The organism is Arthrobacter sp. CMU6, from assembly GCF_059090205.1.
This window is the reverse complement of the sequence record NZ_JBNHFL010000002.1, coordinates 57,672-114,307: the sequence shown is the minus strand read 5'-3', so window position 1 is coordinate 114,307 and position 56,636 is coordinate 57,672. Positions and strand designations below refer to the sequence as shown.

Below are 56,636 nucleotides of genomic sequence, written 5' to 3'. Positions count from 1 at the left end.
GAGGCCTGCGGCCATCGGCAACCAGACCTGCGGGCTTCCCCAGCCCGCGCTCCCCTGCTCGATCAGCGCGTAGACCGGTCCGCCAAGCGCAACGACGGCCAGGAGTGCCCCCGCTATGTCGATCCTGCCGGCAGAGCCCGGGGCAGCTTCCGCCTTCCGCAGCCTAACCAGGACGGGCCAGATGGCCGCGGCCGGCAGGACGTTAACGAAGAAGATGACCCGCCACGAGAGCAGATCCACCGAGATACCGCCGATCAAGGGGGCCACGATGGCCGCAGCACTGGTCCAAGCCGACCATTTGCCGATGGCCGCCCCTTGGGTGCCGCTGTCGAAGTGGCTGACGATCAACGCGAGCGAGCTGGGCACCAGCAGCGCTCCGGCCACCCCTTGGAGCGCCCGGCTGACCACCAGCATTTCGCCGGTCCAGGCTGCCCCGCAAAGGACGGAGGTGAGGGCAAACCCGCCCAGTCCCCACTGCAGAACACGCGCCCGTCCGAAGTGGTCTGAAAACGAGCCGGCCGCCAGAATGAGTGCACCCAGCGTCAGGAGGTAGGCGTCCACCACCCACTGCTGGATGCGGAGGCCGCCGCCGAGTTCCCTGCCGATTGCGGGCAGCGCCAGGCTGACGACGAAGCTGTCAAGGATCGCCATGAAGGACGCCACAATCGCGACCGCCAGTACCTGTCGCTGGAGGCGCGTGGGTGCAGTGGTCTGGCTGGCATCGCTCATGACTTACCGTATCGTGGAGTGGATGATCAGCAGACGTGATGCGGCAATTGCCCTGGATGTACCACTGGAAATGGCGCAGCGCCACGGGATTCCCAAGCTTCTGACCGAAGCCGAGCTGGGCGAACTGCTGGACAATCCCCCCGCCTGGCTCGTCCAGTCCCGCGCCAACCGCACAGGGAAAAGGCCGGTATGGGTGCATCTCGTCTGCGCGGTCTGTGGCTACGAGGAGGCCGCCCGCCCTAAGAAATGGTGGCCCGAGTTCACGTATGTCGTTTGCGACCATCACCGCCCCTCCGAAGTTCCCCGGCCGGCGCCCGGGTGCGTACGGAGCGAGTTCGACGGCGTGGGCACCAGGTTCGTGGGAATCGCCGACGTCACGGGCTGACGGGCTTCGTAGACGGCAGGGGGATCCTCGCCGGTGGCTGGGGCAGTTACATTTGGGCTGGAACAGGCGTAATTTCGTAGGGAGGGGCACCCTCCTGCCCCTCGGACGAGGGAGCACGCCATGCCGGACAAGTCGCCGCACCAGCAACAGCACAAAAAAGCAGGCAAAACGATCAAGCAGAAACGCGCGGACAAGAAGGCCAAGGCCCCGATTGAGGGCGCCCCGGACCCTGTGGCGCATCTGAAGAAACGCTGATTGCCGGAAAACATACATTAGGGGTGGCCAGGATTTCCTGGCCACCCCGTTGTTTGCGTCCTGTGCCCGGGCCTATCCCCAGTCCGCCATTTCACCCGGAACCGCCGACACGTCGGTCAGGTGTCCGTCGCGCAGGACGGCTATGTTCATCGGGACGCCGATGGCCTCGGCGAAGAGGAGTTTCTGCAGGCTCTCGGCATTGCTGACCGCTCGGGAGCCTACCCGCAGCAGCACATCGCCGGTCCGGAGCCCTGCCTCCTCCGCCGGGGAACCGGAGAGCACCTCCACCACGCGCAGCCCCTCCCGCTGGCCTGTGCGGACCACTTCGCTGGCACCCAGCCGGATCGGGGTGCTGACCACGCCGAGGTAGGCGCGCCGCACCCGGCCGTCCGACAGGAGCGCGGAGATGATCCGGCGCGAGGTGCTGTTGATGGGAACGGCCAGCCCCAGCCCGGCACCGGCCACCGCAGTGTTGATTCCCACGATCCGGCTTCGGGAGTCGGCCAGCGCCCCGCCGGAACTGCCGGCATTCAGGGCGGCGTCGGTCTGGATCACGTCCTCAATGACCCTTCGGTTGCGTCCGGCCCAGACAGGGATGGCGCGTCCCAGTCCGCTGACCACACCTGCCGTCACTGAGCCAGAGAGTCCCAGCGGGTTCCCGACGGCGATCACCAGCTGCCCCACCTGCAGGGACTCGGCGTCACCGAACTCTGCGGGCGCGACATGCGGGGCGCGGCCCCGGACCACAGCGAGATCGGACAACGGATCCGCGCCCACCACTTCAAGGGCAGTGCCGGAGCCGTCAGCGAAGACGGCGCGTCCCTTCTGGGTCCCGGACACGACGTGGGCGTTGGTCAGCAGATAACCATCCTCGGTGAAGAGGACAGCCGATCCGGCGCCGACCCGGAACCGACCGTTGCGCCGGTTCCCAGTCATCTCAATGGCAGCCACGTGGGGCGTGACGGTCCTGGCCACCCTGATGACCGTCTGCGAATAGGAGTCAAGGACCGTGCCGTCGTCGACGGGTTCCGGTTCGTTTGCAGCCGCCGTGGACATGGCATGCCTCCCTACCGCTGGTTTCGAATCACTGGATTCGTGATACCTGTCACAACCCCGGCGGCATGGCGCGTAGTCCCGTGCGGGCTACGCCGTGGGTGAACAGCTGCACGCGGACCAGTCCGAAGCTCCAGCGCCAGGAGCTTAAACAAGGAGCGCCCGGACCGAGGTCCGGGCGCTCCCCGTCAGGTAACGGGATTTTGTGGAGATGGGGGGAATTGAACCCCCGTCCGATGTCGTGTTGTCAGGGCTTCTCCGGGCGCAGTTTGCGTCGGATTTTCTCGGCCCCAGCCGTCCTGCAAACAGGCGGCTGATCCGGGCCCAGTCATCTAAGAGTCCCGTTTACTCCGATGACGGGAGCAAACAGCAGTGGCTATCTAAATGACGCCAGGATCCGGGGCGATAGCAACCCCGGGCTGACGGACTGAACTACTGTTTAAGCAGCGAGTTCGAAGTCAGTGCGCTTAGATTCGGCACTTATTGGTTTGCAGACAGCGTTTACGAGATAATTCTGCATCCTCGGCCCGCTTCACCTGTCGCGACTAACATCGTCGAAACCGATCATCCCCGTATTTTGTTACCAAACCGGCCTGGCGCAGGTCCACGACCTGTTCCCTGCCGGACTACCAATCATAACGCATGGGGGCGGCAATTCATTCCAACCTGCACCGTGCGTCGGGCGCGCAGCCCTAGCGCCGGTTCCGCTCCCGCATGACACGCAGGGCCTCGCGCTTGTCCTGCTGCTCGCGCAGGGTCTGGCGCTTGTCGTAATCCTTCTTACCGCGCGCGATGCCGATTTCCACCTTGGCCCGGCCATCCAGGAAGTACAGCTGCAGCGGGACGATGGTGAAACCTGATTCGCGGATCTTGTGCGAGATCTTGATGAGTTCCTCGCGGTGGAGCAGGAGTTTCCGCCGCCGGCGCGCCGCATGATTGGTCCAGCTGCCCTGGTTGTACTCGGGGATATGGATGCCTTCCATCCAGAGCTCGTCGTTGTAGAACGTGCAGAATCCGTCGACCATCGATGCGTGGCCTTCGCGGAGGGACTTCACCTCCGTCCCCATGAGCGCAATGCCAGCCTCGTAGGTGTCCAGGACATGGTAGTCGTGCCGGGCCTTCCGGTTGGTGGCCACGACTTTACGGCCACTTTCTTTGGGCACGGTTCAACTCCTCGGTTCTCGGTACTGGCTGTTCCGGCGGCACCGGAACAAAGTCTTACTATTCTACGGCAGGTGCGTCGCCGTCCCCGCGCCGCCAGGCGGCCGGTGCCCCCGCGTCAGAGCAGGCGCATCGGGTCAACCGCCTCGCCGTTCAGCCAGGTCTCAAAGTGAGAGTGGCAGCCCGTGGAGTTTCCGGTGGTGCCCGAGTAGGCGATGAGCTGGCCCTGGCTTACCTGCTGTCCCACCGAGACCACCACGCTGGTGTTGTGGTAGTAGATCGTGGTTAGCGAGTTGCCCTGGACCACGCCGTGCGAGATCTTGACGTTGTTTCCGCCGCCGTCGTCCCCCCAGCCTGCCGAAAACACCGTGCCCGCTGCGGCCGCGTACACCGGCGTGCCGCAGGCGGCGCCGAAGTCAATGCCCGTGTGCATGTAGCCGCCGGTGCCGTAGAAGTCGATGGTTCCGGGCGGCGTCGCACGCCATCCAAAACCGGAGGTGATGGGTACGCTGTCCGGGAACGGGTGGCGGAGGCCAAAGGCCGACGGCGGCCCTGCCACGGGCGGCACGTACGGCTGCACGATCCGTGCGCGGGCTGCGGCTTCAGCATCCCCCCGGGCCCGGGCCTCAGCCTCGGCGCGTGCCCGGGCTGCTGCGGCGGCGGCCTCTGCTATGCGGCGCTGTTCGGCCAGCCAGGCCTCACGCAGCTTGCGGTCCCGCTCAACAATTTCGGCCGCGACGGCCTGCTGTCGCGCTTTGACAGTGGACAACTTCTTCTGGATGCCGGGCTTTGCCGCCTCCAGTTCATTATTCAGGCGCGTGGTGTCAGCGATGAGCTTGTCGACCCTGGCCTTCTTCGCGGCAGCCTCGTCGCGGGCTACCTTCTCTTTGGCCAGGGCAGCGTCGGCCTGCGCTTTGAGGTCCTTGATCTCCGCTTCGACAGCCTGCAGGCGGGCCTGCGAGTTGACGTTGGTGGCGTTCTGCTGGGTCAGCTTTTCCATTGCGGAGTTCTGGCTGCGCAGCGCCTGGTCGGCCATGCCCATCGTGTCTGTGAGGCTGCCGGTGTTATTGGAACCGAAGAAGAGGGTGAGGTCTGAGGGCACGCCGCCGGATTTGTAGGCCTGGGTTGCGATCTGGCCGATCAGCTTCTTGGTGCTGGCGATCTTCTGCTTGTCTGCATCCAGCTGCTGGGTGATCTTGGCTTTGTTCTGCTGCGCGAGATCCACCCTGGCGGCGAGGGCTTCTACTTCCTTGACGGCACTCGCGACGCGACCCTGGGCCTCAAGCAGAGCCTGCTGGGCGCCCGGAAGCTGTCCCCGGAACATGACGAGATCCGCGGCCGACTTGGAGATCTTGGCATCGACGAACTCCAGGGACTGCTGGACGCGGGCGGCTTCGGCCTTCAGTGCGGCCTGCTGGTCCTCAAGGTCGTCCGCGAAGGCGGGAGCAGATGCAGCCAGGCCGGCCGCCAGCACCACTGCCAGGGCCGCACTGACGATCCTGAACTGACGCCCGGCAGGGGCGCAAGACAAGGAGCGGCCGGGCTGTGCCGTCATGGGGGATCCTTCGGTATTCATGGCCTACACCCTCAAGTATCGGCGGAGCGTGAGGAGAGATGAAGTGCCGGCCAGAACAACACCCAGCCCGACGAGGGCCGGGGCGAGGAGCAGGGTCTGTGCCGGCGAGATGAACGCCGTATCCGGGTACTGCTTGGACAGGTACTCGCCCAGGAAGAAGTGGGCCACCGCCCACAGCGTTCCGGACGCGAGGGCGGCGCCGATGACCGCGGCGATCACGCCTTCGAGGATGAAGGGCAGCTGGATCACTGTCTTGGACGCTCCCACGAGCCGCATGATCCCGGTTTCCCGCCGGCGGCTGAACGCCGAGAGCCGGATTGTGGTGGCAATAAGCAATATGGCGCACACCGTCATCACGCCCGCGATGATCACTGCCACGAGCGACGCCGCGTTCATCACGGAGAAGAGCCGCTCCAGGACCTGGCGCTGGTCGATGACAGTTTCCACGCCCGGCTGGGAGGCGAAGGTCTCGCTGATGATCTGGTACTTCTCGGGGTCCTTCATGTCGATCCGGAACGAGGCCGGAAGCTGGTCCGGCGTCACCGAATCGACAATGGGAGAGTTCGAAAACTGCTCCTTGAAGTGCTTGTACGCGTCGTCCTTGGACTCGAACTGGAAGTCGTTGATGTACTGGGCCACTGCGGGCGATTCCAGCAGGGTCCGCACGTTGTCCTGCTGCTCAGCCGTCACCGGCCCCGAGGCGCAGCCGGCCGCCGTCGACCCTTCACCGCAAAGGAAGATGGCCACCTGGACCTTGTCGTACCAGTAGCCCTTCATCTGGTTGATCTGGAGCTGGAGCATCCCGGCGGCGCCCACGAAGGTCAGGGACACGAAGGTCACCAGGATGACGGAAACGACCATCGAGAGGTTGCGCCGCAGGCCGCCGCCGATTTCGCCGAGGATGAACTGGAGCCTCACCGCCGGCCCTCCCCTGCCTGGTCGCGGGCCGCCTCGTCGTCGCGTCCGCTGGCGTCCTTGAGCCTTCGGGACTGTCCGACCACGGGCATCATCGATGTGTAGAGGGCGCGGGCTTCGTCGCGGATGACCTTGCCGTTCTTGAGCTCCACAACGCGCTTGCGCATTTCGTTCACGATGTCGTCGTCGTGCGTGGCCATGACCACTGTGGTGCCGTTCTGGTTGATCTTGTCCAGCACCCCCATGATGCCCATGGACGTGGTGGGGTCCAGGTTGCCGGTGGGCTCGTCGGCCAGCAGGATGCCGGGGCGGTTGACCACAGCGCGGGCAATGGCCACGCGCTGCTGCTCACCGCCGGAGAGCTCGTGGGGCATGCGCTTCTCTTTGCCCTCCAGGCCAACGGTTTTCAGCACCTCGGGAACGGTGTCGCGGATGACGCTGCGGCTCTTGCCGATGACCTGCATGGCGAAGGCGACGTTGGCGAAGACGTTTTTCTGCGGCAGCAGGCGGAAGTCCTGGAACACCACGCCGATGCCGCGGCGCAGGCGGGGTACGCGCCAGCTGGAGATGTTGGCAACGTTCTGGCCGGCGACGTAGACCATGCCGGAGGTAGCGCGGTCTTCCTTCAGGACCAGGCGCAGGAACGTGGACTTGCCGGATCCTGACGCGCCGACGAGGAAGGCGAATTCACCACGGTCGATTTCAAGGCTGACAGAATCCAGGGCAGGCCTGGCTTTCTGGTCATAGACCTTGGTGACATTTTCGAAACGGATCATGACCCTAAAACCCTGCAGGACACGGCTTTTAAGGGCATGGTCTGCAACCGGTGCGGGGGCTTTCGCTAGGGGGAAGGAGAGCTCCGGCCTCTCGACTATACGCACGGGCTGCCATGCTCACGCGGGAGTCAGAGGGGCGTGTCGCGGGATTGGGTCCCTTGCCCTTGATTCGCCTAGCGTTCGGCGTTGCGGTTGTCAGTGCGCCAGCGGATCCCGGCTTCGATGAAGTCGTCAATGGCGCCGTCGAACACGGCGGAGGTGTTGCCCACCTCGTGCTCGGTCCGGAGGTCCTTGACCATCTGGTACGGATTCAGGACGTAGGAGCGCATCTGGTCGCCCCAGGACGCCTTGACGTCGCCGGCGAAAGCCTTCTTCTCCGCGTCCTCCTGCTCCTTCTTGAGCAGCAGGAGCCTCGACTGGAGCACCCTCATCGCAGCGGCGCGGTTCTGCAGCTGCGACTTCTCGTTCTGCATGGACACCACAGTGCCGGTGGGGATGTGCGTCAGGCGGACGGCGGAGTCGGTGGTGTTAACCGACTGGCCTCCGGGCCCGGACGAGCGGAAGACGTCCACGCGGATTTCGTTGTCCGGGATGTCGATGGAGTCTGTCTGTTCGATGAGCGGAATGACTTCCACGGCGGCGAAGGAGGTCTGCCGGCGTCCCTGGTTGTCGAACGGGCTGATCCTGACCAGCCGGTGTGTTCCCGCCTCGACGCTGAGCGTGCCGAAAGCGTACGGCGCATTGACCTCGAAGGTGGCGGACTTGAGGCCGGCTTCCTCGGCGTAGGAGGTGTCCATGACGGTCGTGGGGTAGCCGTGGCGCTCCGCCCACCGCAGGTACATGCGCAGCAGCATCTCGGCGAAGTCCGCGGCATCGACGCCGCCGGCTCCGGAGCGGATGGTGACCACGGCCTCCCGCTCGTCGTACTCGCCGGAGAGCAGGGTGACCACTTCAAGGTCCTTCAGCGACTTGCGGATTGACTCGAGCTCCGCCTCGGCCTCGCCCATGGAGTCGGCGTCGTCCTCGTCCTGGCCGAGTTCCACCAGCACCTCAAGGTCATCGATGCGGGAAGCCAGGGTGTTCAGCCGTTCCAGCTCGGACTGGCGGTGCGACAGCCGTGAGGTGATGACCTGGGCGGCTGCGGGGTCGTCCCAGAGGTTCGGCTCGCCGGCCCGCTCGCTCAGTTCTGCGATCTCTTCCTTGAGAGCCTCGACATCGGTGACATTTTCGATGGAGGTATAGGTGCCGCGCAGTGCGCGGATTTCTGCAGCAAAATCAATTTGAGCCATGGTTGTTTAAGCGTACGCTATCCGCCCTCACCGGCCGCGCGGGCAGCAGGTGCAGCGGGCCTGCGGCCCGGCTACCGGGTCAAGCGCGATCGTGCCGTTGATGAGGCTCCAATGGTGATGCCGTCCGGGATGAGGAAATTGACCACCGGCGGGTGCACGGTGGCGCTGAGAACCACGACGGCGGTGGAACCGTCAGGTGTCCCGGTTCCGGCCGCAACGGCCAGTCCGTCGACCCGCCCGAAGGCGCCGTTACGGCTGAGATAGTCGGCTGCAACGTTCCGGACCCTGTCACCGTTCAACACCGCCGAGGGAGTGCCGCCGGCCGTTTCGACCTGGCCGAGCGTATAGGAGTCGGCGGCGGCCACCGAGGCGCCGTCCGCCAGCGACAGGAGCTTCTTGTGCTCGATGTAAAGGCTGGACGCCGCCATGACCACGGTGCTGACCAGCAGGGCCAGCATGACGAATCCGATGATGAGGACTGTCATTTGCCCGTCCTCGTCACGGTTCGTTTGCGCTGATCCGGCTGGGGCGCCGCCGGCCGCAGGAGGCGTCAACGGAACCTGCCCACAACCTGGGTGGCCGAAGCGCTCAGCTGGCCGGCGTTGAGCCGGAGTGCTTCCCCGAAGGGCACGAAAGGCAGCGGCACGGTGAGCCGCACGGTGACCGTGACGGCGGAGCCCGCCGCCATGCAGCCGCCGCCGGAGTCGCACAGAATCTCGACGCTCGCGTCCCCGGCGGGATGGCCGTAATCGGCAAGCGCCAGCATGGTGGCCTGTTCTGCTGCTGCCCGGCCCGACGATTCGTCGGGCTGGGTTACGAAGACCTTGGCCGCCTGGTCAGCCGCCCCCACCACCGCGAATGAGCCGCCTTGGATCTGGCCAACCGTGATGATGAAGTAGACCACGGGCACCAAGAGGAGGAGCCCAAGGAAGGTGAACTCGACGACCGCACTCCCCCGCTGCCCGCCGTCGTCCTCTGGGTTTTCCGGGCGGCGGGCGCCGAGTGTGCCGGTGCTCCTCCGGCCAAGGCACAGAGCCTCCCGGACTCTGCCCGCGATGCTGCTGGCGAAGTGCCGCAACCTGCGGTCAGCCCGTGATGGCGGCATGTCCGGTGACCTCCAGCCCTTCGCGCGGACCGATCAAACCGAGGACCGGCAATGGGGCCCTGACGGTCACTTCCAGCGTCCGGAGCCCTTGGAACGTAACCTCACGCGTTTCGATGTCGCGGGCAAAGTCCGCGCTGAGCGCCGTGCCGATGAGCTCGCCTGTGCGGCGCCTGGCGTCGTCGGCGTTGCGGTCGGCCAGGGTTCCGTACCTGGCGCCGGACGCCGCAGCATCGATGAGTGTATTCCGGACGTGCAGGATGAGCGCGAACTGGATGATCGACACAAAGAACATGGTCAGCAGGGCACCCACGAGCACGAAGTCAACCACAGCAGCACCGCGCTCCCGCCCTGAGGTGTGCGCGGCGGTCCCGTCCACTGGCTACTTTCCGACCGTATCCATCGCCTGGTTGAACATGGCCTCCAGGGCAGGACCAGCCAGGGCCAGCAGGGCGGCAACAAGTACCGCCGACATCAGGGTGATCATGACCCAGCCGGGCACATCCCCGCGCTCAGAATGGTCCGCGAAGGTCGAAATCTTCCGGGGGCGCGGGACGGCAGCCAAGGAGTGGCTGATCAGCGCCGCCACCGCAGCAACAAGTGCAAGTCCGTGCCTGGCCATGAATGTCATGTGCTTCCCTTTTCTCCGAGTTAGGTTGTTGTTGGGCGAAGCCGCTGCCGGCGGTTGCCGGCGCAGCAGAGTCAAAAATTCAGGCTGAGTGCCGCTATTCCGGGGAAAACGGCAAACACCACTGTCAGTGGCAGCACGCCGAAGACAAGCGGCACCATCATCGCGATTTCCTTCTTACCGGCGGACTCCATCAGCTCGCGCTTGGCGGTATCCCGGACGTCCTGGGCCTGCGCCCTCAGGACTTCGGCCAATGGCGTTCCCCGCTCCACCGCCACGATGATGCCGTCAACAAAGCGGATCAATGGCCCGAGATCCGTGCGGGCGGAAAACTCCTGGAGCGCCTCCACCAAGGGCTTCCCCGCCCGGGTTTCGGCCAGGACCCTGCTGAATTCCTTGGACAGCTCGCCCCTGGCTGTCCTGCACACGCGGTCGAGGGCACCGGTGGCGCTTTCCCCTGCACCCACCGCGAGCGCAATCATTTCCGCCAGGCTCGGGAACTCGGCCAGCATGCGTTCCTCCCGCCGCCGGATCTGCACACCCAGCCAATAATCACGGAAGAGGAATCCGCCGATCCCACTGCCCGCCGAGACCGTGACCGCCAGGACAGGACTGAACCTCCCGGCCACCGCTGCCAGCGCGATGACACTGACAGCGGCGATGAATGCGCAGAGTGCCCAGAAGAGCTGCTGGGCCCGGAAGTCCAGGGGCGACTTATCGATTTGTGCCTGGGCGAGCCTGCGGCTGAGGGCTGCGGAGCCAAGGTTGAACCGGGCCAGTTTGGCAGTGGCTTCCCTGATCAGCGGGCGGAGTATGCGTTCAAGGGGACCAAACGGCGTGAGGATACGTTCTTCTGCCTGCAGGAGCCTCGATTCGAGGTTTTGGGCCCTGAGTTGCGGTTCTATGCGTTCCACGAAACTGACGGACCGCATGAACGGCAGCCTGACCAGGAGGAGCCACAGGCCAGCTCCGAGGAGCGCGCCACAGACAATCGCGGCCGCTGGCACGGTAGTCACCGTAGCACCCGCTCTTCCTCCGGGAGGGCTCCGATCTTCAGCATGACCGAGTAGCACACCAGCGACACCACCAGGCCGCCCAGCAACACGGCCGCTCCGATGGGGGTGTTGTACGCAGCCACGGCCTCCGGACGGCTGACCAGCAGCAACATGACGATCCACGGGGCGGCGACGGCCAGCCGGGCAGCATTGACAGTCCACGACTGCCGGGCTTCCAGTTCGCTGCGGGTCCGGGCGCTTTCGCGCAGGAACTCGGCCAAGGTGCCGAGCAGTTTGCCGAGATCGGAGCCACCCACCTCCCTGGTAAGCCTGAGTGCCTCGATGATCCTGTCTGCTACCGGGTCCGCCAGCCGTTCTTTGAGCCTGTTGAGAGATGCATCGAATTGGCCGCCCGAGCGGTAATCGGAGCCGAAGTCGCGGAACACGTGCCGCAGTTCCTCGGGCCCCTTGTCGCCCAGCTGTATCAGTGCCTCCGGGAGGGACAGTCCGGCCCGGATGGCCGACCGCAGGTGATCGACGACGTCGGGCCAGACCCGCCGCAGAACGGCGCTGCGCCGCTTGGCCCGCCATTTCACCACCGCCACCGGAAGCCAGCCGCCGAACAGGCCAAAGCAAACGGAAATGGGCCACGACCTGCTCACGGCGAAGAACGTCAGCGTCGCAAAAGCGCCAAGGCCCAGGCAGCTGCCGATGAGCCCGGCACCGGTGACCTTTTCAATGCCGGCAGACAGCAACAGGTCGTGAAGTCGGCTCGTCCGCGGTCCCCGCTTGGGGCGCACGGGCTGGTCCCATGCCGACCACCAGATAAGGAACAGCCCGGCACCTGTCAGGACTCCCAGCAATGCAGCCATCAGCGCGGGTCCAAAAGCGCCGCAACCTCATAGCCGGCCCTCGCGAATTTTTCCTCAGCCGGCATGGTGTTGGCCGTGGGCTCGAGCAGGCCGCCGACCATCGAAAAGATCATGGAGGACTCGATGATTCCGTTCTCGACCCGTCTGCCCAGCGAGAGGATTTCCGTCACCTGCCTGCGCCCGTTCGCAAGGCGGCTGCAGTGAACCACCAGATCAATGCAGGAGGCCACGGTCGGAACCACAAAGGCGCTGGAAATGTTGTCTCCGGCGAGCAGCGGCAGCGTGCACATCTTGGTCACGGCGTCAGGCGTAGTGCGCCTATGACGTGTACTTTCTTAAGCCTCTCAGGGCGCCCGCTCCCAACCCTCCACTGCCCAATTTGGCGCGACGTCCTCCCTACTGCCCCTAGAATCGCAGGGTGATAGAACCTTGGGCTGATGCGCCACTGAAGGACCCAAACCACGACAAACTCGACCGGGCCCCGTTTGTTGACATGGTAGCCAAGCTTATTGATGGTCTTGCCGATAGCAATGACAGCACCGTTCTCGGATTGGTGGGGCCATGGGGTTCCGGAAAGACTACAGTCCTTCACTATGTGAGGCACCGCCTGCACAAATCCATCAAAGTGGTCCGGTTCAATCCATGGTCCTTTGAGGACGAAGCCGGACTGCAGGCAGAACTGTACTCGGCAATCCTCGAGGCTTTTCCGGTCGGGTCCCACGAGAACATCCGCACGAAAGCTCTGCGGTTGGTGGGACGAGGTGCTCCAGCTTTGAAAGCCATCCCCGTGGCTGGTTCGGCCGCTTCTGAAACCCTCACGGCATTCCTACCAAGTAAGTCTTGGGACTCGGCCTTTGAAGACCTTGCAAAAGCCATCAAGGAGGCCAGTGTGAAAATCCTGGTTGAGGTCGATGACGTCGACAGGCTGCAACCAAAAGAGCTTCTGGCCTTGATGAAGACGGTTCGATTGCTCGGACGCCTACCTAGGGTCAACTACCTCATGGCCTATGACAGAACATCGACAATCAATACTCTCTGCAACGCCCTCGGAACCGGCCGCCGAGGCGCTGAGGACTACCTCGAGAAGATTGTTCAGTACCCGCTTCATCTGCCAGCCCCCCAACAGCACTATCTCCGAAAGATTGTCTTCAAGGAACTCGGGTCGCTTTTGGAAGATGGATCTGTAAGCGTCTTCGGCCCCACGCCCAAGAATCGCTTTGCATCGTTCTATCGGGATCACATGTGGACTGCACTCAGCACGCCGAGGGCCTGCCAGCGGTTCGCCATGCAAGCCAAGACGTTCCTGCCTCTCACCGGAGGCAACGTCGATCCGGCCGACTTTTTCGCGCTCACGTTCTTCCGCCTGTTCTTCGCAGAGCTGTACAACATGCTGCCGACGTGGAAAAACGATCTGACTGTGCGTCATGATGCGCCGGAACAGAGGGAAATTATTTCCCGAGAGGAGTGGGTGCTGCGCGTCAACCGCTGCGGTTTTCCTGACGAGGTGGCCGAGGAACTCGTAGATGCCTTGTCGGAGCTCTTCCCCCGCGCGGTTCCTCAGACCTTCAGCTCTCAAACGGCAGGTGGCCAATACCGGGCCGCCGATCGAGATTACTTTGATCGCTACTTTACGTTCTCTTTGCCGGCTGGGGACGTGTCAGATGTTCTCGTAAAACAAGAACTGGATCGCATCCTCCAAAACAAAGTCCCCTTTGGGGCCTCCTGTCCAGCAACCTTCGACCATCCCTTGGAAGATTTGCGCATGCTGGCCCTGCGGAAAGGTGCAAAGCACACTGTCTATGAGGTGGACACGAAGCCTCTCGTTCAGTACCTGAGTTTTGCCCTCTCCCGCAACCCGCTGGACTACGAATCGCCTTTGGACAGTCTGCGTCTCCGCTGCACCTGGATGGCGAAGCTCATTGACAGGCAAGGACATTGGCAAAAGCACGAGCTGGAAGAGTTCGTCGGCCGATTCTTCCGCCCTGCCGCACTGGGCACTGTCCTAGTACAGTCCCTGTCGTACTCCCGCGAAGGGACTCCAGGACCAGATCTGGAAACCATTAGTGAGGAGAAATTGTTCGAGCCGGGGTCATGTGCTGACGGGCTCGCGGCGCTGTGGTGTGAGCAGGCATCTGCGTGGCTAGTTGAGGAGTGGCTGAAGTCTGACACTGACGTACCAGACGTGGAGATCCTTGACGTTTGGAACTCGGTAATCCACTTAGGTGGGATCGAAACCCTCCAAGTGTATACAGGCGGAGCATTAACCTCAGGGGCTCTGACGCTGGCGCACTTGGCTTCTAGGTTCGTCGTGCCCCGCAAACTCCTGGGAGACTACCAGGCCTCTCTGTCAGCCCTCACATTGGATATGAGCAAGCTCGAAAACACCGTCCCTCGACACCTCCTGCTAACCATGTCTCTGGCCGCTGTCATTCCAGGCGCATCGGCGGATGGCACCCGGCCCCTCATCGGACGGCGTACCGAGCTTGGTGTTGAAGGCGTCAGGATCTGGAGAACTAAGCAATCGCCAGAGCCTCCGCTTCAAGGCGACGAGCAACCGTCCCTGAATAAAGCCGGCAGGGAGGCACTGCGCTGACCGAAAACTTGGCATCCGCCGTACCCGATGTGGTCAGCGAAGGTCCGGTCCGCCGGCCTCCACCACTTCATAGAGCACGCTGATTTCGTCGTCGACAACGTCTTCCTCGATGACGGCCTCTTCCGGGACGAGGTCGCGAACCGATTCGGATGCTTCCGCATCAAGTTGCGGGTACTTCTCAAGAAGGAACCGTCGTCGGTACTCAGTATCGGCGACGTCAACGACCCCCTCCAGGGTTGTCCAGTTGAAGGCCCCGCCAAGGGCTATGCCGGCTGCTGGTACAACCTTGCCGAGCCCCTGCTTGGTCAGACGACCGATGAATCGCTCCGTGAACTTCTTAGAGACCTGCGCAACAACCGACGTGTCAAGGAGGACAGCCCAGCTTTTGCCGCGGTACAGGGCTTGGGTGAGTTTTGACACGTCGGCCATGGCGGCATATTTCGCGCTGGTGGACATGGCCGTGCCGGCGTTCAGAACCGACATCACAAACAGCTTTTCGGCAGGATCTTCAGGATCGTAGCCGTAGAGCAAGGAAACGTGTCCGACGCAGCGGGAAGCCAGAGCGTGAACGACGGCAGCGTCGCCCAACAGGGCGCTGGTGATTGCGGTTCCTGAGGGCGCTGCCGCGGCACCGCCCGTGATGGCGATGGAGCCTTCTCCCCCCGTAATGACAGCACCTGCAGCAGCTCCTGAAGCTGCGGCGATAGCAGGGTAGATCCAGCTCGTTCCTTGGCCGCGGACAGCGTCAATTTCCTCGAGGTCGAGACGGCGCAGGTCGAAAAGTTGAGTTACGTCGTGGCCCTTCTTCCTGTGCTTCGCCACCACACGTGCTGGCGAGAGTCCTGCCCGCGAGACTTTCCCCACGGCCTGCCGCACCGAACCGAAAGCCGAACCACCCCAGTCCGACACGCCGTTAGGGATGGCTTTGTTTACCGCGCGGGCTTTAGTGCTCAACACACGCGCGCTTTTTGCAGCGAATTTTTGACCCCGCACAACGACCGCCTGCGCGCGCGGCTGGCTCTCCAGATACTGGTTGGCACGCTCCCCTAGCTTTTCAGCTCCGTTGGCCACCTGCTCGCCGACGTTTCGCATCGCCTGTGAGAGCGGGCGTCCCTTGAACTGCTGGATGTTATGCCAAGCGTTGAGCTCATAGGCCGAAGGTTCTGTCATGGCGCAAGTGTAATAGACCCCGGGTCGACGCCTGCTGCGCCACCCGCCCCTGGAGGTGCAAGCGAAGCTTACAGACTCGGGCCTCTTTGCCCACTGCCGTCGTATTTCCCGTGCCGGCAGAGTTGCAGCATCAACACTGCTTGCTGACGTTTCTCTGCATTAGGTTGGGGGCCGCCTTCACATCGAAGATCGCCGGAAGCCTACCCACGGTTTCCTGCTGCTTCCGCTACACGTCTTTCAGACGTATGCATAAACGAGCAAAACCTACGCCCGGGCGAGTAATTTGCTGACCCTAAGCGTCTGGGACACGGCCCACCCACTGATCTGTTTTGAACGAGGCCGCATCACGCCTTGCGCGTCCTTGAGGATAGGTATTTCCCGACCATACCCGGCCAAACCGGGTCCAAAGGGGACTCTCAGGTAGTATCAGGGGCGCGGGTCCCTGAGGCCTCAAAAGTACTGAGAGGACAGACATGCCCGAGCCTTGGCTCTCTGCTGACGACATCGCTGTTCATCTCGGCATCACGAAGGACACAGTCTATTCCTGGATCGCCGACAAAGGCATGCCCGCGCACAAGATCGGGCGCCTTTGGAAATTCCAAGCCAGCGAGGTCGACGACTGGGTCCGCGGTGGTGGCGCCGAGGCATCGCGACTCGGCCCCGACTGATTGGCTGTCCCCTTCGAACCGCCCCGACGTCGATGTCGGTCAGCCCATATATAGTGACCCACTGCTCAATTCCCGAAAGGAGGTCCCCGTTGACCACAAGCATCCATGCACACGATCGCTATGCACTGTCGTTCACCAGCGGAGGGCTCCTGGTACGCGAGGCAGACGTGATCGTCGCCGAGTATCTACGCTCGCGCGACTGGGTGACGGTACGTCATGCAGTCACCGGGCAGAACCTGCTGCAGGCGCGGACGACTTCGTCGAGTGTTCGCGTGACGCGGGAAACGATCCAGCGGCTGGGCGTCTTCGATGACTCGGAACTTGGGCTCCTCGCAGAGTCCAGTCTCACCGAGCGCTATCACTGGATGTGGGCCGCTGCATGCCGTCGTTATGAACTAATTGGTGACTTCGCCGAAGAGGTCGTTCGCGAGCGGTTCCTCCTGATGACCCCAACCCTCGCCATCGAGGACTTTGAGCGGTTCATGACGGGCAAAAGCTTGTGGCACCCGGAGCTTGACGAGTTGAAGCCTTCAACGCGCGCCAAACTCCGGCAGACCATCTTCCGCATGCTGCACGAAGCGGGCCTCCGCAGCGAAGAAGGAGCCATCGTTCCGGCGGTGCTCTCAGAGCGAGTGCACGAAGCCCTTGCTGCTCGCAGCCCGAGCGACATCCGTTTCTTCCCCACCATTCTGCCCTTGGAGGCGACGCGATGAGCACGACCAAGCGAAGCCTCACAAGTGATGAGAAGCACGTCTACGAGGTGCTGTGCAGTACACGGTTCTTGAAGATGGAGGGCCTCTCCAAGGAGGTGCCCTTCTTCATCTATCACTATCCGCCCGAGTGGGCGCCTGATGTCGATGGCCTGCGCGACCGCGTCATCACGAAACTCCGTAGCGACGACGGATTGAACGTCGTGGAAATCAACCTCTACGACCTTGCCGTGCAGCTGCTCACGGAACGTGGGGTATGGGATCGCGTCTTGGCAGCGGAACCGGACATGGACAAGGCGGAGTTCCGCGACATGTTGCAAGGCATGCTTGACCCTCACGATCATCTAGCACCCGCGATCCGCACCCGTCTCGACGCAGAGCCGAGCGACATGGTGTTCCTCGCAGGCCTAGGCGAGGTGTTCCCGTTCATTCGCACCCACACGGTGTTGGAGAACCTCCAGAGCGTCGTGACGGGTCGTCCGATGCTGGCGTGGTTCCCGGGAAGGTACCAATTCACTCAGGCCAGTGGTCACCAGCTGCGCGCGCTGAACCTCAGCGCCCGCGACAGCTACTACCGCGCCAAGGACATTCTGGAACAGGAAGCATAACCGTGACTACGATCAACGAAATCTTCGCCAAGCCGATCGGCCGGGCCATCGAGGGTGTCATCAAGGCCGATGACACATCGCACCTCGCCACCGAGGTCGAGGAGTACGTCCTCACGAACGAGGCCGCCAAGGGTCTTATACACGTCTTGGAGGCCTACACGAACTACACGAACGCCAACGGCGTCTGGATCTCGGGCTTCTTCGGTTCCGGTAAGTCACACTTGCTGAAGATGCTCGCGCACCTGCTCGGCGACATCGATGGCCACGACTACCCGCGTGCCAAGGTCTCCGAGTACTTCCGTGGCAAGGCCGACGACGCGTTCCTGCCCGCGCTGATTGAAAAGGCTGACCGCATCGCCGCGAAGAGCCTGCTGTTCAACATCGACCAGAAGGCCACGCTGATCTCGAAGGATCAGAATGACGCCCTCCTCAAGGTGTTCATGAAGATCTTCGATGAATCCCGCGGATACTACGGCAACCAGGGCCACATTGCCCGCTTCGAACGCGACCTCGCCAGCCGCGGGCAGTACAACGATTTCAAGACCGCATTCGAGCGCATCGCCGGTATCCCGTGGACCCAGGGACGCGAGCAGGCTGCACTCGAAGCCGGGCACATCGACCGGGCCTTCGCCGAGGTCAACGGCACCGAGAGTCCCGGCATCATTCGTCAATACAGCACCAGCTATTCAGTCTCGATCGAGGACTTCGCCGACGAGGTCGCAGCTTGGCTGGACCAGCAACCCGCAGGGTTCCGCCTGAACTTTTTCGTCGACGAGGTCGGCCAGTTCATCGGCACGAACACCCAGCTGATGCTAAATCTTCAGACCATCGCCGAATCCCTGGCCACCAAGTGCAAAGGGAGGGCATGGATCTTCGTCACCTCGCAGGAAGACATGGAGAAGGTCGGCGGTGACCGCACTAAGTCGCAGGCCAACGACTTTTCCAAGATTCAGGCCCGTTTCACAAACCGGCTCAAGCTCACTAGTCAGGACGTTGAAGAGGTCATCCGTAAGCGCCTGCTCGACAAGACGGATGTTGCTAAAAACGATCTGACGGCGATCTACGCGAGTGAGCACGCGAACTTCAAGACCCTCTTCGACTTCGTTGAGGGCCGCCACTATCCGAACTACCGTGACGAGACCCATTTCGTTGGCACATACCCGTTCGTGAGCTATCAGTTCCCGCTGTTCCAGTCCGCGATCGAGGGCATCAGCGACCACTATATATTCGAGGGGCGCAACAGCTCGGTCGGTGAGCGTTCCATGCTCGGTGTCGTGCAGGAAGTTGCCCGCGCGTTGGCCGACAAGCCTCTCGGGCAGCTCGCCTCATTCGACCAGATGTTTGAAGGCATCCGTGCCTCGCTGAAGTCAGCGAACCAGCGCGCGATCAAGGACGCGGAACGCAGTCCGTCGCTGCCGCCGCTTGCGATTCGACTCCTCAAGGCCCTCTTCCTGGTCAAGTACGTGGATACCTTCAAGGCGACGCCGCGCAACCTCACCGTGCTGGTCTACGACCGTTTCGGTACCGACCTCACGCAGCTCGGCAAGGACGTTAACGAGGCCCTTGCCGCGCTGGAAGCGCAGACCTACATCCAGCGCAACGGCGACGTCTACGACTACCTCACCAACGAAGAGCAGAAAATCGAGCAGGAGATCAAGAACGTCGACATCGACAATTCCGAGGTCTCCAAGAAGCTCTCCGACCTGCTCACCGGCTCGGTGATCAAGGCGACCAAGGTTGTCTACGGCAAGAACGGCCAGAACTTCCCGGTCGGGTTCAAACTCGACGGGCAGGCGATGAGCAAGCAACACGAGCTCGCCCTGCACTTCACCAGTCCCGAGACCGAATTCAGCCTGGAGCAGATCAAAGCCCACAGTGCCGGTCTCGATGAACTTCGCGTTGTGCTCCCGCCCGAGACCGACCGGATCCTCGCCGACCTGCGGCTCCTGCTGAAGACCGCGAAGTACGTCAAGCGCGCCCAAGGAGCCAGCCGTACCCCGATCGAGCAGACGATCCTGCAAATCAAGGGCACCCAGAACGCCGAGCGGGAGAACGAGATCGTCGAACGCCTCCGCACCGCTGTCGGCCGCTCGACCCTGATTCACAACGCCGGCATCCTTGATGTTGCCTCGGCTGACGCCGTGACTCGGATAAACGACGGCTTCCAGAAGGTCATCGCGGCGACCTACACGAATCTCACTCTGCTGGGTGGCATGAGCTTCACTGAGCAGCAGCTGTCCACGTTCGTCAACCCGCCTGAGGGCGGCCTGTTCGGGGAGACCGCAAGCCTCCTGGCAGTGCCCGGTGATGATGTCCTCGCGCACCTGGAGATGAGCGGTAAGCGCCACGTGCAGGTGACGATGAAGCACCTTATCGAGAAGTACACGACCAAACCGTACGGCTGGGACCAGTGGTCGATCGCGGCCGTGGTGGGCTACCTCGCTGGTGGATCAAAGATCGAGATCCAGCTCAACGGCAAGGTGCTCGCGCGCACCGAGATAACCCCAGCGCTGCGCAACACTCAGAGCTACCCGAACATGGTCATCGCCCTCCAGCGGGTGTTCGATTCGAAGGTGGTGGGTGCATTCCGGAAGTTCGTGATCGAGTTCACCAGCGACGGGGCGATCAGCAAGGATCCGCTGGAGCTTGCACGCGTGGGCAAGGAGCATCTTGACGCGAAACTCGCTGAACTGAAAGCCCTGCGCACCGGGTCCCGGTACCCGTTCATCGATCAGCTCGACGAGCCGATCCGGCTACTCGACGAGTTGAGCAGCAACAAGGCCGAGTGGTTCGTCACCGAGTTTGCCGGCGCCGACGACCTGCTCGACGCGAAAGACAGCGTGATTGACCCTATCAAGGCGTTCTTGCATGGAGCTCAGCGTGGCATCTACGACACCGCCGCAGCCTTTATCCAAGCGAATCAGTCCAACATCGCTTACCTTCCCGCCGAAGCCACCGGCGCGGTTGCGATCGCTCTAGAAGACCCGCAGATCTACCGGGGCAGCAAGACCACCCAGTTGGGAGTTTCGGTCAAGGCCCTGCAGGTCCAGCTCGGTGACGTGATTGAGAAGCAGCGCGCTGCAGCCACGGCGGACATCAGGGCACGTTGGGATCAAGTGCCCACCAGCAAGGCCTATGGCGACGCGACCGGGGCCGCCCAGCAAGCGGTGACACGCATGGCCCAGGGCGTACTCGACCGAGTTCAGCACGAGACACAGATCCCCGCGATCAAGAATTTGGCCTCGCGGTTCGCAGACTCGATCTACCCGCAGATTCTCGATGAGCTGGACGCGGCACGAGTTTCCCAGGTGTCGAAGCCACCGATCCCCGGAACCGACGCGAGTTCTGAGCCGACACCGGTGCCCGCCCCGGTCAAGCAGACCATCTCGATCAACAAGCTGGCGCTGCCCGGCGCCGGTCAGGTGCTCGAAACAGAGGGGGACGTCGACGGATACCTCGACCAGCTCCGCTCGGCGCTGCTTGCGACCATCCACGACAACAAGCGCATCACCCTCTAGGACCGCAACGATATGGACACCAAACCTCTGGAGCGTTTTGCCACGCAGGCACGCCGCGACCTCCTCGCCGCCGTCGACGCACAGGCCACCGCTGTACTTGCAGCCGGATCCGTTGCCCGCACCGAACGCGTCGAAGCAGTGAAGAAGCTCGAAGCCGAGATCACCGCACATGGTCGCACGCACGTGATCGACAAGGTCGCCTACACCTGGTTTAACCGCATCATCGCGCTCCGCTTCATGGACGCCCGCGGCTACACCCACGCCGGCGTCGTCTCGCCCACGCAGGGCCAGGCGCATGGCCAGCCGGAAATCCTCGCCGACGCCAAGCGCGGCAATCTCGATACCGACGTTGTCATCAACAAGAACACAGCAGAGGCGATCATCGGACTGCTTGACGGCACACGCCGTAGCACCGATGCCGAAGGCGAAGCCTACGCGCTCCTGTTGACCGAATACTGTCACTACTGGCACAAGTCGATGCCATACATGTTCGAACGCGAGGGCGACTACACCGAGCTGCTCATACCCACAGGGTTGCTCGCCGACGGCGCGATCCTCTCCCAAGCACGAAAGGTACTCTCAGAAGAGGTCTGTAATGACGTCGAGGTGATCGGCTGGCTCTACCAGTTCTATATCTCGGAACGAAAGCAGGAAGTCTTCGATGGATTCAGCGCCAAGGGCAAGGCGCGTAAGTTGGCTGGGCCCGACGAAATCCCTGCTGCGACGCAACTCTTCACTCCGCACTGGATCGTCCGCTACCTCGTCGAGAACTCGCTTGGGCGCCTATGGATGCTCAACCGGCCCACCTCACGCCTCGTTGATCAGATGGACTACTACATCGCCCCGGTCGACGAGGAGGATGGCTTCTCGAAGATCTCTGGCCCCGAAGAACTGACGGTAATTGACCCAGCCTGTGGCTCCGGTCACCTGCTTACCTACGCCTTTGACCTGCTCTATGCGATCTACGAGGAAGAGGGCTACGCGCCGTCTGAGATCCCCGGACTGATCCTCACCCACAACCTCCATGGAACGGAGATTGATTCTCGTGCGGGCGCACTCGCATCCTTCGCATTGACGATGAAGGCCCGCGAGAAGCAGCGATCATTCTTTAGCCGCCACGTCCGGCCAAATATCTGCGTTCTGGAGTCGATTACGTTTGCGTCAGCTGAGATCGACTACATGGCGACGCAATACGACATTGATGGCGCGAGTGCAGGGTTTTGGAACCAATTTGAGCATGCTGATTCCTGCGGGGCACTCATTCGGCCCGATAGTGCCGGCGTCGCGCGCCTCACGCAAGTCGTCACCGACAGTGACGGGAGCGTCGGTGACATCTTCATGGGGAGTATCGTTGAGCGGGCGCAACGGGTTCTGCTACAGGCGTCCTACTTGGCGCCGCGGTATCAAGTCGTCGTAGCAAATCCTCCGTATATGGGCAGCGGGAACATGGGACCAGAGCTGACGAATCTTGCTGGGTCTGAGTTTCCGAACTCCCGCCAAGATCTATGCGCGATGTTCATCGAGCGAGGCTTGGAAATGCTTGTTGCGGGCGGCAGAGCAGCCATGATCATGCCCCATTCGTGGATGTTTTTGGTATCGTTCAGTGCGCTCAGAACCAAGCTCCTTTCGAGAGCAACATTCGACTCGGTGCTACACCTCGGTCGCGGCGTGTTTGGCTCGGACTTCGCGTCGGTTGCCTTCGTAATGGGGCAGTGCCAGCCGACAGCTGGCTCCGTTGTAACGTACCGAAAGCTGTACGACCGAGCTCTGGCCGTACAGTCAAACGACGAATTGATTGCCAGATTCGCCGATCGATCGAGTGCAAACTCACTGGTCCACCAGCAGCGCTTTCTGGCAGTTGCCGGCTCGCCCCTAGTGTTTTCTCTTGGGGAGGAGCGGCTGGCCTTATTCGCGGACCATCCTGCTCTCAGGGACCAGGGAAAGGTCGCTGTAGGTCTGCAAACAAGTGACAACTCTCGGTTCTTGCGTTATTGGTATGAGGTGAGTTGGGGAAGAGTCGGGTTCGGTGTCGCATCGGGCGAGCTCGCGGCCGCGTCAAGTTTCCGTTGGTTTCCGTATAACAAAGGTGGTGTTCCTCGGCGTTGGTGGGGAAACCAGGAGCTCGTCGTGAACTGGGGTGGGGGTGGGCAAGAGATCTACGCTGAGCGGCCAAGAGCTGTCGTACGAAACCCGGATTACTATTTCCGACCATCGATTTCTTGGTCAAATGTGGGCGGTGTTCCTGCGTTTCGGGAGTACCCTGCGGGCTTCATTCCAGACTCAGCAGGATCAAGTTTTTTCCCGACTGATCGCGCACGGAGCCGGGGAATCATGGCGTTTCTCAACTCCGCGATCATGCGCGAGATTCTCGAAGCTATCGCGCCGACGTTGCACTTCGATGTTGGACAGGTAGGGTCGCTGCCTCTTCCGCGTTCGGTCGGCGCGAGCGGGGTTGCCGATGAACTAGTTCAGATTGCACGCGAAAGCTGGGCTGAGAGTGAGACTTCCTGGGACTTCCGCGCGCCACGGGTGCTTGCAGTTGGTAACGGAGCTTCTCTTCGTGAATCCTTCGCGGAGGTTCAGCGCGAGCGCCTCGTTACAACAGAAAGACAGACGAAGCTAGAGGCGGCGAATGACGCCGCAGCGCTTGTTGCTCTTGGGTTTGATCTCGACGACGCTCACCGTGGGGAGCAATCTCTTGGCGCTGGAAACAAGCAGAGTGACGCCAATTCAGGCAGCGAGGCTGCGCTTGTTCGAGATCTTGTGTCATACATCGTCGGCTGCATGTTCGGGCGCTTTAGTCTTGACGAGCCTGGTTTGATCCTCGCCGATCAAGGCGCGACCCAGCAGGACTACCTCGCCAAGTTTCCATCGCCGTTGTTCGCGCCAGTTACAGATAATGTGATCCCGTTCGTCGACGACGGATGGTTTGAGGATGACATCATCGAGCGGTTTCGACAGTTCCTGCGGGTCGCGTTTGGTGCGGAGCATTTCGAGGAGAACCTGCGCTTCGTCGAAGACTCTTTGGGCGTGAAGAGGCTGCGTGACTACTTCATCACCAAGACAGGCAAGTCGAAGTTCTACGACGATCACGTACAGCGATATAAGAAACGTCCGATCTATTGGATGTTTTCCAGCCCCAAAGGCTCGTTCAACGCGCTGATTTACATGCACCGTTACAACCCGTCGACGGTCCCGACGGTTCTGAATGAGTATCTCCGTGAGTACCGGGCCAAGTTGGAGGTCGCCCTCGCTAACGCCGAGCAGACTGCTGCTGCGGGCTCCACGAAGGACCAGAAGGAAGCCGACCGGCTACGGAAGGTGCTCGCGGAGCTTCGTGAGTACGAGCACGACGTCCTCTACCCGTTGGCAACTCAGCAACTTGCGATCGACCTTGACGACGGTGTGAAGGCGAATTATCCCAAGTTCTACCCGGCATTGAGGAAGATTGTTGGGCTGGAGGCGGCGGAGTGAGCATGGCGTCTTCGATCTCAGACCACCTCGCTGCACGCTTCGAGCAGCACCGCCTGGTGGTGTGGCACGATGTCGAAGGCAGTTACGCCGCCGACGTCGAGGCTCAGGCGCCGAACGGCGTGGAGGTGCTGCGTGTCCAGAACGATGAGTTCGGGGTTAAGTACCGCGTGCTGCGCGGCGAGCCCAGCACAAAGTTTCTGATCTATCGCAGCGGTCGTGTTGCTGAAGGGGCGGGAAACTGGCTGCTCGATCTCGAGCTCGCATACGGCGTTTTCACCGCAGATCGCGGCGCGCTCATGCGTGCAGACCTTGGCCTTACCGCGCCTGGATCCGATGAACTGATTGCTGGGCATGAGACGTTCTTTGGCGACGCGAAGTTGGTTTTGAAGCTTACGGCGTTGCTGGGCGCCGGCGATGATCTCGTCAAGGTCCAGGCGAAGATGTGCGCGGTCGTGCTCGGGCAGAAGGAACACAGTTTCTCTGAGCTGACTCGGACGCTGCTGGTGCAGCATGCCGCGGGCGACAGCGCCGGCTACGAGGCGCTCGTCGAACAGCGGCTTGCCGACTTCCATTGGGCAGGGGCCGCGAACATCTACGGTTACCACTCTGAGACGCCGAGCATGGCCGGGTTCGTCCTATGGATGTTCAAGCAAGCCCGGGGCGGGTTCGCGGCCACGACCTCGAACGCCGCGCGCAACATTGAGATCGACTTCCGTAGCTTCCGCAACGACCGTCAGAGCCTGGTCGCTCTAAAGAAGCTCGCGCTTCAGGCCGAAACTGATCTGGACTACGTCGAGCAGGCTAAGGAAGCGTCGCTTGCTGAACTAGTGGCCACCGACATTTTCGACGCGGGTGAGAGAGAGATCATCCGCCGATTGATCGACGGCATTGCCGCCCAGACGATCCAGTCGACTGACATTGCAGACATGATCCGCACCCGTCGCCGGGACAGCATTTGGTTTGACGACTACGCGACACTTTATGCGGCGCTCGGCGCTGCGGCCGAGCTGCTCCCTGCGATCCGTTCTGCACGGACCGACGTGTCGAGTTTCGATGATGGCTTCAGCCGTTACCGCGATGATCTCTTCCGCATCGACCAGCTCTACCGGCAGTACACGCTCGCGTCGCAGACCGCCGAGTTCAGGCAGCCATTGGAAGCGCTGAACGAGCAGGTAGAGAACGCCTACGTCACCGATTTCCTCTCCAAGCTCGGGATCAGCTGGCAACAACAGGTCGACCAGGTCGAGACGTGGAAGTCGCTCGCGATTACCTCGCAGAGTTCTTTCTACCACCACTACATCGCCCCGCAGGTGCGAGGTGGACGCAAGAAGGCCGTCGTCGTCATATCCGACGCGCTGCGCTACGAGGTCGCCGACGAACTGACTTCCAAGATTCGCGGCGAGAACAAGTACGACGCCAAGATCGAGGCCATTCTCGGGGTACTGCCCAGCTACACCCAGCTAGGGATGGCGTCGCTGCTTCCACACAAGACACTCGCGCATTCGGAGAACGGCGACCCTGTGCTCGTCGACGGTCAGCCCTCCAACGGCACGGCGAACCGCTCGAAGATCCTCAGCTCCGTCGGTGGCACGGCAATCCAGGCCACCGATTTCCTGAAGATGAAGCCCGCGGAGCGGCGGGATCTCTACGCAGCGCACCAGGTGCTGTACGTCTATCACGACACCATCGACGCGACCGGTGATAAGGCGGTGTCCGAGCACCGCACGTTCAAGGCTGCGGCTGATGCGATCGATGAACTCGTCGACGTCGTGAAGAAGCTGGCGAGTGCGAACGCGACGAATATCTTCGTCACCGCGGACCACGGCTTCCTGTATCAGGAGTCGAAGCTGGCGCCGCAGTTCAATCTGACCGTGAAGCCGCAGGGCGATAAAGTCGTGGTCGAGAACCGCCGTTATGTTCTCGGCCGCGGGTTGAAGGAAGACGATGCATTCCGCCGGTTCCTGCCCGAGCAGCTCGGGCTGTCGAGCGGTCTGGAAGTGCAGATCCCAAACTCGATCTGCCGGATCGTCAAGCCGGGTGCCGGGTTCCAGTTCGTCCACGGGGGTGCGTCGCTGCAGGAGATAGTGGTGCCGGTCATCTCGATCAACAAGGGACGTTCCGACACCGTCGAGCCTGTGAACGTCGACATCCACCCGGAGTCCGACAAGATCACGACCGGTCAGATCGTGGTGAAGCTCTTCCAGCAGAGCGCTGTCACCGATCAGCGCACTGCCAGGAAGCTGCGTGCAGGTCTCTACTTCGGTGATCAGCTGATTTCCAACGAGCCCGAGTTGCTCTTCGATGCCGAGAGCGCCGAGGGGCGTGATCGGTTCCAGACTGTCCGTCTGCTGCTGAGCAAGGACGCGGATGAGGCTAATAACCAGAGCGTGGAGTTCCGGCTTTCCGAACCTATTGGTGAAACCGGCGAGTGGAAGAAGTACAAGAGCGTCCCCTACACGCTCAAGCGCTCCTTCACCACGGACTTCGACTTCTAAGGAGCACTCTTGAGCGAGAACATCGACCTGACCCAGGTAGCGCCCGTCGAAGAAACCGACAACACCGCGCCCACTGAGGGTAGCGAGCCGAGCGAGTTGGATCGCAAGATTAACGAACACTTCGCAGGGGCCGTGGTCCGGAAAGACCTCGTCAAGGCGGTCAAGGGCAATGCGATCGTGCCCTCATACGTACTGGAGTATCTGCTCGGCCAGTACGCGGCATCCGACGACGAGGCCACGATCCAGGCGGGCATCGACACGGTACGCGACATTCTCGCTCAGCATTACGTGCACCGTAACGAGTCCGAGCTGGTGAAGTCGAAGATCAAAGAGCGCGGGCGGTACCGGATCATCGACAAGGTCAGCGTTACTCTCAACGAAAAGGACGACGTCTACAACGCCTCGTTCGCGAACCTTGGGATCAGCAGCGTGGTGGTGGATTCCGCTACCGTCAATGCCCACCAGAAGCTGCTTGTTGGAGGCGTGTGGTGCCTGTGCGACGTCGAGTACTTCCACACCGAAGACAACCGTGTGACGCCCTGGATTCTTGGTTCTCTCAAACCGATTCAGATGTCGAACTTCGATTACGACGGGTATCTCGATGCACGCGCGAAGTTCACCACCGATGAGTGGATCGACCTGCTGATCCAGTCGATCGGATTTGACCCCGACAAGTTCGGGCGCCGCGGCAAACTGCTGCAGTTGGTGCGCCTGATCCCGTTCGCGGAGCGCAACTACAACCTCGTAGAGCTGGGCCCCAAGGGCACCGGCAAGTCGCACATCTACTCGGAGTTCTCGCCGCACGGAATGCTCATCTCGGGTGGAGAGGTGACCGTGCCGAAGCTGTTCGTGAACAACGCAAACGGTCGCCTCGGCCTCGTCGGGTACTGGGACGTCGTCGCTTTCGATGAGTTTGCGGGCAAGAAGAAGCGTACGGATAAAGCGCTGGTCGACATCATGAAGAACTACATGGCGAACAAGTCGTTTTCCCGCGGTGTGGAGACGCTTGGCGCCGAGGCATCGATGGTTTTCGTCGGCAATACCTCGCATACCGTGCCGTACATGCTCAAGCACTCCGACCTGTTTGACGAGCTGCCCGAGACCTACCACGACCCCGCGTACCTCGACCGGCTGCACTTCTATATCCCCGGGTGGGAAGTCGACACGATCCGGAGCGAGATGTTCTCGACCGGATACGGGTTCGTCGTTGACTACATCGCCGAGGTCCTCAGGTCGATGCGCAATCTCGACTACTCCGACCGCTACCACAAGCACTTCAGGCTCGGATCCGACATCTCGACACGTGATCGCGACGGCATCCACAAGACCTTCTCTGGGCTGATGAAGCTGCTCTACCCGCATGACCAGGCGACCACCGCAGAGGTCGAAGAGGTACTGCGCTTCGCAATTGAAGGGCGCAAGCGCGTCAAGGACCAGATCCTCCGGATCGACGCCACCATGACGGAAGTGAACTTCGGCTATGAGTCACCCGGCGGTGGCTGGTCAGCGGTAACGACGCTTGAGGAAGACGAATACCCGACGCACTACCATCGACGCCATTCGCCAGCCCCAGCTGATGGGACTTCAGCCGAGACTAAAACCTCCACAGCGGCATCATCATCTCTTCCCGCACCCGCCACCGCCTCCCTTCCGGCGGAACTTTTCCGAGGACAACGGGATTTCCTGGACAACCAGCGGGGTGTCTCCTACGAGGAACTGCTTATGCCGTACCTGCGAGACGCAACAGAGATCGAGCTGCACGACCCGTACATCCGTATGGGACACCAAGGCCGCAATCTCGTCGAGCTGCTCGCGCTCGTCGCCGCGGCAAAGGACCCGGCGGACGAGGTCACCGTCAACCTCTTCACAGTGCTCGACGAAGACCCCGAGTACCAGACGAAGCAACTCCGCATGCTCAATGACATTGTTCAGGGGGCCGCCCAGCAAGGCATCAAGGTCAACGTGGCGAAGGATCCCGGCGGCCACGACCGCTGGATCCGGACCGACACCGGCTGGCGCATCAACCTCGGCCGCGGCCTCGACATCTTCCAGAAGTCAGACGGCGGCTGGTTCGACTTCGGCACGAGCCGTCAGGAGTTCCGGCAGGTGCGCGCCTTCGGAGTCACCTACATTCGCGAAGAGGGTTGACATCATCGACCTGATCGGCCGCATCGTGTCGCTCCGCCTGGAGACCAACCGGATGGTTGACGCAGTGCCAGGACCCGGGCTCGACTAGCACTGACTACCCCATGCAGCGGTACAGCTTCTGCATCACTCCGCGCTCTGGCCGCCTCAGCCTCGGGTGAGATTCTTATTCGGACCAGAGCATACTTCTGCCACCGTCGGCTTGGCATCGCAGCCGGCGCTCTGCTCTGCAGTGACTACTCGAAAACCTCCCCCCACTCATCGGCGCTCGCTCCGGACGGTAACGCCGGTAATGGTGTTACCCGTTACCGCTGTTACCCGATGGCCCAAAACTCCCGTTCCGATCCGCACTTCCCCTTCCCCGTTCCGGCTCCAGCCCCGAGCCGGAAGCCTGCCGTCGGCGACCAGTGTCTCCCGTAGCCGCTCCAGTGCCGGCCCGCGTTCATCCAGATATTCCTGGAGGCGGCCTCGGCCTGTTTCTCGGTCATGTTGATGAAATCGACGAACTTGGTCATGGCATCCCCTCATTTTTCTGGCTCGGGCTCACACCACCCACCACCCACTCATCCGTGTAGTAGGAGTAGGGAGGCCCGTCAGGGCAGTCAACAGATGTTGCAATCGCCGACCCCGACTCCAGTTCGAACCGCACGCAGGCGCTGACGGTGCCCTGCTTGCCCCACCAGCCTCCGCTGGTCGTGAGGTGCTCGCGCTAGTAGTGCTCGGTGTAGAAGTCCCGTCGGGGGCCCAGCCGTAGGCGTAGTGGCCGAAGCTCCGATCTTCAAGCCTGGAGGACACCAGCGCCCTGTCGGTTGTGTCCGTGGCCGCCGTGAACCTGGACGAACCACGCTTTGCCTTCCGCAGCCTGTTCCCGGATGGCGGCACGCCCGAGCTTCTCGACAGACGGCGCGACGCATGACGCTATGGTCAGCAATAAAATGCCCGCGGCAGCGAGCTTCAGGACACGTGTCATTCTTCCCCCACGAATCGTGCCCAGCCTATCCGCCGAAGTGGTTCCCTTTTAACTGCTCCCAGAGCGGAACATGCGTAGATCAGCCACGGGCTGGCAGCGTGCCCATGTCGATGTAGCGGGACCTGCCTTTCGGGGGCTTCGTCACGGCGGCGGGCATCGGCTCCTCGGCGCCGTATTCCTTCAAGTAGCGGTAGAGGGTTGCCCGTGACCATCCGACTGCGTCCGCTGCCTGCTGCGCCGTCTTGCCCGTGGCGAGCAGGTTCCTCGCGGCGGCGACCTTGTTCTCCACCTTGACCGGGTCCGCCGGCCGCTTCCCGAACTTCACACCGCGCGACTGGGCAGCCATCACTCCGAAACGCACCCGCTCGTTGATGAGCTCCCGTTCGTACTCGGCCAGTGTCGCGAACAATCCGAGTTGGAGGCGCCCGGAGGCAGTCGAAGGGTCAACCCCGTCCACCAAGGAGTGCAGTCCTATCCCCCGCTTCGTCATCTCGTCGACGGTGTTCAGGACGTCGATCAGGGACCGGCCCAGCCGGTCGATCCGCCAGCAAAAGACCTGGTCGCCGTCGCGGGCGTACTTGAGCAGCTCGGTCAGGCCGGGACGTTCCTTCGCTGTTTTCGCCCCCGACATGTGGTCGATGAAGATCTTGTCCCTGGCGACGCCGGCCTCCTCCAGGGCAGCAATCTGCATCCGCGCGTCCTGGTCCGTCGTGCTCACCCTCGCGTACCCGAGTTTCATGCGCACATCATGTCACGCAGACCCTTGAGGGTTCTATGAGACATTGCGGTGAGACAGACTCTATGAGACAAAAAAGCCCATATAAAGCCTGGGTTCAGGGGTCTTCGGCTTAGTCACCCAAAGGTATAGTTCCTGAGACGCCCCAAGGTCGTGTTCTACGACCCACGGTGGCCTGTCCGGGTGTAGCCCGGCGGTGGCCCCGTGACCACCGCCGGGCCCCCCAGATGTGGAGCCACTGGGGTCAATTATGCGTAGGTCAGGGTCATGGTTACTGACTTCACGGTGAAGGTGCTGCTGCCAATAGCCTCCACAACGAATTGTTCTGTGCTGTTGCCGTCCGCGATTTCCGGCAGGAAGGACGGGTCGTCCACGCACAGGGTGCGTGTCGTGGTTGGTTCAGTGCCAACATTCTCGAAGCCAGGACCCGCGCCCGGGTCGAGGTTGTCCGGAGTGATGGTAAGACCCTCACCAGGGTCCAATAGATCGCCGGTGAAAGTGAAAGTCCAACAGGCCAGTTCAAGCCTGCCCGATGCTATCTTCTTAGCCTTCAACGTGAGCGAGTTACTCCCGGTCACATGAGGATCGCCGGATAGCTTCAGATCCTGCGTCTGCTCCGTGGAGGCCACAGCCGGTACTGAAGAAAGGGCTGTTAGTCCTAGGACTGCCGCTGTCGTCAAGAACTTGAGTGTCATGGAAGTCATCGTGAGTTTCCTTCGGTGCGTGTAGGCCAGCGCCTACAGAGTTGTCACTCGGATTGCTCGGCCGCCGGTGCATGCGCGGCAGCCGGCAAGGAGCCGACCGGCCCAGGGGGCCTGCGACAATCAAAGGGGAGGCCCTCTGTCTGGAGCGCCAGCTCCTAGGGAACTTGCCCGCAGCCCTGAGATCGCGCTCTTTGGATCGCATGCTGCTAAGACCCAGAGTACGGAGCTGGACCAGTTGGCCCTATAAGTACTTCTACGTACGCTTGGACTGGCGGTCAGCGCCGTACTCAGGACACCATTTCCCCGTGTCGCCGCAGCACACTTGCATCTAAAATTCAGGCGTGGCTCGTAATGATGGGCAGTACCGCACGTGGCTGGAGCTTGTTGGAGAAATCCTTCAACAAGAGCCTGGTATGTGCGGACCGTACGAAGGGCAACTCCTGGATCTCCTTCTGCAATCATTCAACGGCGCATGCTCTACGCGAAACTGCGTGAGCGCTGAATGGGTGGATCACGTGGTGGCCAGTTGGCCCCGAGATTATCTTCCTGATGCACCGCCCGGGGACTTTACCCCCGACGCGACGCGGCAACCGCTACTGCGCTGGTATGCCGTGACAGGGCACACGGGACCGCAGTCCCTTGGACGTATTCCTAACGCAGTAGCCGACAGCAGGCTAAAGGGGGCATGGGATGAGGTCGTCCGGCCCTGGGGCGCGACAAACGAGTTGTCCATACCGATACAGATGGGCGGAAACGACCAACAGGCATACGTGATCTCCCGCCCTGACCGTGACTTCACCGAGCAAGAGCTTGACTTGGCCAGACTGCTGCAACCAATCCTGACCGGCCTCGCACTGCACCGTGGGCTTGCCCCGACCAGTGCCGAAGCTTCCGTGCAAACTTCTGAATACCGTTTGACGCTTCGGGAGACGGCAATTTTGGCGCTGCTTAGCAAGGGGCTAACCGCAGAGAGCCTGGCGAGGCGGCTTAATATATCGCCGCGCACCGTAGAAAAGCACTTGGAACACGTATACCGCAAGCTGGACGTATGCGACCGTCTAATGGCCGTGCAAAGGGCATATGAGCTGGGATTGTTGGGACCGGCACCGGCCACATTTCTGCATAACCAACACCCAGGACCCGAGAAAATCCGCGAAGACGTCGACTAGGACGTTGCCCACCGGCATGGGCACCGCCATCGGGTGACAGGTTGGGCCACTAATTCAGGTTCATGCCGAACTGCCGGGTCAGGAGTGCCCGCTTGAAATGGGTCTCGGCGGCATCGACCTGCGCGGCCGGCGCGCTCGGCGAGAAGACCTGCAGGATGCTGAACTGGAAGTGCTGCCGGTGCCGGGCGTCGGCGGCGGCCAGCTCCCGTAGCGCGACATTGCCGCCGTGGCCATTCCTGGCATACTCGCTCCAGCGGCCAAAGAAGCGCTCGGCGCCGTCGGCCTTCCCCACGTACAGCCTGCCGTTGCTGGTGTCAGCGATGAGGTAAATGCCCTGCACGTTGCTGAGCGCCGTCCGCCACTGGACATAGCGGTCGTCGGTGATGACGGCCTGGAGCTCGTCGAAGCTGACAAGGAGCGAATCAAATCCCGGGAACGGTACGCTGGACGGGTCGGAGATCTCGACCACCGCCATGGACGTTGCCTGGTCACCCGTCTTGGCCCAGTTCACCGTGTCCTTTGTCCACTCGATCACCAGCCGATCCGCCAGGGCTGCAAACACCGGCGTGGGCCGCAGGTCGAAGAAGCGGCGAATCTCGGTGCGCTCTGCAAGCACCTCGCCGTGGTTCTCGTGCGCGGTGATGAACCGTGCGCGCCGGCCGGTCGTGGCGAGGAAGTTCAGCCAGAACCTTGGAGGCGTCGCCGGCAGCTTGCTGTTGCGGATGCCCTGTTCGCGCACGTACGGCAGTAGGTTTGGCCCCATCGCGTCCGCCCGGGTCGCCAACCCGTCCGGTTTGAGCGTGTGCCGGATGACCTGCACGTCCGCTGGCGCGAGCCCGGCAGCCTGGAAGAGATGCCCGAGGCTCAGTTCGCCTGAGTTGCCGTTATCCATGTCCTGCCTTCGTTTCGTTCATTTACAGCCCGGGTCCCGGAACGCGGACGACCGGGGCCACCGCCCCGGGGAGGCGTCGGCTAGTACTCCTCGCCGTATTCGTACTCCGGAAAGTCGAAGCAGGCACTGTAGCCCGAGACCCTCAGCTCTTCCGGGCCATCCCGAAAGGACACGAACAGGTGCGTGCCGTCGCTGTGCAGGAGGTCGATGCGCCGCGCCCCGTTCGGGGTCGTTCCGTCTTCCACCTTCCAGCCGTCCCTGGCCTCCATCAGCTCTACCACCTCATCGAGGATGGCATCGCGGTCCACGCCTGCCTCGACTTCGGCTACCGCGTCCCCGGTCCACTTGCGCCAGTCCCCGTCAGTACAGGGCATGAGGCTGGACGTGTCGTGGGCGAAGGTGGACAGCACCACGTCGCCGGGCAGCAGCCCCAGGATTTCCTGCTCCAAGGACATGACTTTGGATTTAGCTGATTCGAGGCTGACGTCCGTATTCTGTCGGGTTCCAGGCTGGCCGCAGGAAACCACCATTGCCAGGAGTGCTGCTGCTCCGGCCAGAAGCCACGCCGGCGCGGGTCTCGACGTACCGTTCACGGACACTCGCTCCCCCCAATTTTCAGCCCGATGTTCCTCGACCGAATATACAAGGCGGGGACGCCCGACCCGTCTCTCAACGCCCACCTGTCCGATTACTCCTAGACTGGCGCCATGGATACCACCACCCGGGACTACGCCCGCCTCCGCGAAGCTGTGACGGGGTGCCTGAACGCCCACGACCTGCTCGGGGTCCTGGACCTGGGCGCGCCGGCCGATGAGTACGACCCGGAGATGGCGGACTTCGCGCAGCTGCTGGCCGCCGGCGACCCCATCACTCCGGAAGTCGTTGCCGGCGTCTGGCATAAGTGGTTCGGTGACCCGTCGGAACAACCCGGACCTCCCACGGCCGAGATGGGCGCCCTGGCCAATGACCTCCAGGCCCTCTCCCCCTTCGCCGGGCGTTAGCCGGCGGACAGCTATGGCAGGCAAACACCTTCCAGGTGCCCCGGTCGAACACTTCGGGGAGCTCGTCCGGCCCGGGAAGTACGGACACCTCCTGACCCGGGAGATGTACGCGCTGGTAAACAAGAAGCCGTCGTCCCGATTCCCCCGGGAGATGTACACCGAGGCTCAGTGGGCCGCCGAGGCCTGGGCTTTCGAGGATGAAGAGCACACCATCCTCTCGGAGGAATACTGCACGCAGCAGCGTGCAGCTGCCCTCGAGAACTTCGACCTGAACATGGCATTCTTCGCCCGGCCGACGGGTTCGAAGCAGCCCTGACCGAGATGCTGCGCAAACACAAATACCTGCGACCCGTCACCGACCTGACCACCCTGGACGACGAGATGGGGATCTACGTGATGGTGCTCGACGGCTACAAGCAGGGCCTACATCGGCCAGGCGTGGGACATCAGGAAGCGGATAAAGCGGCACTGGAACGGCACCAAGCAGTTCGACCGGCTGCTGTTCCCGGACAAAGAAACCTCAGTCCTGTCCATCGACTCCTTCCGGGCGCTGGACACCACCCGCATCTTCGCGGCCAAGACGATCCGGGGCGAGGAACTTGAACAGCGCCTGGTCAACACCTTCCCGCCCGACTTCCTGCTCAACCGCGTCCCCGGCGGAGAAAGAATCATGGGGAACAGGTTCCTCCCGTCCGAGGTCAAGCGTCGTGCCCTGATCCCGGCAAAGGCGGTTGAGTCGCTGGAGAACTCTGCCTCAACAGGGCATTGATACGCTGGTTACCCCGTTTCAGAAGGGACAGAACATTGGGTCTCAAAAACCTCTTCAGACGATGGGGCACGTCCCCGGCGCCAACAGAGCACCTTGCAGTAAAGTCAGGGGCCGAAGAGGATCCCTTGCCGCCGGAACGCGAGAAGGATCTGCAGGCTGCCTGGGCTGAGCTGACCGAGGCAGCCAAAACCTCGGAAGTCCTCAACCTCCATGCCTGCACTCGGAATGGACGGCCTTGGACCACTGACCCCGAGGCCGTCAGAGCCATAGCCGCCGCGCTCCGTGAATTCCCCACGCCTGACGGTCAGCCGGCGCCATATGCCGGACCTTGAGTGAGTGACGTCACGAAGGGCCCGACAGGACCGCCTCCAGCCATGCGCTGACGCTGGACTCGACTTGTTCTAACCCGCCTGGCGATAGACTGCGCGGGAACCCAACAACCTTCCCGCCACCAAAGGACCACCATGGCCGCCATTGACCCCGACTACATGACGCTTAAATACAGTTGCGAGTACCGGGGTGTGCCGAGCCTTGACCACGATCCGTCCGACTTCACGATGGACTGGGAGGTGTCGATCGGCGGCCTTGTCTGGGACGAGGGCGAAGAGGACGGCGACGGCCGGGACGTCCACGTCGGCGACGCTACTTTCAGCGTCGTTCCGGACGCAGGAATGATCAATCTGTTCATGACCCTGGACGCCGTGGACCAGGGCCTGGCAAACGTCGCCGAAATGCTCACCATCGAACGTCCCGACTTGATGCCCAATGCCGGGATGGACTCGGGCGGCGACCTCATGGTGTTGACGTCGCTGTGGGTTGATCCGGAGTTCCGCGGCAACAAGATCGGTCACGCCATCCTCAAAGCCATCTTGGGAACAGCCGGCCGGGCCACCTCCCTGGTCGTACTGCAGGCCTCCCCTGTCCTCACCGACGGCGGGCCGCAGGAAGGAAGCCCCGAGCACGTGGCAGCGAAAGCGGCATTGCGCCGCTACTGGGCGGACTTCGGCTTTCAGGAGGCCGCCGGGGACTACCTCGCGCTCGGGGAGATGGCTGACGCCTTCGACGCCTGAGAGCCACTGCTCGGCCCTTCGTCAGCAGCGCGGTCCTCTCACCGGTACAGCATGACGACGGCCGTGCAGGCGCAGTCCTTCCCGCAGGACGGGCACAGAAAGCCGGCGGAGCTTTGCTCATCGGACCAGTACCCGGGGATGGACGCCACCTGCCGGAAGCCGGCCGCTTCCAGCAGCCCCTTCGATGACTGGCCCGCAGTGGCCCAGGAAGCGCAAAGCACCATGGCGCACCCTCGGGCGGTCATGAATTCCATGCGTGCCCGGATCATGACAGATCCGATGCCATACCCGCGCGCGCCCGGGACGACAGCAGCCGATTTCAGCTCCCCGACGAGGTTCCCGACCAGGTCAAGCCGAACGCCGGCAGCGCGGAGTCGCTCCTGCACCTCGTACAGGTCCCACTGGTTCAGGACGCGGGCAGTCGCAGCACCCAGAAGGCGCCCCGTGTTGTCGAGTGCTCGGACCAGGACGCCGTTGCCCCTGGTCAGTCGCTCCAGGTCTGAGGTGTGGACGAAGCCGGCGCCGAGGTGGCTGTTCAGGACCGACGCCGCCTCCGTCAGCGCCCCTTGGTCCGGACGGCTCCAGTCCAGGGTGATACTGCCAGGCTCCGTGCTGGTGGCTGGCAGATTCGTCATTACGGCAGCTTGCATAGTCGCTCTTCGTTGGTCGGCCGGCCACAACCATGGCCTCGTATACGAACATGCGTAGGTTCCGAACGGGGAGGTGGCCGGTCAGCAGACCACGTTGACCTGGGGTGCCTTACTGGTCCAGGTGTTGGTTGTTCCGGGGACTCTGTATTGGGCGTCGATGGAGTATTTCCAGACACCTCCCACCACACCGATCGTCGGGCCTGAGTCGTAGGTCGCGCCGGGCGTGAGGTCTCTGGTCACCTGCGTCACGCCGCTAGGGTCACTGATTCGGAGAATGTAGTTCGTGGCCTTGGGGACGTTGCCGTGGTTGGTCACCGTGACGTTCAGCCGGTACTTGCCGCTGTTTCCGATCGCCGTGCAGCTGGTGGAAACAGTATTTCCCACCGGCGCCGCCATCACGTGTGCGGTGAGCATCGTCGCCTGGCGGGCAGTGGAACTGCTGAAGGCGGCATGGGCGGCGGGCCCGGCAGTAAGGAGGCAGGCAAGAAGAGCCGCGGTGCGGATCAGCCGACGCCGGTGCTGCACTTTCCTACGGTCCCTCACTGCTTCCCTCTCATGCCTCTGCGGACAGTGTTGAACGTACTGTCCGCGCGCGTCCCGATCCCGGGCCGTCCTCTACCTTTCCGGACGAAGCTCAAGAAAGAATCAAGGGCTCATCTGGTTGTCCGCAAGGCGCCTCGATTTCCCGTTCCAACCGAGTGATTTAAGCCACAAAAATCCCTCTGACCTGCGGAAACGTAAATTCTTGACCGAACCTTGAGCCTACATGTGGTCCCTTCTTGATATGCGGGCGGAAAAGTACACGGAGGTCAAGCCAAATCCGGCAGCAGACCATAATTTTCGGCCGCCCCACTGGGGTGCCCGCCACCTAAAGGACTCACCCACATGGGCATCAGCATGAAAACCACCACCGGCAAGATCCTCGCCTCCGTCGCCCTGGTCGGCACCGCGGCCGCCGTCGCAGGCATGGGCACCTTCGGTGCGTTCAGCTCCAGCACCTCCGCCAGCCAGGCAGTCACCGCCGGCACCGTCACGATCGCCCTCGGTGCGCCCGGTGCGAACAACACCCTGAACGTCCCGGTCGCAGGAATCCTGCCCGGCGACACCATCGAAAAGCTCGTCACCCTCTCCAACACCGGCAACTCCGCACTGAACGCTGTGTCGCTGACGACCGACGCCGGAGCGACCGCCTCCGCCCTGACCACCGAAGCAACCGACGGCCTGCAGCTGCTCATCGAGAACTGCAGCGTCGCCTGGACCGGAACCGCCGCCCCCTACAGCTGCACCGGCACCAGGACCGTTGTCCTGGCCTCCTCACCGGTCATCGGCGCCAACCGCGACCTCGCCAACCTGACAGCGCTGGCGGCAGCGAAGACGGACAACCTGAAGGTTTCCACCACGCTTGCCAAGACCGCCCCCAACACCTCGCAGGGCGCCACCAGCACCATCGGTTTCACCTTCACCGGCACTCAGCGCACCGAGACGGTCAAGTAAGACTCCGCCTGCCCGGAACCACCCCCACCCAGATTCAAAGGCCCCGCAATGAGCACCGCACTGAAACTCACCCGACGCCCCAACGCCACAGGTGAAGTGCGGCAGATCAGCGTAGCCCTCAGATCGAACCGTTCCGGGCAGGCGGTAAACCTCCTCCGCCGATCGCTGGGCGTCATCACCACCACTCTGCTGGTCCTGGCGGTGGCCGCGTTCCTGATGCTCGCCATCGGCCCACGCGTCTTCGGCTACCAGACCCTCACCATGCTGACCGGCTCGATGTCGCCGCTGATCAACCCCGGCGACGTCGTGGTCACCAAGCCTGTCCCGGCCAGCGAGGTCGCCGTCGGGGACATCATCACCTATCACATCCCGGTCGAAGACCAGCGGGTGGAAACCCACCGCGTCACCGAGGTGACCGCCAACCCCGACGGCAGCATCTCCGTGCAGACCAAGGGTGACGCCAACAATGGTGTGGATCCCTGGCTGGCCACGATCAGCGGGCCCACCGTTGACCGGCACGTTGCCACGATCCCGCACATTGGCGATGTCATCAGGGCCGTCCGCCAACCGCTCGTCCTGAACATCCTCATGTACGGCGCACCCGCGGTACTCGTCATCGGTATGCTCGCCAGCATTTGGCGCAAGGCACCCGATGAGAAGCCCTCGGCCGCAGGCACGAATGATTGAGCACCGCATAGTCCTGGACCCAAACAAGATCAAGACCCTGGCCGAGGAGCTGGACAGCCCCGAGATCGCCTTGCGCTTCCTGCGGGACTTCCTCGGCATGCTCCCCGGCCGGCTGAAACGTATTCTTGCGGCGGTGGCCGAAGAGGATCCTGAAGCGGCCATGGATGCCATCCTCAGCCTGAAAATCACGTCCTCGATGACCGGATTACTGGAGACAGAAGCCAGCTGCGTCAGCCTGCAGTTCCTCGTCGGGGACCGGGATTTCGCGGGCGCACGCAAGGAGGCGAAGGCCCTCAGCTGCAGCATCCTGCATATCTACAACGACTCCCCCGTGCTGCTCAGGACCGCGCGGAACGACCTGGGTCTCTCTGCGGATTCCACCGAGCCCTGCCAGGCAGTAGGCGGCAACTAGGGCGTCCGGACGCGGTCCGCCAGGAACGAGGCAATTGCAGACCCCCGCGGCTCTGCGTCGCTGCCGGCTTCCCTTGCAACCTGCTCCCACCGGCGCAGCTCCTGGATGGCGAACTGCCAGGCGGCGACTGAGAGGGAAACGGTCAGCTCCTCATCGGCGGGCGGCCATCCGGCCCAGCCGTCCTTGCTGCGTGGATGGACACGGGCTGCTTCCCAGCCCGCCGTACGGATCTGCCGGCCCTGCTCCACGGCGCGTTCATCGCCGTCTGACGAGGCCATGGCGACGGTGTTGTCGATGGCCGCATCAAGCCACTGCCAGTCCCTGACGCTCATCCTCACTTCAACCGGACTTTCGGAATCGCCCAGTCTTGCGTCCGGCACGATCAGCCCTTGCCCTCGCCGTTGACCCTGGCTGTGGACTCGGCTTCCTTCCGGAGCTTCACGGAATATGGGAAGAAGTCCAGGGTCATCTGGATGCGGGGATCTGGATGCTGGAGGAACCATTCGTAGGCGTGGTCGTCGGCCGCCTCCCACCAGGGTTTCGGGAGGCCCTTGAGCTTCCGGGCCTTGCGCCCCCGCCACTCTTCTGTGACGTTGAAATAGCCCTGGATGACTCCGAGACCGAAGAGGGCACCGAAGAACAGCATGACGAGCGTCATGATCGGCATCTTGAACAGCACAAGGAGCCCGAAGACCACACAGAACAGCGAGGCCGGGAGAAACATCAGCACTGTCATGAACAGGCTGAAGTAGAAGGAGCGGATCAGGTTGTGGTCGCCGCCGCCCGAGCTGGCACCGATGCCCCACTCTTCCTTCGTGTACGCATAGATGGTTTTACCGCCCGCGGCATACCCGTAGTAGTACGGGCGGTTGATGGCCCGCTGGAAATGCTCGTCGATCTTCTTCTCCCCCACGGCATCCACCCTACCTAGTGTCACGCCCGGCCAGCTTTCTGGTCAGCCAGCCAAGTTGCTGGCCTATGCCAAGCCCCCGCATCGGGACCTCGTACGGCCAGGGGACATCCCGGAGGATAGCCCGGTACTGCTCGCCGGCCAGGGCCATGAGCGTGACGTTCTCGATCCCGTCCAGCTCTTTCGCTAGCTGCTGGCGGACCCTGTCTGCCCATTCCTGGTTGGCTGCGGAGGCGCGGCTGCCGCTGAGCCGCTGGTCGTAGGGCTCGAGCACGGTGTCCGGGTGGACCAGGCCGTGCCTGGCGGACAGGACGTACCAGCGGTCGCATGTCTGTTCCGCGTAGGCCGATGCCTTCTTGAACAGCGGGGAGACGTAGAGTTCCCGCGCCGGCGCCGGCCGCTGCAGCTTCTGGGATGCGCAGGCGACCAAACCGACGGTGCAGGCTTGGCCGCTCACGCCTTTACGCAGAAGCCGTTGCCTTTGATGACCTCGATGATCCGTTTGGCATCATCGTCCGTGAGGGGCTTGTCGGAAGCGTGGGAGAACCGGTCCTTGACCGCCATGATCTGTACCCCTTCGGGCTCCCCTTTGAGGATTGAGCGGCAGGAGAGTGTGGCGAAGGCAAGGACGCGGGGCCCTTCCAGCTGCGGGTTCACCTTTGCCAGGTCCGTCATGAGCGCAGCCTTCTGCTCCTCAGTGGCCCGGGCCACGGACACGGCAGGTGAGGCGGCCGGTGCCGGCGTGGCGGCTGAGCAGCCGGTCAGTGCCAGGACGGCGAGCAGTGCGGGGGCGATGAGTTTCTTCACGGTGACTCCAAAGGCAGGCAAGAACTTTCTCTTCCCCGAAACATGCGTAGAGAACCCACCCACGGGTGCTGTTCTGAACAGAATTTCCCAAGGATCCCGGAGTAGGCTCTCAGCAGGTCGGCGGCGGATGAGCCTGAGGGGTTGCCCCCATTACCTCCGGGTTCACCCAGCCCGCCGCCGGCTCCCGGCCACGGGCCGCGAGTCAGACGAACGTCGACTACTGCAGGGACAGGGTGATGGGCCCGGCCGTGGACGGGCCGCCGCACTGTTCGCTGCCGCCGACCCGGGTCCACGTCAGATCCACCTCCCGCTGGGCAAGCACTTCTTCCCGTGCATCCAGGGCCTTGATCGTGGCCTTCGTTGGAGCGCTCATCGATACGTTGAACTGCCAGGTCCGGTCATCGACTTTCCTCGCGGTGTTTATGCTGTACACCGTTCCGGGCACAGGGGTCCCTGGTGTTGCAGGGGCAGCGGCGGCCGCCTGGCCCGGGAGAGCGCCGCCACTGGGGCTAATCGTGGATTTTGGTGCTGTCGTGGGCCGTGGAGTGGTGGAGCAGACTCCATCCGGGCAGAACTGGACCTTGGCTACCGCATCCACCGGCCCTTCCAGGACCACAGTCGCGGAGTTGCTCCAGCCGATCGCCGGGCACACCCCGGGCATCGCGCAGCCTGCTGCTCCGGAGACAAGGAGCAGGCTCAGCGGGACCGCGTACAGCCTCTTCATGGGCCCAGCATGGCATGGGCTGGCAAAGGTGACGGTTGCCTTTTGGTTACTTCTTGGCGCGGGTGGTTACGAGCAGGTCGCCGACCTGGCAGTCCAGGACGTCGCAGATCGCCGTCAGCGTGGAGAACCGTATCGCCTTGGCCCGGTCGTTCTTGAGCACCGAGAGGTTCACCAGGCTTACCCCGACCTGTTTGCTGAGTTCGGTCAGGGTCATGCCGCGCGCTTCCAGGAGCTCATCGAGCCGGCAGTGGATGTCGGAGGAATCGTCAGCTGGCATCAGACCAGCCCGTCCGTGTCTTTCTGAAGCCGGCGGCCATACTGGAAGACCGCGGCGACCAGCACCAGGACGATGCCGAGCATCAGGGGTCCGGTGGTGAATTCGGCTTCGAGGATCACTGACTTCCCCGGGCTGCTCCCGCTGCCGGCGACCAGATCGGCTACCCGTGTCAGTGCCCATCCGTTCAGGACCTGGCCGACGGTTCCCGCCAGCGCCAGGACTGCACCGCAGGCGCCGATGATCCCGACGGACTTCGCTGTGAACAGGACCGCGCTGCGCAGCCGGTATGCCAGCAGGAACACCAGGGTCAGGATGGCCAGGACGCCGAGCTGGTTCAGGGCCCCGGACCACGCCAGGAGCACGGCTGGCTCGGCCGGAAGGCTCGGGATGGTGGCTGACAGTGTCGTGTAGTTTCCGGTGGCTTCCAGCCCCAGGCCACTGGCGGCCTGGTTCGTCGAGGAAACCGGAAGCTCAAGGGTCACTGGCCCGGTGAAGTACCCCACGATCCCGGAGACCGACACCGCTGTGGTCACGACCGCGGCCAGTGTCGCAGCGATCATGAGCAGTATCGCGTCCCCTCTGGAAACGATCTTCTTCCCGTCGCGCTGCTTCCGGTCCGTGTCCTTGTCCAGTTCCATGATTCCCCCAATAGTTATCGACTGCCGTTAATAACGACAATCGATAACTTACAGGATGTTGGGTGCCAAAACCAACAGGGGCGGTTCTTAGGTTGCTGCCGACAACGGGGCGCCGCCGAAGATGGTCTTCGCTTCCTCGCGGATCGAAGCGATCATCCGTGCGTTGGTCACCTCGTCAACGCCCATTTCCCGGTTCCGACGGGCCAGGACGGCCAGGCGGTCCGCGAGCTCGTTCAACGGGTGGCCGTTGTGGCCCCGGACCCATTCGTAGGAGATGTTCACGCCGCGGGCCGAGCCCAGGATGCGCTTGCATTCCGCGATGGAGTCGGTGTCATCGAACGGCTGAAGGGAGCCGGTGGATACCCGGTCAAGGACCTCCAGGGCTGCCTTGGAGTCGGTGAGGATCTTCAGGTCGCCAACTCCTTCGCGCAGCACCGGGTGGTGGCCCAGGGTGGACTGTAGCCCGCGCCGGATCGCTGCCAGCTCCCCGGCGCGGATGCCGCCATGTGCGCTGACGGCCGTGTAGGCGCCCAGGATCGGATCGGCCCCGTCGGCGTAAGCAAGGACGTAGCCGCAGCCGTTGACGGTCCTGCCGCGGCCCCGCGATGAGTCGCAGGCCAGGACCAGACCGGAGACGAGTCCACGTTCAACTTCGGCCACGGCGTCACGCGCTGCGGCCAGGGCAGCCGGCGGTGCGGTGAGGTCGGTGACCGGCAGATCGGACTTTGCGCGGAGCAGCTCCGCAGTGGCCCAGTCCCCGGTGAAGACCTGCGCCGGCTGTTCACCGGTGCGCTTGGCGATCCGGGCGACGGCCTGGGTGATCTGGGCAGCCAGCTCACGGTTAGAGGGGTTGTTCGGTTCAGTCTTGCCGGGCCCGGAGACGATGAAGTCGCGCCCGTCGACAAGCGTGTGCACCGCCCAGCGGCACAGGTTCGGCTGGCGGTCGACCAGGACCGGCGCTGAGCCGCAGGTGCAGGGAAGCAACCAGGTCCTGGAGGCTCCCGGTGGCGATGCGTGCTGCCTCGTCCTTGGTGAGCCGGGTCGTCGCCGATGACCTCCGTCTGGGTGATCTGACGCTCATCGCTCCCTCCTTCGGGTCGTTCCCGACAATTTACGCCGGTACCGCTGAGTGCGGGAATGGGAGCTGCACCACCAATCCCCTCACCCACAACTTGCCGACTACGCATGTTCCGTCGGCACGGTCCAAGCTGACGAACCCGGACAAGAATAGGGGACTGCCTTTCTGCATCTTCCTGAACCTGCGGCGACGTCACGGGACGAGGGATAGGGATCGAACCGCCGGACATCAGGAAAATGCCCGGAAATCTCAGTAACCGGGAAAATAAAAGCAGTCCCGGGGAGTTGGCGCACAGGAGAATGGCGGCCCACCTTCTGAGGTTTCCGGCTATTTTCTTGCGTCATTCCAGGCGTCAGGCAGCAGATGCAACTGCAGCACCCTGTTGACCGGAAGCGAAGTGGTCCCCAAGTCACCGCCACCGTGGACCCAACTGGTGCTTCCGCCGCCCCAGCTGCCTCCTAGTCACGGACGCGGCTGTTCCTGCTGCTGAGCAGCTATCGGTACCCGGGTTGCAGAAGTAGAAGCCGACGGGTGACACAAGGCTTTGGCCGGGCTGAAGGCACCCGGCTGCCTGCCGCACTTAGGCTTGAGTAAGGGTTTCCGCACGGCTGAGGAAACCCAAGCCCTGATGGAGCCGAAGCGCTCTGGTCCCTCGCGTCGTCGCAACAACGAGCAGCCCGACAGGGAGATCTCTTTGCACAAGATGCTGGAAGGCGCCAATGAGCACGGGAACGGCCATTGGAAGGGGCGCGTCCACGTCGCCCAGAATAACGAAACCCGATTCAGGCAATGCTGCCGGGTCGGGCGCCACGTTCCTTGCTGAGAGTTCGTAGAGTGGCCAGCCCGCCGCCGCAGTGACGCCCCTGGCGGCTTCAAGGATTTCGTTCCTGTACGCCGCATCCCGGAAGGTTGCCACCGTCATCTGCACTAGTCCATGACCCGAGTGTGTCAAGGTGTCTGTCAGTTCAAGGACCCATTCACCGGTATCCACGTTGTCCTCCATTCTCAGAATTATCGCCCTATCCGGGGAACGGCCGGATCTAAGGCGCGGCCCTCAAAGCAAGGGGTGGAGCTTGCGGCGTACCGACCATCCTTCAGCTGGATGCCGCTGCGGGGCAGGCATCGAAATGGACCATCGACAAAAGGACATACAACCGGTGCAATGAGTAGATGACAGCGCAGGAATCAAACCCCGAGTACGAAGCGGTCCGCGCATCGAACGAACCAAAGCATGCCGGTTTTTCGCCCAGGCTGTCGCATCGTGCTGCCGCCTACGACCGAGGCGTGCAGATCGCAGCCGCACAGCTGCGGATTGTGACCGACCGCCGTCTTGGAAATGTGACCCCCGAGTGGATCAAGACCCTTGCACAGGAAGGGCCCGAAGCTTCCTGGTCCTCACGCGCTACGCCTTCGGAACGCTGGTGAAGTCGAAGCGCCTCTGCGGCCAGGTCCACTGGCTTGGAGCATTGCCTGCTCCCGTCCAACTAGAGACAGGGCATCCAGACCGGCATCTCATGTGGCCATGTCGTGAACCTCAGGGTGTTGGGCCAGAAGTAGGTTCCGTTCCATGGCATCTACAAATCTGATCTGGACCCGTCGGTCCTGCCTCTGCATCCAGACGGACTTTCGTTCTCCTGGGTCAGCCTGGCGGGAACGACGAGCCTCACCGTTGTGGACTACCTCGGAATGCCACGTGACAATGAAGAAATCAGGGACAGAGTTCACCGGGCCTAGCAGGTGGAGGGATGCTCATTCGTCGTCTGGCAGCACACCTCAAACGCTCCCAGCTCGATTCGGAGGTCGCACCGTCGAAGCGGCCGGCATCAGTGAGCCCGGCTGACCGAAGGGTGCAGATTGCTGCTGCGAAGGCCAGGATAACTCTCGATAAGTTGACCGGCGACCAGACGGAGGAATGGATCATCGCCCTATCCAAGGAAATGCCCGAGTAGGAACCGGACGTCACGGCCGTGTCCCGGCCTTCGAAAGTGTCGAGCATGAACACCACACCCGAAAAGAAAGCCACTGGTGATGACCAGAAGCGGCACGTCAGCCCCGCGCAAGAACGCGTTATCGTTCGAGCTGCTCGCCTCAGACTTTCCACAGGGGCTCGAGTCTCCGCAATGGGTGAAGACGATCGCCAAGCGGCCCATATGACGTGCCAGCCCTACCAGGAAACGGGGTCCGTTTCTCCGTTGTAACTCAAGGTCGCAGTCACAAGTGAATCGAGGTCGGGCGGCGAAACCGGCGTCCACCCATTCCGCCGGACGCCGCGTGCCACCACCGTGTCTTCCGTCGTCTCGATGTATCACACGGATATCTCCCTGGGCACACGCCTGATTAAGGTCCCTTGACACACTCACTCCATGCAATTGGTCCACAAGGGTGGTCCATGCCGGTCCGTACAGCCGTCCACAAGGGTGGTCCATGCCGGTCCTCAGCAACGTTCGCCCGCCGGTGGACCGACGGAGCCGGGAGCCATTCTGGAAGAACCACTAAAGGACCACCCGTGGACCAACGTGGACGAGTGGTGAGGCAGCCCAATCAAACGTGTCGTGAAGTGCTCGCCCGGCCAACAACTAGACAGTGGCTGGGACCACTAACCCGGTGGCAGTGCACAGCTCGCCATCGGTGATGGTGCGTTCCTCACCTTTCGTCCAGAAGTTGCACCTTAGCGTCACTGGCACGCACTCAGGCAGTCACCTGCCCTCCGAGAAACAGAACCCCTCCGTCGTATGTCATAGCCCACGTCTACGCTTCTCCCATGAGCGAGTCAACGCGAACTCCGCACTTGCCGACCAGAAGGAAAGGAGCGGTAGGCTCATGACCACAGCGGAAGAGTTCTATGCCCACTACACGCAGTCAGGAACCGCGGGGTGGTACAACCGCCTTGGCCCATTGCGCCAGGCGATCATCAGATGCGATGGCCCTGCTGTACTAGAGATCCTGAAGTCCCGTTGTGAGGTGGCCCCCGAGGATGCTGGCGGATGCTGGATCTGGATTGGGGCCAAGCGATCAGGGTACGGGTTCATCGGCCGGGGACCGACGAACAGGTTTGCGCATCGGGTCTCATGGGAAGCGGCGAGGAGCTTCACGGAGGAACTGGGATCACTCACCGTCCATCACAAATGTGGGCATCGCTTGTGCATCAACCCACATCATCTGGCTGCTGCGACTCACCTGCAGAACACGGCGGAGATGTTCGGACGGCAGGCCTTCAAGGCGCGAATTGCGGCACTGGAGGACGCCCTAGGACTGCTCGATCCGAGCCACCCGCTGCTGAAGAGGCTGCCGAAGCCTCTGCCGACGGACGAGGCGAGTCCACCGAGCGATGAGTAGCCTTGTCGCTTATATCTCCTCAAGTGCGCGGCCGATTTCAGTGAACGACCGCCTATGCATTCTCGGGCCGGCCGCATTGGGAACGGACGGCCAGCGCATCATCGACACCGTCCGAATGATCCGAGAGTCTCTTCGACGAATGCGATGCCCTCGCCAAAGCTGCCTTGGACCGCGACGCTCAATAACTGCCGGACGCACACAGACTTCCTGCACTGCCGATGGGCGGCGCACTGTCGGTCCGGCGGTCGACGCGGGTGGGGAAATGGGAATGGGAAGAGCATCGACAATAATTCCGGAGCCGTCGGGTGGACCGGCAGATTAACTAATGGGCTGGCAGCCCGACTTCCTGCACCAACGTCTAGCTTTCATCGACTATGTCCGGTGGGGCCGGTCAGTCCTCGTCGGCCGCCCGGCGGAGCTCCTCCTCGCTGTACCCGAAGGTGTAGCCCTCATCCTCGCCTTCGGAGCGCCAGATGTCCGCCGCGTCGTAGACGCTGAGCGCCTCGCCGTCATCGTCTCCATCTTCATCGTTCTTAAGTTCGCTGATGGTGACCACGTCCGCGTCGTGGTCCGCACCGATGGCGCAGCGGCAGGGTGTGAAGTAGCGCCGCTCCTCCCCCGCGTCGTTAAGCGAAATCTCCGTCATGCGCTGGTGCTGCGCTCCAGTGGTCATCTCGGCTCCCCCATGGTTAGTGGTGCGGGCCGCGTGCCCGGTTTGGTCATGCTACGCGGAACCTCACCGTGGACCCAAGTTTTTTATCGACGGTGAGCAGGGACGCCAGATCCGCACACATGGGGTCCCATGAAGCACATCCGACACGCTTGCCGAGGGTCTGTCCCGCGAAGAATCGCGGCGGGTGGGAGCAGTTCGAAGCCGCAAGCGCAAGGATCCTCCATGGCCCAGCAGCTGCCGACGTTGGAAGAGATGCGCTCCAATGCGTACGTCCTGCTCGGCGACGCCGAGGATGAGCTCCGTCCCGACTGACGCGAGGGACCGGACCGGACCGCGACCCGGCCGAGGCGCTCCCGACGCCCGCATGCGATCGCACAGGCCAAGCAAGCACTCAACCGCGCCGTCGATAGGTGGTGCGTCGTGTTGGGCCGGCGGTAGCCGCGGCTGCCGGTGTGCAAAACCGGAAGAGCGTCGAGAATTTTCCCCAGCTGTCGGTGAATCGGCATATTAAGAGGACTCGGGGCTTCGCCCCTCGTCCCTTCGTGTTGCGCGAAGCGCTCATCGGCCCGTTGACGGTTCTGGTTTCCCGCGTCGTGTACTATCTTCGTGTTTCCTGCGCCTGCGGCGCTGCTCGCGCGCTGCGCGCGCTCCGCGGCATGCTTTTCGCCGCGGCTGCTTATCATCTCTCGTTTTGGTGACCGGCTTCGCTGCGCTGCACCGTCCGCGCTGCGCAGCCCGTAGCGCGGACTGTCCGTTGTCCGCCTCGTCTTTCGTTCCGTTTCCCCTGGTTCCGCTTCGCTTCAGCTGTGTGCTGCGCACGCCGCCGTGTTGTTCTCTCCGCTGCGCGTCGTGTTTTTCGCATGGCTTCTCCCTGGGCGGGTGGTCCCTCCGCTCGTTGTTTGGTTCTGGCCGGTGGCGCCTGCGGCGGGCGGACTGGTGCCCGGCTCGTTTCACGTCCCGGCTCTCGATGTGTTTCTCGTCGTCCGGGGCTGCGCCCCGTTCCGTTTCCCGTTGTGACCTCAGTCCGGTTCTCGATGCGTTTCCCTGAGGCTTCGGCCCCCGGGGGCAGGTACCCAAAACGTGAACGTCAGGTGGCACCCACTGCCGGCCGCAGGCCATTAACGGCCCGCCGCCGGCGACACCCAAGGACGTCACCCGGCGCTGGGCCACCCAAAAATTTCTGGGGAAAAGTTGCAGAAAGTGTGGCCGGCATCCGCGGCGCAGCCGCACACAGAAGAGATGTCAGCGTAAGAGCCGAAGACGCTGTCCGGCGACACCGAAATGCTTGGCACGACGGCGATCCATGTTCGCAGCCGTCCATGTGTTTCATAGGCAAGAAGGGTCAGCGCGGGCCGATCCGGGCATGGGGCGATAAAGGCAATTCCCTAGCCTCCCGCAGGCTGCAAAAGACCCTAAATCCGCCCAGCCGGGTGCAGGGCGGTGACGCAAAAACTACGCATGTTTCTAGGTGTGAAGCAACACATTTACCGTCTTGCCGCGGCCAGAGAGATCGAGTACAACCCCACAAGGGTCAATCATCGAGCAGGGACTTTTGCGTCATCGGCTGCGAACGTTGTGCAGGGCTTTATTCACGAACGAGCAGGAGCTTTCCCTTGGTAGCAGTCACCCCCGAACGCCGCATCGTCTCCGACGGCCTCCACGCCGAGATGATGCCCTCGGCCAACCCCAACGACGACCTCGCCATGCACAACCGCCGAGACCCGTACTGGGATCGACTCTGGGCACCGGGCTCCCAGGCGAACTGGATCACCGGTCCGATGGCCAGGCATCACAAAGAGTTCGGCCTCAGCCCGGTCAACGCCAAGCTGCTCCTCACGACAGACGAGGCACGACGCATCATCACCTCCAACCGCGGCCGCACCGACCGGCTCGCCGCCTGGGGCGTCCTCGACTCATGGCGCACCGTCTCGGCCGAACAGCTCGCCGCTTTCACCGGCTGCCGCTATTTCCTGGACTCCAACTACTCGTCTGTGGCCGCGTCCTTCTCCCTGGACCTGATCGACATCGGAGTCTATGCCAACCGGCTCCGGCTCAACCCGGGCATGGACAGCGGCGTTGTCTTCCGCACCGCGAACTCCGAGGCGTTCACTCGGACCATCGAGCCGACACTCACCGGCCCTGAGTGGCTCAGTGTCACCGCCGGCATGCCGTGGTCCACCGGCGGCCAGTACGACCGGCACAACGTCCTCTCCACCGAGCTGGGCCTGCGCGTCGCGGAGTACCTGGACGTCGGGGCGGTCATGGGCGAGAAGCTGTCCTCCATCGACCTGCTGGCCGGCTCCGGGCTCGGGAAGAAACTGGTCCGGGCTGACAGCCGCCGCGCCGACGGCACGATCGTCCGCCACGACGGCATGCGCATCGCCTTCGAGCTCACGGCCACCGCGTCCCCCGCCTTCGAGAACAAGGTGCGGCGCTGGGCCCAGGTCGTTTCCGAACGTCCCCTGGAAACGTCAGGGCTGACCGTGGTGTTCATCGCCGCCCCGCACCCCGACCGCTCCAGCCACACCGGCACCGACCCGCGCCACGAGATCTACCGCATCCTCTCCAAGGTTCTTCGCGAATTCCCCGGCCGCGGCCAGGACTCACCAGCTGCCCGCATCGGCATCGCCCACTGGGAGGAATGGTTTCCAGACCGGCACCTGATGAGCGAGGCGTTCTTCAACCTCGAAGCCGACTTCGCCATCAACGACGCTACCGGTCCTGACCGGTGGGCTCGCCGTGGGATGCTCATGGATTACGCCTTCTCCCCGTGGCACACCTTCGACGCGACCGCGGTTCTGGAGAACTCCAAACTGCTGGCCGCCACCCCGCACTGGATGCGGAAAGGTGACCACACAGCGATGATCGGCTCCCCCATGGATCGGGCTGGGGTTGAGGTCCCGCACCCGGCGCCGGCCAAGCCGCACCTGACCAAGGGCCGGCCGCTGGGTGCAGCCATCGGTAAAGGCGGCGATGCGAAACTTCCGAAGCGCCTTCGCGTTGAATGGTGAGTCGCTAGCAGACGTCAGGAGCGGAGGAGCATACTTTCCACCATGACGGAACTTCCCGAAGGAAGTGCGGAGAGGAATATGAACTCCCCTTCTGCGGAACCAAGAGCGAGTTCCCTGTACGCAGGAGGTAGATTCCGTTTAGCCGCAGATGCAGCTGCTTGGCTGACTGTTGGCGGAGTCTTGCTTTACGTTGCGCTGAGAGTACCGTTCGACACGTTCTACGGCCGGCTAGGTACATCGGTGGAGGAGGTAGGACTCGATTACATACAGCTGCTTGCACAGTCCGTAGCGCTCATGATCGCGATCGCCCTGGTGCTGGTCTTGATATACGGGATGATGCTCCCGTTGACGATCGTTCTGACAAGCCACCCTCGGAACTTGAACCGGTTCAGGCGTGACCGCTGGAGCTACCCCGTCATGAATAGGGATGAACTCGCGCGGATGTCCCCGGAGGATTTCCGGCTTCGGCTCCAGGAGGCGGAGAGCAGATGGAAGACCTCCGGGGTGCGCAACGAAATCATTGATCGCAACCTCAGCATGCGACGGCGTCTTCGAGAGCTCGATACCACTCGGCCTTTGTCCCGAGATGATCGACTCGATCGAAGGCGTCTAGCGATGTCGTTGATCTTCAGCGGTGACCCGGCACTGCGGCGGAAGCAGCTGGCACTGATGCGGCGGCAAGTGCCGTGGGGTGCTTTGGGCATTACACTCATGTGGCTCCTGGCAGTCTTCCCTCCACTCGCCTACCAAGCGGCAAACGACGTAAAAGATTGCCACGCAGGGCATCTCTGGATCGGCTACGACTTCGGTATAAAGCCGGCCGAGCTGCTCGATAGTCAGACATTGTCCCCGCGGTTCTATAACCGTCCGTTGTTGCTTCTTGGCGGCGACGCGAACCGGTACGTTCTCTTCGACTGCAAGCAACACTCTGTGATGCGGGTTCCGACGTCGACGTTCGTTGTTACTACCTACGGGTAATCGCTGCCCAACCCGCCTTACTTGGCGCGAGCAGGATTAGATTGCCGTTGCCTTGTTCTCTGAGCCGTGGAGGCCGGACATAGGTAAACGGCACCTCTAGCAGGATCCCGTCTCAAGTGACCGACCTGCCCGCCGAAGGAACGCGGATCACCGGCCACTGTTAGAGCATCAGTATAGGCTCGATGGTGCAGCCTCTGAGTGGGACTGCATAACGAACGGGGACGAGATCGTGGGTATCTGGGCGAAAGCGAAAGACGTCAAAGAGGGTATGTCGGCACTAGTCGCTCAATGGGCCGTCCAACGGAACGAAGGTCCGGATGAACACACGCGGCCCGAACAGCCCGCAGTAGACGAAGATCCAATGGAAGGCTACTCGGCACTCTTTGCCAGTGAGCTTATTGATGATCAAACCTGCGCGAACTGCGCCGCAATCGACGGCCACGAATACACGTCCATGGCAGAAGCAAGGGCCGACTACCCTGCGGGCGAATACCCCGCCGGGGGCTACAACGGCTGTGAGAGTGAATCCGGCTGCCGAGGGACTTTGATACTTTTGCGTGAAGACGGCTGATCCGGCGGCCCGCCCCGTCATCCAAGTGCGGGACGGGCGAATTTTGACGACCGGTAACTGCCCATTTGTGCCTGATAGCGGCCCTACGCGGCCTCCGCCAGACTCGCTGACTGGGCGGCGCGTCGCTCGGCCAGAATCATCCGCGCCAATTCCGGCATCGTCCAGCCACGCGATGTTCCCAAAGAGACTGGGTCCCTTGCCTGCATGGCAAGCAACAGGAGGCGTTCAGTGCAGTTCGGTGATTGCAGCACTTTTTCCCGGATCCACGGGTCTTCCGTCTCACGCCAGAACCTGCCCAGGAGGCGTTCCGTAGTGGCCGAGGATTCCACGATGTTGTGCCTGTTCCGCCGGGCATCCGCTGGCGGCTGGGTCTTGGTGTGGTCCCACAGCAAATTGAGCACACGGGCGTCAGCGTGTGGATGGAAGATGAGAGTCCGGACCTCCCTGGGATCTGCATGACCAGCCTGCTCGGCAGCAGCAAAGAGCTCCCCGTACGTCTCGAAGTCCGGAAACAGTGCTTCCGGGCCCGGGTAATAGCCCGTCGGATCAGAGACGCTTGTCCTGAAGGCTCCCCAGAAGCTCTCCTCGTAGGTTCTGAAGCAAGGGTAACCGGTCTCCCGCTCCGTGTAGGTGAGCCCGCTCATGCGGCGTTCGCCTGCCGGAGATCCTGGCACGCGGTGCAGTGTCGGATGACCATGGGCGGCGCTACGAGGTGCTCGTCGCAGGTTTCGGCTTCGATGTCATTGATCGGGATCAGCGTCGGCCGGGGCATACGGTAGTCGTTTGGCGCGTCCTGCGAGCTCAGGTGGAGCGCTGGGCCGGAAAAATCACCGGAAATCTCAGTAGCCACAGAGGAGAAATTAATATCGGCGTTCAGAACGACAACCTCCGAGACCTCCGCCGGTCCCCCTTCTGACGTTTCCGGGTATTTATTGCCGGGCAGCGCTGCTGGCGTCACGGCATTCGGGTCGATGCCGTCGGCAAGGCAATACTGCCATCGGCCTCCCTCGGTCCCGTCGTGGCGAACCCCTTGGCTTTTATCCAGCATGCGCTGCAGCGCGAGTTCCTGGAGCATCCTATCGATGGTTGAGCGGGGGAATTGCGTCTCCTCGACAACGTCTGCGGTCCTGCTGAACGGCTTCCTGTGGACGGCCTCGAGCACCATGCGGCGCACCGGCGGGATGCTGTCATGGGCCACGCGAAGAGCCAGGAGCATGGCGTCCCGCCGGTGCATTCCGATAGCGCTTCCGCCGAGGACGATTTGCTGAAGCATCTTTACGAACCGAGTTGGGGACTCCGGGTCATTTGCCTCCATCGGTTCTCCCTTGAAATCCCGTTCAGCCGGTGTACGAGCCATGGTGACGTAGTCAGCTGCTTCAAACAGGACGATAAGGTCATCCTCATCCAGAGGCGCAGGGTTCTTATCCATGCCTGCGATGACACCCGCGGCCGCCTTGCTGAGTTCCTCCCGCATCTGCTTTTCATGGCCGGTGTTCATGAGCGCCTGTTTTCCTTTAAGCCGTCGGTCGGCGCGGGAATCCATCCTGATTAGCCCGAAACGGTCTCCCATGGCGGCGATTACGCTGTGGTGCCGGTCGTAGGTGGTCGTCGTGGCGCCTATCAGACTGATGCGTCCTGTCCAGCTCAGCGTCTTTCCTCCGTCTGTTCCGACGTGTCTAGTCCAGGAGCCGTCGTAGACTTCCCGAAGCGCCGCCAAGACGGCCGTTCGAGCATCGCTTCCCAGCGAAAGGATCGAGGTGAAGTCCTTCAGGATCAGGGTCCCTTGGGTTCCGATCTGAGTCAGCAGCCCTCCTGTCGCGTCCTTTGAGCGTTCAGAGTTGCTGGTTCCAGACAGCAGTGCCCCAGCCGACGCAATTTCTGACACCATGACCGTGTTCGGGGTAGCGGCCAAAGGAGCGATTCCCTCGGTCTTTCCGCTGGCCGATCCGGCAACAGTCAGGAGCCAGACCGGTTCACCCTCCAGTTCGTGCGCTGCACGGACGGCAAGATTCGCGTGCACCACAGACATGTCGTAAGCGGAGCTCATCCACTTCCGGTAAGCGTCCTCGCACTCGGCGAGCGTGACTGCCTCGGCCGGAGGCGTCCAGCCCGGATCCGCCCGTTTCTGGAACTCCTGAGTTACATCAAGCAGGTCATCCCATCCGAGGCCCTTTTCAAAGTGGTCGGTGAGATCGGCTCCTTTGATCTCGAGCGGGGTTCGAACGACGGTAAAGGGAACGCCGGCTTCCTCAGCAAGGGCCATCCAATTCAGGGCGTGCTTGATACCGGGTTCGTCTATATCCGGCACGATGGTCAGGTGCCGCAAACCACGGAGCTGGGAGGCGTACTCGCTTGGGAGACGCTGGCCGGCGCCCGCATGTCCGCAGATCATCGTGCGGCCGTTGCTCTTCGCCGTTTCACAATCCTTTTCCCCCTCACCGGCCAGGGCGCCCTCACCGGCCGCGATGCACCTTTTGAGGTCGGGCAGGTTGTAGACGGGCACGGCGCCGTCTGCTTTCAGGTTTTTCAGCACCGCTGAGTCCCTTGCCGAGTAACGAAATTCCTTGTGTCCGGCTTTGGGTGAATTCGGATAGGCCAACCTGACTTTGGTGAAGGCCACTGAACCATCTTCGAAACGAAAGCAGTACCTGGCCTGCTCGACCGGTTGGCCGTGGTCGACCTTGGATTTCTGCGTAGCTGCCGGTTTGGCCTGGGTAGCTCTTGTTAGTCCGGCGCTGCCAAGGACGTTCAAGGAAGATCCCCCATGCCCCAGGGCTGCTTCGAGGGCCTGTTTGATGTCTTGCCAATGGCAACCCGCGAAGCAGTTCACCACGACGCCCTGATCAGTGCTTGAAGCCAGGGTTATCTGGCAGCTTGGTTCCTGGTCTGCGTGGGCGGGAACGGGGCACTGGCACTGAATCTCATTGTTACGGCGTCGGTACCTGAGGCCGAGGGCATCCAACGCCTCCATGGCGGTCTCGAGGCTAGTTATAACGTTGCGGCTCAACTCGCGTCGACCTTTCGTGAATCAAATCCGCCCCTGTGAAGAACGGATTGTGGCAGGTCACTTCAACATGTGTTGCAGTGACAAGGGGCAGACCGACAGAAGCTCGACCTTTGGTTGGCTCTATGCGGTTCGATCGACGACGGCGGTCAGTTCGGCGACCCAACCACGGCCACCCAACCAGGAACCGCGCCCTCCAATCGGCCCTTCGAATCTCCCTATGCGGCTCGATCGACGACAGCGGTCAGTTCAAGGTGGCCAGCTCTTGGTCGCGGTGTGCGACGGTGCTTTGACCGCGCGGCGTAGGTGCCCTGCAGCGCGGGCGGGTTGTTCTCGGTCATGGCTCCCGCCATATGATGTGTCGTTGGAGCTGATGCGAGCGGCAGGATTCGCGGAAGGCAAACTGTGTTGAGCCGGCTCAGCTGCGGCTGCGGCGGCCCGAGCGGGCGGCGAAGGAGTCCAAGGCCGCGAGGATCTCGTCCGAGCACCAGTGCCGGCCGCGCTTGAACTTGTCGAGGCCCTTCACGATGCCGGCCTCTTCCAGCACCTGCATCTGGCGCCAGATAGTGGCCGGAGCGAGACCGAGGCGGTCCTCCAGAAGCTTCGCGTTCACGACCGGCTGTCGCGCCAGAAGGTCGGCAATCTTCCAGGCGGCAGCGTCCCTCCTGGCCTTGATGGTCACTTTCCAGCGGTCACTGGCGGCGGTGATGTCCCCGACCAACTGCCGGCCGTTGTCGATGGCCCGGAAGGTAGCTTCGGCGGTGAGCAGGATGATCCGGTCCGGGTCCCCTTCGCGGTACGCGGTCAGCGCATCGTGGTAGCCGTTCACGTCGTTGAGGATGCCAGCAGAGACGGGGACCGTGACGGTGCGGGTCAGGCCCTTGTTGCGGAGCATCGCCTGCAGCAGGGCCCGTCCGGCGCGGCCGTTGCCGTCGGTGAAGGGGTGGATGGTCTCGAA

At 62.5% G+C, this 56,636-nt stretch carries 56 protein-coding genes, 1 other RNA gene and 1 pseudogene (2 of these 58 cut by a window edge); 22 read left to right on the top strand and 36 right to left on the bottom strand.

Going from position 1 to position 56,636, the window contains the following annotated elements; translation table 11 throughout:
- A protein-coding gene (locus tag AC5RWD_RS01900) for an MFS transporter (protein ID WP_494018428.1) crosses the window boundary here: on the bottom strand, positions 1-729 show its 5' portion. It extends 660 nt beyond the left edge of the window; the window shows 729 of its 1,389 coding nt (coding positions 1-729); it begins with the start codon at positions 727-729; its stop codon lies off the left edge, out of view.
- Positions 730-751: 22 nt separating this feature from the next.
- On the opposite strand from AC5RWD_RS01900, the gene AC5RWD_RS01895 reads away from it, so the two are divergent.
- Complete coding sequence (locus AC5RWD_RS01895) at positions 752-1,114, top strand: hypothetical protein (protein ID WP_494018537.1); 363 nt, start codon at positions 752-754, stop codon at positions 1,112-1,114.
- Positions 1,115-1,234: 120 nt separating this feature from the next.
- Positions 1,235-1,369, top strand: a complete 135-nt coding sequence (locus AC5RWD_RS01890; protein ID WP_494018427.1) for a hypothetical protein — start codon at positions 1,235-1,237, stop codon at positions 1,367-1,369.
- 72 nt (positions 1,370-1,441) lie between these two features.
- Here AC5RWD_RS01890 and AC5RWD_RS01885 read toward each other — a convergent pair whose 3' ends face one another.
- The 14 genes and pseudogenes from AC5RWD_RS01885 to AC5RWD_RS01820 form a co-directional block, all read right to left on the bottom strand.
- Positions 1,442-2,425 (bottom strand): S1C family serine protease, encoded by a 984-nt coding sequence (locus tag AC5RWD_RS01885; protein ID WP_494018426.1) that lies wholly within the window; start codon positions 2,423-2,425, stop codon positions 1,442-1,444.
- 200 nt (positions 2,426-2,625) lie between these two features.
- Positions 2,626-2,994, bottom strand: a transfer-messenger RNA (tmRNA) gene (gene ssrA / locus AC5RWD_RS01880).
- Positions 2,995-3,114: 120 nt separating this feature from the next.
- Positions 3,115-3,585: an SsrA-binding protein SmpB gene (gene smpB, locus AC5RWD_RS01875; RefSeq protein ID WP_104136293.1), complete on the bottom strand. Its 471-nt coding sequence runs from the start codon at positions 3,583-3,585 to the stop codon at positions 3,115-3,117.
- Between the two features lie 116 nt (positions 3,586-3,701).
- On the bottom strand, positions 3,702-5,138 hold the full coding sequence (locus AC5RWD_RS01870) for a peptidoglycan DD-metalloendopeptidase family protein (protein WP_494018425.1): 1,437 nt from the start codon (positions 5,136-5,138) through the stop codon (positions 3,702-3,704).
- Positions 5,139-5,162: 24 nt separating this feature from the next.
- Entirely contained in the window at positions 5,163-6,077 is a 915-nt protein-coding gene (ftsX, locus tag AC5RWD_RS01865; protein WP_494018424.1) for a permease-like cell division protein FtsX, read from the bottom strand.
- Positions 6,074-6,850, bottom strand: a complete 777-nt coding sequence (gene ftsE / locus AC5RWD_RS01860; protein ID WP_494018423.1) for a cell division ATP-binding protein FtsE — start codon at positions 6,848-6,850, stop codon at positions 6,074-6,076. Before ftsE ends, ftsX begins: the two co-directional genes overlap by 4 nt.
- 173 nt (positions 6,851-7,023) lie before the next feature.
- A complete protein-coding gene (prfB, locus tag AC5RWD_RS01855; RefSeq protein WP_331574980.1) occupies positions 7,024-8,139 on the bottom strand; it encodes a peptide chain release factor 2 in 1,116 nt (371 codons plus the stop codon).
- Positions 8,140-8,210: 71 nt separating this feature from the next.
- A complete protein-coding gene (locus AC5RWD_RS01850) occupies positions 8,211-8,624 on the bottom strand; it encodes a pilus assembly protein TadG-related protein (protein WP_494018422.1) in 414 nt (137 codons plus the stop codon).
- A gap of 65 nt (positions 8,625-8,689) precedes the next feature.
- Complete coding sequence (locus AC5RWD_RS01845) at positions 8,690-9,244, bottom strand: hypothetical protein (protein WP_494018421.1); 555 nt, start codon at positions 9,242-9,244, stop codon at positions 8,690-8,692.
- On the bottom strand, positions 9,225-9,620 hold the full coding sequence (locus AC5RWD_RS01840) for a TadE family protein (protein WP_494018420.1): 396 nt from the start codon (positions 9,618-9,620) through the stop codon (positions 9,225-9,227). The genes AC5RWD_RS01845 and AC5RWD_RS01840 overlap by 20 nt, the downstream gene beginning before the upstream one ends.
- Before the next feature lie 3 nt (positions 9,621-9,623).
- Positions 9,624-9,863 carry a hypothetical protein gene (locus tag AC5RWD_RS01835; RefSeq protein ID WP_494018536.1) on the bottom strand — a complete coding sequence of 80 codons (240 nt, stop codon included), beginning with the start codon at positions 9,861-9,863 and terminating at the stop codon, positions 9,624-9,626.
- A gap of 80 nt (positions 9,864-9,943) precedes the next feature.
- Entirely contained in the window at positions 9,944-10,885 is a 942-nt protein-coding gene (locus AC5RWD_RS01830) for a type II secretion system F family protein (protein WP_494018419.1), read from the bottom strand.
- Positions 10,882-11,736, bottom strand: coding sequence for a type II secretion system F family protein (locus tag AC5RWD_RS01825; RefSeq protein WP_494018418.1), 855 nt, complete (start codon positions 11,734-11,736; stop codon positions 10,882-10,884). Before AC5RWD_RS01825 ends, AC5RWD_RS01830 begins: the two co-directional genes overlap by 4 nt.
- Positions 11,736-12,044 (bottom strand): annotated as a pseudogene (locus tag AC5RWD_RS01820) (CpaF family protein); the annotation flags it as partial. The gene AC5RWD_RS01825 and the pseudogene AC5RWD_RS01820, both read right to left, overlap by 1 nt.
- A gap of 110 nt (positions 12,045-12,154) precedes the next feature.
- Here AC5RWD_RS01820 and AC5RWD_RS01815 point away from each other — a divergent pair.
- Entirely contained in the window at positions 12,155-14,329 is a 2,175-nt protein-coding gene (locus AC5RWD_RS01815; RefSeq protein WP_494018417.1) for a KAP family P-loop NTPase fold protein, read from the top strand.
- 33 nt (positions 14,330-14,362) lie between these two features.
- Here AC5RWD_RS01815 and AC5RWD_RS01810 read toward each other — a convergent pair whose 3' ends face one another.
- Positions 14,363-15,499, bottom strand: a complete 1,137-nt coding sequence (locus AC5RWD_RS01810) for an EcsC family protein (protein WP_494018416.1) — start codon at positions 15,497-15,499, stop codon at positions 14,363-14,365.
- Between the two features lie 473 nt (positions 15,500-15,972).
- On the opposite strand from AC5RWD_RS01810, the gene AC5RWD_RS01805 reads away from it, so the two are divergent.
- From AC5RWD_RS01805 to brxL, 7 genes are all read left to right on the top strand, one after another.
- Positions 15,973-16,167 (top strand): helix-turn-helix domain-containing protein, encoded by a 195-nt coding sequence (locus AC5RWD_RS01805; protein ID WP_494018415.1) that lies wholly within the window; start codon positions 15,973-15,975, stop codon positions 16,165-16,167.
- Between the two features lie 89 nt (positions 16,168-16,256).
- Entirely contained in the window at positions 16,257-16,880 is a 624-nt protein-coding gene (locus AC5RWD_RS01800; RefSeq protein WP_494018414.1) for a DUF1819 family protein, read from the top strand.
- Positions 16,877-17,485 (top strand): DUF1788 domain-containing protein, encoded by a 609-nt coding sequence (locus tag AC5RWD_RS01795; protein WP_494018413.1) that lies wholly within the window; start codon positions 16,877-16,879, stop codon positions 17,483-17,485. Before AC5RWD_RS01800 ends, AC5RWD_RS01795 begins: the two co-directional genes overlap by 4 nt.
- A gap of 2 nt (positions 17,486-17,487) precedes the next feature.
- Positions 17,488-21,003, top strand: a complete 3,516-nt coding sequence (gene brxC, locus AC5RWD_RS01790; RefSeq protein WP_494018412.1) for a BREX system P-loop protein BrxC — start codon at positions 17,488-17,490, stop codon at positions 21,001-21,003.
- 12 nt (positions 21,004-21,015) lie between these two features.
- On the top strand, positions 21,016-24,477 hold the full coding sequence (gene pglX / locus AC5RWD_RS01785; protein ID WP_494018411.1) for a BREX-1 system adenine-specific DNA-methyltransferase PglX: 3,462 nt from the start codon (positions 21,016-21,018) through the stop codon (positions 24,475-24,477).
- A gap of 2 nt (positions 24,478-24,479) precedes the next feature.
- Positions 24,480-26,972 (top strand): BREX-1 system phosphatase PglZ type A, encoded by a 2,493-nt coding sequence (pglZ, locus tag AC5RWD_RS01780; RefSeq protein ID WP_494018410.1) that lies wholly within the window; start codon positions 24,480-24,482, stop codon positions 26,970-26,972.
- A 9-nt stretch (positions 26,973-26,981) separates the two neighbouring features.
- Positions 26,982-29,120 carry a BREX system Lon protease-like protein BrxL gene (gene brxL / locus AC5RWD_RS01775; protein ID WP_494018409.1) on the top strand — a complete coding sequence of 713 codons (2,139 nt, stop codon included), beginning with the start codon at positions 26,982-26,984 and terminating at the stop codon, positions 29,118-29,120.
- Positions 29,121-29,431: 311 nt separating this feature from the next.
- Here brxL and AC5RWD_RS01770 read toward each other — a convergent pair whose 3' ends face one another.
- The 3 genes from AC5RWD_RS01770 to AC5RWD_RS01760 all read right to left on the bottom strand — a co-directional run bounded on the left by AC5RWD_RS01770 (position 29,432) and on the right by AC5RWD_RS01760 (position 31,527).
- On the bottom strand, positions 29,432-29,632 hold the full coding sequence (locus AC5RWD_RS01770) for a hypothetical protein (RefSeq protein WP_494018408.1): 201 nt from the start codon (positions 29,630-29,632) through the stop codon (positions 29,432-29,434).
- Positions 29,633-30,166: 534 nt separating this feature from the next.
- Entirely contained in the window at positions 30,167-30,826 is a 660-nt protein-coding gene (locus AC5RWD_RS01765) for a recombinase family protein (protein WP_494018407.1), read from the bottom strand.
- Between the two features lie 245 nt (positions 30,827-31,071).
- A complete protein-coding gene (locus AC5RWD_RS01760; RefSeq protein ID WP_494018406.1) occupies positions 31,072-31,527 on the bottom strand; it encodes a hypothetical protein in 456 nt (151 codons plus the stop codon).
- 341 nt (positions 31,528-31,868) lie between these two features.
- On the opposite strand from AC5RWD_RS01760, the gene AC5RWD_RS01755 reads away from it, so the two are divergent.
- Complete coding sequence (locus AC5RWD_RS01755) at positions 31,869-32,696, top strand: response regulator transcription factor (RefSeq protein ID WP_494018405.1); 828 nt, start codon at positions 31,869-31,871, stop codon at positions 32,694-32,696.
- A 49-nt stretch (positions 32,697-32,745) separates the two neighbouring features.
- Here the strand turns inward: AC5RWD_RS01755 and AC5RWD_RS01750 are convergent, their stop codons facing one another.
- Together AC5RWD_RS01750 and AC5RWD_RS01745 are read right to left on the bottom strand one after the other, a co-directional pair.
- A complete protein-coding gene (locus AC5RWD_RS01750; RefSeq protein ID WP_494018404.1) occupies positions 32,746-33,588 on the bottom strand; it encodes a GIY-YIG nuclease family protein in 843 nt (280 codons plus the stop codon).
- A gap of 80 nt (positions 33,589-33,668) precedes the next feature.
- Positions 33,669-34,043, bottom strand: coding sequence for a hypothetical protein (locus tag AC5RWD_RS01745; protein WP_494018403.1), 375 nt, complete (start codon positions 34,041-34,043; stop codon positions 33,669-33,671).
- Between the two features lie 252 nt (positions 34,044-34,295).
- On the opposite strand from AC5RWD_RS01745, the gene AC5RWD_RS01740 reads away from it, so the two are divergent.
- The 3 genes from AC5RWD_RS01740 (at position 34,296) to AC5RWD_RS01730 (ending at position 36,428) form a co-directional block, all read left to right on the top strand.
- On the top strand, positions 34,296-34,589 hold the full coding sequence (locus AC5RWD_RS01740) for a hypothetical protein (protein WP_494018402.1): 294 nt from the start codon (positions 34,296-34,298) through the stop codon (positions 34,587-34,589).
- A gap of 13 nt (positions 34,590-34,602) precedes the next feature.
- Complete coding sequence (locus AC5RWD_RS01735) at positions 34,603-34,905, top strand: hypothetical protein (RefSeq protein WP_494018401.1); 303 nt, start codon at positions 34,603-34,605, stop codon at positions 34,903-34,905.
- Positions 34,906-35,822: 917 nt separating this feature from the next.
- Positions 35,823-36,428 carry a GNAT family N-acetyltransferase gene (locus AC5RWD_RS01730; protein WP_494018400.1) on the top strand — a complete coding sequence of 202 codons (606 nt, stop codon included), beginning with the start codon at positions 35,823-35,825 and terminating at the stop codon, positions 36,426-36,428.
- Positions 36,429-36,466: 38 nt separating this feature from the next.
- Here the strand turns inward: AC5RWD_RS01730 and AC5RWD_RS01725 are convergent, their stop codons facing one another.
- Together AC5RWD_RS01725 and AC5RWD_RS01720 are read right to left on the bottom strand one after the other, a co-directional pair.
- Entirely contained in the window at positions 36,467-37,063 is a 597-nt protein-coding gene (locus AC5RWD_RS01725) for a GNAT family N-acetyltransferase (protein WP_494018399.1), read from the bottom strand.
- A gap of 96 nt (positions 37,064-37,159) precedes the next feature.
- Complete coding sequence (locus tag AC5RWD_RS01720; protein ID WP_494018398.1) at positions 37,160-37,603, bottom strand: hypothetical protein; 444 nt, start codon at positions 37,601-37,603, stop codon at positions 37,160-37,162.
- A gap of 360 nt (positions 37,604-37,963) precedes the next feature.
- On the opposite strand from AC5RWD_RS01720, the gene AC5RWD_RS01715 reads away from it, so the two are divergent.
- Genes AC5RWD_RS01715 through AC5RWD_RS01705 form a run of 3 tightly spaced genes read left to right on the top strand, consistent with a single transcriptional unit; the run spans position 37,964 to position 39,671 of the window.
- The gene (locus AC5RWD_RS01715; RefSeq protein ID WP_494018397.1) at positions 37,964-38,572 is read left to right on the top strand and encodes a TasA family protein; all 609 of its coding nucleotides are present in this window, start codon (positions 37,964-37,966) and stop codon (positions 38,570-38,572) included.
- Positions 38,573-38,620: 48 nt separating this feature from the next.
- On the top strand, positions 38,621-39,259 hold the full coding sequence (locus AC5RWD_RS01710; RefSeq protein WP_494018396.1) for a signal peptidase I: 639 nt from the start codon (positions 38,621-38,623) through the stop codon (positions 39,257-39,259).
- Positions 39,252-39,671, top strand: coding sequence for an Hpt domain-containing protein (locus AC5RWD_RS01705; protein ID WP_494018395.1), 420 nt, complete (start codon positions 39,252-39,254; stop codon positions 39,669-39,671). The genes AC5RWD_RS01710 and AC5RWD_RS01705 overlap by 8 nt, the downstream gene beginning before the upstream one ends.
- On the opposite strand, the gene AC5RWD_RS01700 is transcribed toward AC5RWD_RS01705, so the two are convergent.
- From AC5RWD_RS01700 to AC5RWD_RS01660, 9 genes are all read right to left on the bottom strand, one after another.
- Complete coding sequence (locus AC5RWD_RS01700; RefSeq protein WP_494018394.1) at positions 39,668-40,003, bottom strand: hypothetical protein; 336 nt, start codon at positions 40,001-40,003, stop codon at positions 39,668-39,670. The genes AC5RWD_RS01705 and AC5RWD_RS01700 overlap by 4 nt on opposite strands.
- A gap of 50 nt (positions 40,004-40,053) precedes the next feature.
- A complete protein-coding gene (locus AC5RWD_RS01695; protein WP_494018393.1) occupies positions 40,054-40,608 on the bottom strand; it encodes a hypothetical protein in 555 nt (184 codons plus the stop codon).
- Positions 40,595-41,038 carry a DUF6884 domain-containing protein gene (locus tag AC5RWD_RS01690; protein ID WP_494018392.1) on the bottom strand — a complete coding sequence of 148 codons (444 nt, stop codon included), beginning with the start codon at positions 41,036-41,038 and terminating at the stop codon, positions 40,595-40,597. Before AC5RWD_RS01690 ends, AC5RWD_RS01695 begins: the two co-directional genes overlap by 14 nt.
- The gene (locus AC5RWD_RS01685) at positions 41,035-41,388 is read right to left on the bottom strand and encodes a hypothetical protein (protein WP_494018391.1); all 354 of its coding nucleotides are present in this window, start codon (positions 41,386-41,388) and stop codon (positions 41,035-41,037) included. The genes AC5RWD_RS01690 and AC5RWD_RS01685 overlap by 4 nt, the downstream gene beginning before the upstream one ends.
- A 217-nt stretch (positions 41,389-41,605) precedes the next feature.
- A complete protein-coding gene (locus tag AC5RWD_RS01680) occupies positions 41,606-42,112 on the bottom strand; it encodes a hypothetical protein (protein ID WP_494018390.1) in 507 nt (168 codons plus the stop codon).
- Positions 42,113-42,158: 46 nt separating this feature from the next.
- Positions 42,159-42,389 carry a helix-turn-helix domain-containing protein gene (locus tag AC5RWD_RS01675; protein WP_494018389.1) on the bottom strand — a complete coding sequence of 77 codons (231 nt, stop codon included), beginning with the start codon at positions 42,387-42,389 and terminating at the stop codon, positions 42,159-42,161.
- The gene (locus AC5RWD_RS01670) at positions 42,389-43,027 is read right to left on the bottom strand and encodes a hypothetical protein (protein ID WP_494018388.1); all 639 of its coding nucleotides are present in this window, start codon (positions 43,025-43,027) and stop codon (positions 42,389-42,391) included. The genes AC5RWD_RS01675 and AC5RWD_RS01670 overlap by 1 nt, the downstream gene beginning before the upstream one ends.
- Before the next feature lie 87 nt (positions 43,028-43,114).
- Positions 43,115-44,011: an RNase H family protein gene (locus AC5RWD_RS01665; protein WP_494018387.1), complete on the bottom strand. Its 897-nt coding sequence runs from the start codon at positions 44,009-44,011 to the stop codon at positions 43,115-43,117.
- A gap of 674 nt (positions 44,012-44,685) precedes the next feature.
- Positions 44,686-45,108 (bottom strand): hypothetical protein, encoded by a 423-nt coding sequence (locus AC5RWD_RS01660; protein WP_494018386.1) that lies wholly within the window; start codon positions 45,106-45,108, stop codon positions 44,686-44,688.
- A 742-nt stretch (positions 45,109-45,850) separates the two neighbouring features.
- Between AC5RWD_RS01660 and AC5RWD_RS01655 the strand changes: the two genes are divergently transcribed.
- Together AC5RWD_RS01655 and AC5RWD_RS01650 are read left to right on the top strand one after the other, a co-directional pair.
- Complete coding sequence (locus AC5RWD_RS01655) at positions 45,851-46,054, top strand: hypothetical protein (RefSeq protein WP_494018385.1); 204 nt, start codon at positions 45,851-45,853, stop codon at positions 46,052-46,054.
- A gap of 871 nt (positions 46,055-46,925) precedes the next feature.
- Positions 46,926-47,441, top strand: coding sequence for an HNH endonuclease (locus AC5RWD_RS01650; RefSeq protein WP_494018384.1), 516 nt, complete (start codon positions 46,926-46,928; stop codon positions 47,439-47,441).
- A 391-nt stretch (positions 47,442-47,832) separates the two neighbouring features.
- Here the strand turns inward: AC5RWD_RS01650 and AC5RWD_RS01645 are convergent, their stop codons facing one another.
- Positions 47,833-48,114 carry a hypothetical protein gene (locus tag AC5RWD_RS01645; protein WP_494018383.1) on the bottom strand — a complete coding sequence of 94 codons (282 nt, stop codon included), beginning with the start codon at positions 48,112-48,114 and terminating at the stop codon, positions 47,833-47,835.
- Positions 48,115-49,727: 1,613 nt separating this feature from the next.
- Between AC5RWD_RS01645 and AC5RWD_RS01640 the strand changes: the two genes are divergently transcribed.
- The 3 genes from AC5RWD_RS01640 (at position 49,728) to AC5RWD_RS01630 (ending at position 52,674) form a co-directional block, all read left to right on the top strand.
- On the top strand, positions 49,728-51,125 hold the full coding sequence (locus tag AC5RWD_RS01640) for a hypothetical protein (RefSeq protein ID WP_494018382.1): 1,398 nt from the start codon (positions 49,728-49,730) through the stop codon (positions 51,123-51,125).
- 42 nt (positions 51,126-51,167) lie between these two features.
- Positions 51,168-52,103: a hypothetical protein gene (locus AC5RWD_RS01635; protein WP_494018381.1), complete on the top strand. Its 936-nt coding sequence runs from the start codon at positions 51,168-51,170 to the stop codon at positions 52,101-52,103.
- A 229-nt stretch (positions 52,104-52,332) separates the two neighbouring features.
- Positions 52,333-52,674: a hypothetical protein gene (locus AC5RWD_RS01630; RefSeq protein WP_494018380.1), complete on the top strand. Its 342-nt coding sequence runs from the start codon at positions 52,333-52,335 to the stop codon at positions 52,672-52,674.
- 83 nt (positions 52,675-52,757) lie between these two features.
- Here AC5RWD_RS01630 and AC5RWD_RS01625 read toward each other — a convergent pair whose 3' ends face one another.
- The 3 genes from AC5RWD_RS01625 to AC5RWD_RS01615 form a co-directional block, all read right to left on the bottom strand.
- Positions 52,758-53,318 (bottom strand): hypothetical protein, encoded by a 561-nt coding sequence (locus AC5RWD_RS01625; RefSeq protein WP_494018379.1) that lies wholly within the window; start codon positions 53,316-53,318, stop codon positions 52,758-52,760.
- Positions 53,315-55,426, bottom strand: coding sequence for a hypothetical protein (locus AC5RWD_RS01620; protein ID WP_494018378.1), 2,112 nt, complete (start codon positions 55,424-55,426; stop codon positions 53,315-53,317). Before AC5RWD_RS01620 ends, AC5RWD_RS01625 begins: the two co-directional genes overlap by 4 nt.
- A 670-nt stretch (positions 55,427-56,096) precedes the next feature.
- A protein-coding gene (locus tag AC5RWD_RS01615) for a Fic family protein (RefSeq protein ID WP_494018377.1) crosses the window boundary here: on the bottom strand, positions 56,097-56,636 show its 3' portion. Its footprint extends 723 nt past the window's final position; 540 of the gene's 1,263 nt are visible here — the last part of the coding sequence; its start codon lies beyond the right edge, outside the window; its stop codon occupies positions 56,097-56,099.

Coding starts and splice junctions, on each gene's coding strand:
- AC5RWD_RS01895 (WP_494018537.1), top strand. CDS start 752: ATGATCAGCAGACGTGATGCGGCAATTGCCCTGGATGTACCACTGGAA.
- AC5RWD_RS01890 (WP_494018427.1), top strand. CDS start 1,235: ATGCCGGACAAGTCGCCGCACCAGCAACAGCACAAAAAAGCAGGCAAA.
- AC5RWD_RS01885 (WP_494018426.1), bottom strand. CDS start 2,425: ATGTCCACGGCGGCTGCAAACGAACCGGAACCCGTCGACGACGGCACG.
- AC5RWD_RS01870 (WP_494018425.1), bottom strand. CDS start 5,138: ATGACGGCACAGCCCGGCCGCTCCTTGTCTTGCGCCCCTGCCGGGCGT.
- ftsE (WP_494018423.1), bottom strand. CDS start 6,850: ATGATCCGTTTCGAAAATGTCACCAAGGTCTATGACCAGAAAGCCAGG.
- prfB (WP_331574980.1), bottom strand. CDS start 8,139: ATGGCTCAAATTGATTTTGCTGCAGAAATCCGCGCACTGCGCGGCACC.
- AC5RWD_RS01850 (WP_494018422.1), bottom strand. CDS start 8,624: ATGACAGTCCTCATCATCGGATTCGTCATGCTGGCCCTGCTGGTCAGC.
- AC5RWD_RS01845 (WP_494018421.1), bottom strand. CDS start 9,244: ATGCCGCCATCACGGGCTGACCGCAGGTTGCGGCACTTCGCCAGCAGC.
- AC5RWD_RS01835 (WP_494018536.1), bottom strand. CDS start 9,863: ATGGCCAGGCACGGACTTGCACTTGTTGCTGCGGTGGCGGCGCTGATC.
- AC5RWD_RS01825 (WP_494018418.1), bottom strand. CDS start 11,736: ATGGCTGCATTGCTGGGAGTCCTGACAGGTGCCGGGCTGTTCCTTATC.
- AC5RWD_RS01810 (WP_494018416.1), bottom strand. CDS start 15,499: ATGACAGAACCTTCGGCCTATGAGCTCAACGCTTGGCATAACATCCAG.
- AC5RWD_RS01805 (WP_494018415.1), top strand. CDS start 15,973: ATGCCCGAGCCTTGGCTCTCTGCTGACGACATCGCTGTTCATCTCGGC.
- AC5RWD_RS01795 (WP_494018413.1), top strand. CDS start 16,877: ATGAGCACGACCAAGCGAAGCCTCACAAGTGATGAGAAGCACGTCTAC.
- pglX (WP_494018411.1), top strand. CDS start 21,016: ATGGACACCAAACCTCTGGAGCGTTTTGCCACGCAGGCACGCCGCGAC.
- pglZ (WP_494018410.1), top strand. CDS start 24,480: ATGGCGTCTTCGATCTCAGACCACCTCGCTGCACGCTTCGAGCAGCAC.
- AC5RWD_RS01770 (WP_494018408.1), bottom strand. CDS start 29,632: ATGACCAAGTTCGTCGATTTCATCAACATGACCGAGAAACAGGCCGAG.
- AC5RWD_RS01765 (WP_494018407.1), bottom strand. CDS start 30,826: ATGAAACTCGGGTACGCGAGGGTGAGCACGACGGACCAGGACGCGCGG.
- AC5RWD_RS01760 (WP_494018406.1), bottom strand. CDS start 31,527: ATGACTTCCATGACACTCAAGTTCTTGACGACAGCGGCAGTCCTAGGA.
- AC5RWD_RS01750 (WP_494018404.1), bottom strand. CDS start 33,588: ATGGATAACGGCAACTCAGGCGAACTGAGCCTCGGGCATCTCTTCCAG.
- AC5RWD_RS01745 (WP_494018403.1), bottom strand. CDS start 34,043: ATGTCCTTGGAGCAGGAAATCCTGGGGCTGCTGCCCGGCGACGTGGTG.
- AC5RWD_RS01740 (WP_494018402.1), top strand. CDS start 34,296: ATGGATACCACCACCCGGGACTACGCCCGCCTCCGCGAAGCTGTGACG.
- AC5RWD_RS01735 (WP_494018401.1), top strand. CDS start 34,603: ATGGCAGGCAAACACCTTCCAGGTGCCCCGGTCGAACACTTCGGGGAG.
- AC5RWD_RS01730 (WP_494018400.1), top strand. CDS start 35,823: ATGGCCGCCATTGACCCCGACTACATGACGCTTAAATACAGTTGCGAG.
- AC5RWD_RS01725 (WP_494018399.1), bottom strand. CDS start 37,063: ATGACGAATCTGCCAGCCACCAGCACGGAGCCTGGCAGTATCACCCTG.
- AC5RWD_RS01715 (WP_494018397.1), top strand. CDS start 37,964: ATGGGCATCAGCATGAAAACCACCACCGGCAAGATCCTCGCCTCCGTC.
- AC5RWD_RS01710 (WP_494018396.1), top strand. CDS start 38,621: ATGAGCACCGCACTGAAACTCACCCGACGCCCCAACGCCACAGGTGAA.
- AC5RWD_RS01705 (WP_494018395.1), top strand. CDS start 39,252: ATGATTGAGCACCGCATAGTCCTGGACCCAAACAAGATCAAGACCCTG.
- AC5RWD_RS01700 (WP_494018394.1), bottom strand. CDS start 40,003: ATGAGCGTCAGGGACTGGCAGTGGCTTGATGCGGCCATCGACAACACC.
- AC5RWD_RS01680 (WP_494018390.1), bottom strand. CDS start 42,112: ATGAAGAGGCTGTACGCGGTCCCGCTGAGCCTGCTCCTTGTCTCCGGA.
- AC5RWD_RS01675 (WP_494018389.1), bottom strand. CDS start 42,389: ATGCCAGCTGACGATTCCTCCGACATCCACTGCCGGCTCGATGAGCTC.
- AC5RWD_RS01670 (WP_494018388.1), bottom strand. CDS start 43,027: ATGGAACTGGACAAGGACACGGACCGGAAGCAGCGCGACGGGAAGAAG.
- AC5RWD_RS01660 (WP_494018386.1), bottom strand. CDS start 45,108: ATGGAGGACAACGTGGATACCGGTGAATGGGTCCTTGAACTGACAGAC.
- AC5RWD_RS01655 (WP_494018385.1), top strand. CDS start 45,851: ATGCTCATTCGTCGTCTGGCAGCACACCTCAAACGCTCCCAGCTCGAT.
- AC5RWD_RS01650 (WP_494018384.1), top strand. CDS start 46,926: ATGACCACAGCGGAAGAGTTCTATGCCCACTACACGCAGTCAGGAACC.
- AC5RWD_RS01645 (WP_494018383.1), bottom strand. CDS start 48,114: ATGACCACTGGAGCGCAGCACCAGCGCATGACGGAGATTTCGCTTAAC.
- AC5RWD_RS01635 (WP_494018381.1), top strand. CDS start 51,168: ATGACGGAACTTCCCGAAGGAAGTGCGGAGAGGAATATGAACTCCCCT.
- AC5RWD_RS01625 (WP_494018379.1), bottom strand. CDS start 53,318: ATGAGCGGGCTCACCTACACGGAGCGGGAGACCGGTTACCCTTGCTTC.